Here is a 57671-nt window from a genome sequence, read left to right as displayed (position 1 = left end):
CAGGCTCAATGTACGTCTTTCCAGTATTCGGTCTTCACCAGATAGGCCAAGAAGGTCAGCAGGGCCAGGAACAACACCACCCAGACCCCCAGGCTCTGCCGCTTCAGGGCAGCAGGTTCGCCGGCATATTCCAGAAAATTGGTGATATCACGCACAGTCTGGTCATAGCTGCGCGCATCGACCTTGCCCGGCTGGGCCAGCTTGAGGCCGACTACCGGCGGCTCCAGCCCTTCCTGCTCGGGCTTGCCATGGATTGCATGCTGCATGCCCTGCAGCTCCCACAGCGGGTTGGGCATGGATGCATTCGGGAACACGCTGTTGTTCCAGCCCAGCGGCCGCGACTCATCCACGTAGAACGACTTGAGATAGCTGTAGACCCAGTCGCTGCCACGTACCCGCGAGATCAGGCTCAGGTCCGGCGGCATCTTGCCGAACCATTTGGTCGCCTCATCGTGCGGCATCGCCACCTGGATCTGCTCGCCATAGGCGGCCCCGGTGAAGTTGAGGTTGTCCATCACCTGCTGCTCGGTGAGCCCCAGGTCGTCCCCCATGCGCGAGTAGCGCAGGTACTTGAGCGAGTGGCAGCCTGAGCAGTAGCTCATATAGGCCTGCGCACCGCGCTGCAATGAAGCCCGATCGCCCAGGTCATTGCCGGCCTGCATCAACTTGCCGCCACCGGAGGCAAACGCCGGCACACAGAACAGCATCGCGGCAGCCATCGCCAACCGCACAATCCACTTGTCAGTCATGCGTCGTCACCCGGTCCGGTACCTGCTTGGTGCTGTCGATCTTCGTCCAAAGCGGCATGGTGATGAAGAAGGCGAAGTACAGGAAGGTCAGCACGCGACCCACCCAGGTCTCCCAGATCGCCGTGCCCGGACCGGAACCAATCACGCCCAGCCACACGAAGCACACCACCAGGATACCGAGCATCAGCTTGGAGATCGGGCCGCGGTAACGGACCGACTTGACCGTGGCCTTGTCCAGCCATGGCACCAGGAACAGGATGGCGATGGCCGAGAACATCACCATCACGCCACCGAGCTTGTTCGGGATCACCCGCAACATCGCGTAATACGGGGTGTAGTACCAGACCGGTTTGATGTGCTCAGGCGTCACCAGCCGATTGGCCTCGGTGAAATTGTCATGTTCAAGGAACAGGCCGCCAAATACCGGCGCAAAGAAGATGATGAAAGCTGCCAACGTAAGCAGGAAGCAGACCCCGAACAGATCCTTGACCGTGTAATACGGGTGGAACGGGATGCCATCGGTCGGCGCAGTCGGCGACCAGCGGTTGCCCTTCGGCCCCTTCTTGATTTCCACGCCGTCCGGATTGTTGGAGCCCACCTCGTGCAGCGCACCCAGGTGCAGCACCACCAGCAACAGCAGCACCAGCGGCATGGCAATCACATGCAGCGCGAAGAAGCGGTTGAGCGTGGCATCGCCGGGCAGGTAATCGCCCATGATCCACTCGGTCAACCCGTTGCCGATCACCGGAATGGCGCCGAACAGCGAGATGATCACCTTGGCGCCCCAGAACGACATCTGGCCCCAGGGCAGCACATAGCCCATGAAGGCTTCCGCCATCAGTACCAGGTAGATCAGCATGCCCAGGATCCACACCAGCTCGCGCGGCTTCTTGTAGCTGCCGTACATCAAGCCACGGAACATGTGCAGGTAGACCACGATGAAGAACAGCGAGGCACCGGTGCTGTGCATGTAGCGGATCAGCCAGCCCCACTCCACGTCGCGCATGATGTACTCGACCGAGGCGAACGCCTCGGCCGCGCTGGGCTTGAAGTGCATCGTCAGGAAAATGCCGGTGACGATCTGGTTGACCAGGATCACCATCGCCAGCGAGCCGAAGTAGTACCAGAAGTTGAAGTTCTTCGGCGCGTAATACTCGCTGACATGCTTGCGGTACACCGGCACCAGGCCCGGCGCGCGCTCATTGACCCAGTTGCTCACGCCGCTGACGGTGCGGCTAAGAATATTGTCGGCCATGATCAGGCTGCTCCCTGCGGATCAACGCCAATGACAAGGGTGTTGTCATCCACATAGTGGTGCGGTGGCACCAGCAGATTGATCGGCGCCGGCACATCCTGGAACACGCGCCCGGACATGTCGAAACGCGACTTGTGGCAGGGGCAGAAATAGCCACCCTTCCACTGCGCGTCGTAGGGCTCAGGGCGGATTTCGGCAACCATTTCCGGCGAACAGCCCAGGTGGGTACACAGCCCGACCAGCACCGAGATGTCCGGCTTGATCGAGCGGAACTCGGGATTGCCCTTGAGCACGTAATCCGGCTGCTGGTCCTTGTTGCCGGACTCCGGATCCTTGAGCCGTGCATCCAGGGTAGGCAATGCCTGCAGGATGGCCTTGGACCGTTTGACGATCCAGATAGGCTGGCCGCGCCACTCCAGGATCAGCCGTTGGCCTTCCTGCAGGGCACTGATGTCGGCAGTCACCGGGGCACCGGCCAATTTGGCACGGGCGCTGGGATTCCACGACTTGATGAAAGGAACTGCGGCGAAACCAACACCAACTGCCCCGACCACAGCGGTGGTCGCTGTCAAAAACCGCCGACGTCCGGTGTTGACTGGATCATTTACCCCATCGTTTGCCATCCGGCACTCCGATATTGATTAGGTAGCGAGAGGCTGCCAGCGGTCTGGTGGGGGCCATTCCGCTCTGAATCGAATCGTTCCGGAGTGTAGCGGAACGCTTAACGCTCATACAACGCGATCAAACACCAGTCCGCGAAATTTGTCACGGCCTGTTGCAACAGAAACGGAGGTGGACCTTATTGGCGCGTGGCCTGTTCGCCACGGTAGCGGTCGGCCAACTGCGCAACGCGCTGCACGTAGTACTGGGTCTCCTTGTAGGGAGGTACGCCGCCATGACGGTCCACCGCACCCTCGCCCGCGTTGTAGCCAGCGGCCGCCAGGGTCAGGTTGCCGTTGAAGCGGCGCAGCAGCCACGACAGGTATTGCACACCACCGCGGATGTTCTGGCCCGCATCAAAGGAATCGGACACCCCGAAACGACGCGCCGTGGGCGGCATCAACTGCATCAGACCTTGGGCACCGGCGCGGCTGAGCGCGGTGGGATTGAACGCCGACTCGGCATGGATGATGGCCCGCACCACTGCCTCTTCGACACCGAACTCGCGCGCGGCCGCGGCAATCTCGGTGCTGTAGGCCTGCGTGTTGAGCCGCACCGAACCGAAGTTGACCCGCGACTGCACACCACAGGCGAAGCAGCGCTCGATATAGCTGTACTGGATGGTGCGCACCGCACCGATATTGGCCACCTGGGCCGGCCGGCTGCTGGTGTAGTGGCGCACCCCGTCCTTCATATAGGAGTAGACCTGCCCACTGACCACGCGCTGCGCGCGCCCGGTGGGCGCCGGCGTGGGTGCGGGCGCGGCTGTCAGCACGGTTGGCGCAGTGCGCGCCGCCACCGCCGTGCTGGCGCCGGCTTCGCCCGGCTGGCCGGCAGGCATTGCTGGCGTTGCGACCGGCGCCGCCGGCGCAGCAGCCACCGGGGCCGCCACCGGCGCGGGCGGCACATAGCGCGGCGCCTCACGCGAGGGCCGGTAGTTGCTGACCACGCTGCAGCTGGCGCCACTGACGCGCTTGCTGACGTAATTGGGCACCCCGTCGCTGCCAATACACTTGTACAGCGTGCCGGCACTGGCCGGCAACGCGACCAATGCAGCAGCAAGAACGACGGTGATCCCCAAAATCCCCTTCATGGGCGGGGAGTCTCCCAGCTTCGCCGGGGCTTGCCAAGTATTTGACGCAGCAGCCTTCGTACTGGGGCCGGCAGGCCGATACAATAGCCGGCTACGAATGCAGCCCCAGTGGCTGCGTGCCCGCCCACCCGTCTGGAATAAGCGCCATGCCCGGGACGCCAGCTGCCCCTTTGCCGATCACGGCCGGTTTTGCCGTGACTACTGAAATGACCACTCCTGAATTGATTCCCCTGCCCGGCGTCAAGCCGACGGTTGCCGGCGGCGCGCGCGGCAAGCTCTACATAAAGACCCACGGCTGCCAGATGAACGAGTACGACTCGACCAAGATGGCCGACGTGCTCGCCGCTGCCGAGGGGCTGGAGCTGACCGACAACCCCGAAGAAGCCGACGTGGTGCTGGTCAACACCTGCTCCATCCGTGAGAAGGCGCAGGAGAAAGTGTTCAGCCAGCTCGGCCGCTGGAAGGCGCTCAAGGCCAATGGCCGCGACGTCATCATCGGCGTCGGCGGCTGCGTGGCCTCGCAGGAAGGCGAAGCCATCGTCAAGCGCGCGCCCTACGTGGACCTGGTGTTCGGCCCGCAGACCCTGCACCGCCTGCCGGAGCTGATCCGCGCCCGCCGCGAGCAGAACAAGCCGCAGGTGGACATCAGTTTCCCGGAGATCGAGAAGTTCGACCGCATGCCCGAGCCGCGCGCCGAGGGCCCGTCGGCCTTCGTCTCGATCATGGAGGGCTGCTCCAAGTACTGCTCGTTCTGCGTGGTGCCTTATACCCGCGGTACCGAGGTCAGCCGCCCGTTCGAGGACGTGCTGGTCGAATGCGCGCAGCTTGCCGCCCAAGGCGTACGTGAAATCAACCTGCTGGGCCAGAACGTCAATGCATACCGCGGCCCCTACGGCGATGGTGAGATTGCCGATCTCGGCCTGCTGATCCGCACCCTTGCCGAAATCGACGGCATTGGCCGCATCCGTTTCACCACCTCGCACCCGCTGGAATTCAGCGATTCGCTGGTGGACGCCTACCGCGACGTGCCGAAACTGGCCAACTACCTGCACCTGCCGGTACAGGCCGGCAGCGACCGCGTGCTCAGTGCGATGAAGCGCGGCTACACCGCGCTGGAGTTCAAGTCCAAGATCCGCAAGCTGCGTGCGGTGCGCCCGGACATCTCGATCAGCTCGGACTTCATCGTCGGCTTCCCCGGCGAGACCGACGCCGACTTCGACAAGACCATGAAGCTGATCGAGGACGTGGGCTTCGACCAGAGCTTCTCCTTCATCTACTCGCGCCGCCCCGGCACCCCCGCCGCCGACCTGGAAGACACCACCAGCGAAGCGGAGAAGCACGCCCGCCTGTCGCGGCTGCAGGCGCATATCAATGAGCACGCCGCCGGCATCTCCAAGGCCATGGTCGGCAGCGTGCAGAGCGTGCTGGTTGAAGGCCCCTCGCGCAAGGATCCGAACGAGCTGACCGGCAAGACCGAGAACATGCGCTCGGTGAACTTCGCGGCCAGCCCACGCCTGATCGGCCAGTTCGTCGATGTGCTGATCACCGAGGCATTCAGCAACTCGCTGCGCGGCCGGGTGGTTACGCCGGACTGAGTTGGGGGCGCGCTTCTTACGGAAGCTGGGCGGCGAGGGTTTGGGGCTTGGTTCACCAGTCCGAAGCAGGAGCGCCTTCACCCCTGCCCCGCTCCGCGCCTCGTGCCTTGCGCTGGCGCAAGGTCGTTCGATGCGAAGCGAAGCAGGCGTTCGCAAGCTGCCCCTCTTCCGCATGCGGGAGAGGGGGAAGCCTTCGCTGCCCGTTTTGGCTTTGGAAAGCCATCGCCGCCCGCTCTTGCCTGAGCCTCCCGGCTCGCTTCGCTGTCGCCCGGCGGCCGCGGTCATTTATTCGCCACACCGACTCAGAGCCCGCCGTTGCTGGGCTGCGGACGGTTATCCACATGTTCATCCCGGATCGATCCACACAAATTGTGGACAACTCGTTAGCCGCAAACCGTCAAATGTGGCGGTTTTTTAACCAACCCGCCAAGAGGCTTATGCCGCAAGGGCTGGGCAGGGATATCCACAGCTTGGCCCACGCCACATCCACATCGGCTGTGGAGAACCCTGACGGCGGCACCACGCTGGTGGTCCGCCGGCCACGGGGGTACCCTTCTCCGGTCCAGGGCACGGCTTCGCCGGCCAGCAACTGCCAGTAAAAATGACCACCACCACGCATCGCGATTTCACTCTCGACCCGGCTGACAACGAGCGACTGGCCAATCTGGCTGGCCCGTTCGACGAACACCTGCGCCAGGTAGAACTCAAACTGGGCGTGGAGATCGCCAACCGCGGCCATGTTTTCCGCGTCAGCGGCGCGGGTAAAACCGCGCTGGAAGCAGAGAAACTGCTCAAGGCTCTGTATGTAGAAGCGGCCGAAGCCCTGTTCGACAGCCACGCCATCCACCTGCGCTTGAACCGCGCCAACGTGGATCATGTAACCGAGCAGGCCTATGAAGCGCAGGAAGTGGCGATCAAGGTCAAGCGCGGCACCGTGCGCGGCCGTGGCCTCAACCAGGCCAGCTACCTGCACCAGATCGCCACCCATGACATCAGCTTCGGCATTGGTCCGGCCGGTACCGGCAAGACCTTCCTGGCGGTGGCAATGGCGGTGGATGCGCTCAATGAATCACGCGTGCAGCGGCTGATCCTGGTGCGCCCGGCAGTGGAAGCCGGCGAGAAGCTGGGTTTCCTGCCCGGCGACCTCACCCAGAAGGTCGACCCCTATCTGCGCCCGTTGTACGACGCCCTGTACGAGATGCTGGGCGTGGAGAAGGTCGCCAAGCTGCTGGAGAGAAACGTCATCGAGATCGCGCCATTGGCCTATATGCGCGGGCGCACCCTCAACGACGCCTTCGTGATCCTGGACGAGGCCCAGAACACCACCATCGAACAGATGAAGATGTTCCTGACCCGGCTGGGCTTCGGCTCCACCGCCGTGGTCACCGGCGACCTGACCCAGACCGACCTGCCCAAGCACATCAAATCCGGGCTGCGCGACGGTATTGAGGTGCTGCGTGGTGTGGACGGGGTCAGCTTCACCTTCTTTGAATCGCGCGATGTGGTGCGCCATCCGCTGGTGGCCCGCATCGTCAGCGCCTATGACCGCCGCGATCTGCAGCAGGTCAAACCCGGAGCGAGCGAATGACCAAGGGCCCCGTGCGTCTTGATGTAGCCGTCAGCTACGCCCTGCCCCGTGCCGGCTTGCCTGCGGCGGTGAGCTTCCGCCGCTGGGTGGCCGCTGCCTTGAAAGGCCGCATCCGCGAAGCCGACCTGGCCATCCGTGTGGTCGACGCCAAGGAAGGCCAGTCACTGAACCGCCATTACCGGGGTAAGGACTACGCCACCAACGTGCTCAGCTTCCCGGCAGAACTGCCCGAAGGCCTGCCCAAGGGAGTGAAGTTCCCCTTGCTTGGAGACTTGGTGATCTGCGCCCCGGTAGTCGCACGCGAGGCCGAGGAGCAGGACAAGGCCCTCAACGCCCATTACGCCCATCTCACCGTGCACGGCGTGCTGCACCTGCTGGGCTGGGACCACGAGGACGACAAGGAAGCCGAAGCCATGGAGCAGTTGGAACGCGAGATCCTGGCCGACCTGGGCATCGCAGATCCCTACGCCAACGAGCAGTAGTGCCGAGCCATGCTCGGCAAAGGCTTTCCCGACAATCCCATGTAGTGCCGAGCCATGCTCGGTAGGGGCCCTACCCATGGCCCAACGGTCCCCGCCTGTAGAAGCGGCACAAACCGCGAAGCGGGCATTCGATAAGGACCTGAAATGCCCGCAATCGGAAGGCGCATCTGTTTCGCGGCTCACGCCGCTCCTACAAAACAGCGCCACGCCGCTATCATCGCGATCAGGATTTCACCGAATGAATGCCGTGCGCTCAACCAGCCTGCTTTCTCTCCTGCTCATCGTCGCCGGCTCGGCCAATGCCCAGCCTGCCATCGACCTGCCCGCCCTGATCGAATGCCGGCAGAGCGTCAGTGAATTCGCAGCGCTGGCGCCCATCGCCAACGACCCGCTGAAAGCCGTGGCACTGGGCTGGCGGCCGCTGCCGCAGGGCAACCTGTTCATGGCCGAGTACATGCTCAACACCCCGATCAGCGTGTTCGGACATAGCGCTGACCATATCGCCATGGCCGGCGGCACCGTCATCGCCATCCTCGACATGCCCGATCCGCGCCCGCTGGCCAAACAACTGGACCTGGAAACCGGCTACGACGCCCCGGACAAGTTCATGGCCGGCCGCGAGCTGGTCAGCCGCGACGTCAATGACGCCAAGACCGGCGAAGCCCTGATCGAATCGATAATCCTGGGTGTGTCCACGGTCAAATCCCACCCCGGCAAGACCTTGGCAGGCTGCACCTACAGCCTGGACCTGCCTGCCGAGGAAGAAACCCCAGCCGCGCCCATCGGGCCGACTGACAGCCCCAACCAGCTGCCAGCGGCAGCGCCGAATGTTCAGACCCCCACCCCGCCCGCGGCTTGAACAGGCCGCGGCAAACATCCTGCTAGACTTGTGGGCACCGCCCGGCGTACCGGGTGCAGTCAAACCAAGAGATGTCTGAAGACGACAGTAGTACCTCGCCCGAGAACGGCGAGAAGAAACGCAGCTGGCTGGAGCGCCTGGGTTCGGCGTTCTCCAGCGAACCCCATACCCGCGACGAACTGGTCGCCATCCTGCAGACGGCACAGCAGGACGGCCTGATCGCCGCAGATACCCTGCGGATGATGGAAGGCGCCATTTCGGTGGCTGAGCTGACCGTCGGCGACGTGATGATCCCGCGCTCGCACATGGTGTCGCTGCCGGTGGACCGGCCCTTCATCGAGCTGATGAAGCAGGTGGTCGATTCCGGCCACTCACGCTTCCCGGTACACGGTGAGAACAAGGACGACATCCTCGGCATCCTGCTGGCCAAGGACCTGCTGCGAGGCGTGGTCGCCGACAACAGCCATGCCAGCGTGCGCGAGCTGCTGCGCCCGGCGGTGCTGATCCCCGAGTCGAAGAAGCTCAACGTGCTGCTCAAGGAGTTCAGGCTTTCGCGCAACCACATGGCGATCGTGGTCGACGAATACGGCGGCGTCGCCGGCCTGGTCACCATCGAGGACGTGCTGGAGCAGATCGTCGGCCAGATCGACGACGAGCATGACGAGACCGAAGACCACACCTCGCAGATCGCCATCCTCGCCGATGGCCGCTACGTAGTGGACGCCTTGACCACCATCGGTGATTTCAACGAGCGTTTCGGCGCCGAGTTCTCCGACGATGATTACGACACCATCGGTGGCCTGATCACCGAGGCGGTTGGCCACCTGCCGGAAATCGGCGATGAGTTGACCCTGGAGCGCTTCGTGTTCCGCGTGGCCAAGGCCGATGCGCGCCGCGTGCAGGCTTTCCACGTCACCATCCTGCCGCCTGAAGACCAGGACGAAGATTGATCACCCTGCGCCTGCCGCGGCTGCTGTCCGCGTTTGCGGCTTTGTTCCTGCTGCTGGTCGCCATGACCAGCAGCGCACAAACGCTCGCCAACCAATCCAGCGAATCCAGCAACGCCACTGCACCGCGCATCGGCGTGGTCACCATGTTGCCGGGCGAAGTGTTCTTCGAACGTTTCGGCCATGACGCACTGGTGGTACTTGACCCGGTCAGCGGCCAGGCAACCTCGTACAACTTCGGCTTCTTCGACCCGTCCGAGCCGGATTTCATCGGCAATTTCATTCGCGGCAGGATGATGTATTACCTGGTGGCCCTGCCGCTGGAGCAGGACCTGGCGCAATACGAGAGTGTCGGCCGTGGTGCCAACATCCAATGGCTGGACCTGCCACACGCGCAGGCGCTGGCGCTGGCCGACGCATTGGCCGAACGGGCCAAGCCCGAGAACGCGCGCTACCGCTACGACTACTTCACCGCCAACTGCGCCACCATGGTGCGCGACAGCCTGGATCAAGCCATGGGCGGCGCCCTGCAATCGCAGCTGGCTGGCCGCTCGCGTGGCAACAGCTACCGCAGCGAATCGGTGCGACTGGCCTCGCCCTCGCCATGGATGTGGCTGGGCTTCGACCTGGGCCTGGGGCCGAATGCCGACCAGCCGCTGTCGCGCTGGCAGGAAGCCTTTGTACCCATGCGCCTGGCCGACAGCCTGCGCGAAGCCCGCAACAGTGAAGGTCGGCCGTTGGTACAGGCCGAACAGCAGTTGCTGCCGCAGCGCCTGCCAGCGGAACCGAAAGAAAAACAGCGCTACTGGTGGCCATGGCTGTTGGTCGGGCTGGCGGTCGCTGCCGGGCTGTATTCCGCCCGCCGCAAGCCGCGCCTGATTGGCGCGTTCGCGTTGCCGTTCTGGTTGTTCTGCGGCGTTGCCGGCGGCCTGCTGACGTTCCTGTGGGGCTTCAGTGAACACCAGGCTGCATGGGCCAACCGCAACCTGCTACTGCTCAATCCGCTGGCCCTGCTACTGCTCCCCGGTGCATGGAGCCTGCTGCGCGGGCGCCAGCCGCATGGCGGGTTCCGGTTCGTGCTGTGGACGTTGACCGGCATCGCCGCGCTGGCATTGCCGCTGCATTGGCTGTCGCTGCAAGCGCAGTTCAACATGCAGTGGATCGTGCTGTTGCTGCCCATCCATGTAGCACTGGCCTTCATTCTCACGCAGCGCAGCTTGGCGTCACCGGCCAGCTGAGGCACGATGCCGGCATGACTACCGGCATCACTCCTACTTCCGTACAGGCCAACCCGGCCTGCGTGATCAACTGCACCTGGTACGGCGCCGATGGCAGCCAGCGTGCGCTGGACCTGGACAGCATCAGCGACGTGCTGCAGGACGACGCCGCCGGCTTCGTCTGGGTCGGCCTGTACGAGCCCAGCGACGCGATCCTGGACAAGGTGCAGGAAGAGTTCAACCTGCACCCGCTGGCCATCGAAGACACACGCAAGGCACACCAGCGGCCCAAGATCGAGACCTACGGCAACTCGCTGTTCGTGGTGGTACACACCGCCCAGGTCGTCGACGAGCGTATCCGCTACGGCGAAACCCACGCCTTCCTCGGCCCACGCTTCCTGGTGACCGTGCGCCACGGCGCCTCGCTGTCGTATGCGCCGGTACGTGCGCGGCTGGAGCGCGAGCCCGAACTGCTGGCGATGGGCCCTTCTTTCTGCCTGTACTCGGTACTGGATGCGGTGGTCGATCACTACCTGCCGATCACCGACAGCTTCCGCGACACCTTGGATCTGCTGGAAAAGAACATCTTTGCCGACAGCTATGAACGGCGCACGGTGATCCGCCTGTACGACCTCAAGCGCGAGCTCAACAAGATGCGCCTGGCCGTAGCGCCGTTGCAGGATGCACTGGCGCAGCTGCAGCGCAACCAGGCGCAGCTGATCAACGAAGAAGTGCGGCTTTATCTGCGCGATGTGCAGGACCATGCCGCGCGGGTCAATGACGCCATCGACACCCTGCGCGAAATGCTGGGCACCGCACTGAGCGTGAACCTGTCGCTGGTGACGCTGGCGCAGGGCGAGACGGTCAAACAGCTCGGCGCATGGGCCGCATTGCTGGCTGCACCCACCCTGGTCACCAGCTGGTACGGCATGAACTTCGCGCATATGCCGGAACTGGCAGGACGCTTCGCCTATCCGTTGCTGATGGTCGGCGTCGGCGTGATCTGCGTGGTGTTGTACCGCCTGTTCAAACGCTCCGGCTGGCTTTGAGCCGCAACGCCATCATTGTCTGAGGGGACATATGCAACACGATCATTCCAATCCTGCGCGCCGCAACTTCCTGCGCACCACGCTGATCGCCGGTGCCGCAGCGTTGCCGTTGCAGCTGGCCTCGGCCCAGACCGCAGGCACGAGCGAGGATGCATTGCCAGCATCGATGCGCGGCCTGAAATCGGTCGCCGCGCAGGTGGTGCCCATTGGCAATGACGAGCGTATCGCGCGCGTGGCCAAGGCCCAGCGCCTGATGGCCGAACATGGCATCGACGCGGTATTCATTGGCGCTGGCAGCTCGCTGACCTATTTCACCGGCATGCACTGGTGGGACAGCGAACGCCTGACCGGCGTGATCCTGCCGCGCAAAGGTGAACCGGTCTACGTCACCCCGGAATTCGAGCGCGTGCGCACGCTGGAGCAGATCAAACTCGGCAACGATGTACGTGGCTGGCAGGAGGATGAAGACCCCTACGCCCTGGTCGCCAAGGTGCTGCGTGACATGGGCCACGCCACCGGCACGCTGGGCATGGAAGAAGCCGTGCCCTACTTCCGCGCCAAGGGCATTGCCGATGCACTGCCGCAGGCCAAGGTGGTGCCGGCCTGGCCGGTGGTATCCGGCTGCCGCCGGGTCAAGAGCGCGGCCGAACTGGCACTGATGAAGCTGGCCAACGAAACCACCCTGGCGGTCTACGAAGCGGTGTGGAAGGCATTGCAGCCGGGCATGACCGAACAGGACATCGGCGGCCTGCTGGCCATGGCCTACGCCCGCACCGGCCTGAAGGGCGACGCCAGTGTCAACGTCGGCAAGTACACCGCCTCGCCGCATGGCTCGGACAAACCACAGCATCTGGTCGAAGGCACGCCGATCATCTTCGACGGCGGCTGCCGTGCCGGCGGTTACACCAGCGACATCACCCGCACGGTGGTGCTGGGCCAACCGGATGACGAGATCCGCAAGGTATTCGACATCGTATTGAAGGCGCAGACAGCGGCATTGCATGCCGCGCGCCCGGGTGTGGCGATGGGCGAGGTGGACGCCGCTGCGCGCAAGGTGATCAGCGATGCCGGCTACGGCCCGGACTACCGCTACTTCAGCCATCGCCTGGGTCACGGCATCGGCATCGACATGCACGAATGGGATTACCTGGTGCGAGGCAACAAGCACCTGCTGGAGCCAGGCATGACCTTCAGCGACGAACCGGGCATCTACATCCCGGACCGCTTTGGCGTGCGTCTGGAAGACATCCTCTACGTCACCGAAGACGGCGCGGCGCTGATGACGCCGCAGAGCCGGTCCATCGATCAGCCGTTTGGGTGATGAGAGCGGGCGCGCTTTTTGTAGGAGCGGCGTGAGCCGCGAAGCCACTGCCAAATCCAAAGCAGTAGAGCCTACCCCTCCCCAACCCTCCCCTTCGCTACGCGAAAGGGAGGGAGCGTAGTGCCGAGCCATGCTCGGCAGGGGCATTCCAAGCAATACCTATCCTGTGGGAGCGGCGTGAGCCGCGAAGCCACTGATGGTCGAAATACCAAGCGAGCCTGCAATCAAACTAACTGCAATTGCAGGCCTTTGCGGGCGCATATGGACCACCAGCTTCGCGGCTTACGCCGCTCCCACAAGCTTGCGCCCCACAGCCTCGGGGCATTCCTCAGGCCACGTAAACCGTTTTTATATTCATGAATTCGTGAATACCCGGGCCTGCCAGTTCGCGCCCAAAACCCGAGCGTTTGGTACCGCCAAACGGCAGCCTCGCATCGCTCTTCACCACTGAATTGACGAAGGCCGCACCGCATTCCAGTTGCATGGCGACGTTCTCACCGCGTAGCACGTCACGGGTCCAGACGCTGCCGCCCAGGCCGAAGCTGGTGTCATTGGCAACGCGCACGGCCTCGGCTTCATCCTTGACCCGGATGATCGCGGCCACCGGCCCGAACAACTCCTCGTCATAGGCCGGCATGCCCTGCCCAACGTTGTCGAGAATCGTGGCCTGGTAGCCGGCATTGCTGTCGGCAACCGGCGCGCCGCCCAGCAACACCTTCGCACCCTTGTCGATGCTGCTGCGTACCTGCTTATGCAGCTCATCGCGCAGGTCAGCGCGTGCCATCGGCGCGAGGGTAGTTGCCTCATCCTGCGGATCGCCGTAAACCCGCGCCTGTGCGGCTTCGACATACCGTTCCACAAATGCGTTGGCAATCGAGTCGAGCAGGATGAAGCGCTTGGCCGCAATGCAGGTCTGTCCGGCATTGTCGAATCGCGAGCGCACCGCGGCGGCCGCTGCCAGATCCAGGTCGGCATCGTCCAGCACCACGAAGGCATCACTGCCGCCCAGCTCCATCACGCACTTCTTCAGCTGGTCGCCGGCATTGGCGGCGATGGAGCGGCCGGCACGTTCGCTGCCGGTCAGCGTGACCGCCTTGATCCGGCGGTCACGCAGTACCTCGGCCGCCTGGTCGTTGTCGATATGCAGCACGTCGAACACGCCCTCCGGAACGCCCGCAGCGGCGACAACCTCGCGCAACAGATCGGCACAGCCGGGCACATTGCTGGCGTGCTTGAGCAGGGCGACGTTACCGGCCATCAAGCCCGGCGCAAGAAAACGGATCACCTGCCAGATCGGGAAATTCCACGGCATCACCGCCATCACGCAACCGATCGGCTGGTAGATGACATAGCTGCGTTGGGCTTCGGTGGGGATGGGCTGCGGCTTCAGGTAGTCTGCGGCGTGGTCGGCGTAGTACTCGCAGGCCGCTGCGCTCTTCTCGATCTCGACCAGAGCCTCGCGACCCAGCTTGCCCATTTCGGCCGTCATCGTGCGTTGGATGTCATCACCGCGCGCGCGCAGGCCGCCGGCGATATTGCGCAGATAGTCACCGCGCTGATCCAGCGACAATGCCGCCCATCGCGGGAATGCCGATTCAGCTGCGGCAAGGCGCTGCTCGATGGCCGCTGCTGTCATCAACTCGACCGTGCGCACGACCTGGCCGTTGAAGGGATTGATAGTCTGATACGACGCCATGAACTCACCTGCATTCAACGAATGCAGGAATGGTAGCGCCGCGAATGTTGCGCGCAGGTAAATCCCCAGCGAAGGCCTGTAGTGCCGAGCCATGCTCGGCAGAGGCTGGGGGATTCACCTGTAGTGCCGAGCCATGCTCGGCAGAGGCCTTGCCAGTAACCCATCGTTGTAGGAGCGGCGTCAGCCGCGAAGCCGGTGATTCATCAAATCGCCGCCATGTGGGTGATTTCAACGCTGCCAGCTTCGCGGCTGACGCCGCTCCCACAAAGGTGACAATTTGCTGGGAAAGCCCCTTGCCGAGCATGGCTCGGCACTACATGGCATTGCTGGTAAAGCCCCTGCCGAGCATGGCTCGGCACTACATTCAGACCTCAGCCGTTTTCCTGCAGGGCCAGCTGCATGTCGCGCTGGCGGCGCTTTTCGGCGCGGGCCGAAATCCACCAGCCGAGCACTGCCACGGTCGACACTGCCAGCACCATCAACGTGGCCAAGGCATTTATCTTCGGGCTCACACCCATGCGCACCGAGGCGAAGATCTTCATCGGCAGCGTGGTCGAGCTGGGACCGGCGACGAAGCTGGCAATCACCACGTCATCCAGCGACAGGGTGAAGGCCAACAACCAGCCCGACATCAGCGCCGGCGCGATGATCGGCAAGGTGATCAGGAAGAACACCTTGACCCGGTTCGCGCCCAGGTCCATTGCTGCCTCTTCCAGCGAGCGGTCCAGCTCCTGCAGGCGCGAGGACACCACCACCGTCACGAAGGAGATGGTGAAGGTCACATGCGCGATCCAGATTGCCACCACGCCCTTGGACGGCAGGCCGAACAACCCGCCCATCGATACCAGCATCAGCAGGATCGACAGGCCGATGATCACCTCCGGCATCACCAGTGGCGCCGTCACCAAGGCACCAAACAGGGTCTTGCTGGGGAAGCGCTTGAAGCGGGTCATGGCCATTGCCGCCATGGTGCCGATCACCATCGATGCGCTCGCCGTCCAGAATGCGATCTTGAGGCTGATCCAGGCCGCCTGCAGCAGCTGGCGGTCGCGGAACAACTCGCCGTACCACTGCGTGGAGAAACCCGCCCACACCGTCGCCAGCCGCGAGGAGTTGAACGAATACACCATCAACAACAGGATCGGCAGGTACAGGAAGGCGAAGCCGAGCAACAGGATGCTCCAACCCAACCAGGAACTACGCCGGGTCATGCTCATGCCAGCTTCCCTTCCAGCTCACGCTGCTGGGACCGGTTGAAGATGATGATGGGCACCAGCAGCAACAACAGCATCACGATGGCTACCGCCGAGGCCAGCGGCCAGTCGCGGTTGTTGAAGAACTCGCCCCACAACACGCGGCCGATCATCAAGGTGTCCGGGCCACCCAGCATTTCCGGAATGACGAACTCGCCCACCGCCGGAATCATCACCAGCATGCAGCCGGCGATGATGCCGCTGCGCGACAGCGGCAAGGTGATGCGCGCGAACGCCTGCCAAGGCTTGGCGCCCAGGTCATAGGCAGCCTCCAGCAGGCGGTTGTCCAGCTTGACCAGGTTGGCGTACAGCGGCAGCACCATGAACGGCAGGTAGCAGTAGACGATGCCAACGTAAGCCGCGAACGGGGTGTAGAGCATGCGCAGCGGCTCGTCGATCAGCCCCAGATTCATCAGCGTTCGGTTGATCAGGCCGTTGCTGTCGAGGATGCCGATCCAGGCGTAGACGCGGATCAGGAACGAGGTCCACGACGGCAGCACCACCAGCATCATCGCGATGTTGCGCGCCGACGGCGACATCCGCGAGATCACGTAGGCCATCGGGTAACCGATCAGCAAGGTCAACAACGTCGAGATGACCGCGATCTTGATCGAACTCAGGTAGGCGAACAGGTATTGGCTGTCGGTGAACAGCGCGGTGTAGTTGCCAAGATTTAGGTTCACCGTGAACGCGTTGTCCACGTATTCGACGATGGAGGTATACGGCGGCATCGCCACCGCCATCTTGGCGAAGGAAATCTTCAGCACGATCAGGAACGGAATCGCAAAGAACAGCAGCAGCCACAGGTAGGGCACGCCGATCACACCTGCGCGCGCACCTGGCAGCCACTGCCGCCAACCGCGGGTGAGTGGGCTGGTTGCGCTCATGAGGTCAGCACCACGCCGTCGTTGTCGTCCCAGGACACCCAGACTTCATCGTTCCAGGTGATGCCGTCGCTGTCCCAGCGCTTCATGTTGGCGAAGTTGGACAGGATCTTGGCGCCACTGGGCAGGCGCACGTGGTAAACCGAGTGGCTGCCGAAATAGGCGATGTCCTCGACCACGCCGAACGCCTTGTTGGTCTCTCCTTCCGGCTCTTCCTTGGCGATATGGACCTTCTCCGGGCGCAGCGCGAACGCCACCGGCTGGCCTTCGTAACCGGTGATGCCGTGGCCGACGTAGATCGGCGCCGGGAAATCGGCGGTGCGCACGGTGACGTATTCGGGCAGGTCTTCGTCGATCACGCCTTCGAAGGAATTCACCGAGCCGATGAAGCCTGCCACGAAGCGATTGGCCGGCTGCTCGTAGATGTCATCGGGCTTGCCGATCTGCTGGATCCAGCCCTGGTCCATCACCGCGATGCGGGTGGCCATGGTCATGGCTTCTTCCTGGTCGTGGGTGACCATCACGCAGGTGACGCCCAGCTGCTCGATGATGTTGACCAGCTCCAGCTGCATCTTCGAGCGCAGCTTCTTGTCCAGCGCGCCCATCGGCTCGTCCAGCAACAGCAGCTTGGGGCTCTTGGCCAGCGAGCGCGCCAGCGCCACGCGCTGTTGCTGCCCACCGGACAGCTGGTGCGGCTTGCGCTTGCCCAGCTTCTCCAGTTGCACCAGCTCCAGCATCTCGCCGACACGGCGGGCGATGGCATCCTTGGCCATGCCGTCCTGTTTCAGGCCGAAGGCGATGTTCTGCTCCACCGTCATGTGCGGGAACAGCGCATAGGACTGGAACATCATGTTGATCGGCCGCTCGTAGGGTGGCAGCGCGGTGATTGGCTGGCCATCGAGCAGGATGCTGCCCTTGGTGGGCGTTTCAAAGCCGGCCAAGCAGCGCAGCAAAGTGGACTTGCCGCTGCCCGACCCTCCCAGCAGCGCGAAGATCTCGCCCTTGCGCACATCAAGATTGACGTCATCGACGGCGACGAAGCCATCGAATTCCTTGCGCAGATCGCGAATGGACAGGTAGCCGGGCTCGCTGTTCAAAGCGATGGCCTCTGGCTTGGCGTCAACGGGCATGTAGGGCTCCGGAAGCAGGCAGATGAACAAACCAGCGTAGTTTAGCCCCCCATTTTTGCTGACGACACCGCCGGCTGTGGCGGTTGGGGGCGATTGAACCTGCTGGGGCTGTGGGAGCGGCGTCAGCCGCGAAGCTGGCAATGCTGAAAGGCCACAAGAGCTTACCCCTCCCCTGGCTGCGCCAAGGGAGGGAGACAAGCCCAGCCAAGCTACATCCTGCAGGCGGCACTGTAGTGCCGAGCCATGCTCGGCAGGGGCGTTCCCAGCAGAAATTGCAGGACCAGCATCAGCCGCGAAGCTGGCAATGCCTGAAAGGCCACAACGCCTACCCCTCCCCAACCCTCCCCTTGGCTGCGCCAAAGGGAGGGAGCCAAGCACTGGCTTCGCCATCTTCACTGACAACCGCATCCCCGCGCACGCCACAAACAACAACGCCTCCCCGCAAGGGGAGGCGTTGTAAGGATCAAACGCTAGAGCTGCCTGAAATCAACGACCGGTCTTAACCTCGGTCCACAAGCGGGTGTACAGCTTGTCCGTCTCCGGGCTGTTGATCGCATAGGTGAACATCTTGGCGGCCACGTCTTCGGCCGGGTAGATGGTCTTGTCGTCACGGATGGCAGGGTCAACCAGCGAGGTCGCCGACTTCACCGGGTTGGCGTAGTGGGTCACGTTGGTGTTCTTGGCCGCGACTTCCGGCTCCAGCAGGTAGTTGATGAAGGCATAGGCATTGCCCGGATGCTTGGCATCCTTGGGAATGGCCAGCATGTCGAACCACTGCGGGGCGCCTTCCTTGGGAATGGAATAAGCCACTTCCACGCCATTCTTGGCTTCTTCGGCGCGGTCACGGGCCTGGATGATGTCACCCGACCAGCCCACCACCAGGCAGGTGCTGCCGTTGGCCAGCGAACCCACGTACTGCGAGGAGTGGAAGTTCTGCACGTACGGGCGGATCGACTTGAGCAGGTCGGCAGCCTTCTGCAGCACGGCCGGGTCGGCGCTGTGCGGGTCTTCGCCCAGGTAATGCAGGGCCACCGGGATCATGTCGGCTGGCGTATCCAGCAGGGTCACGCCGCAGTCCTTCATCTTGGCGATGTTTTCCGGCTTGAACACCAGGTCCCAGCTGTTGGCGATGTCGGCGCTGCCGCCGAAACGCTCTTTCAGCTTGGCCACGTTGTAGCCGATGCCGGTGCTGCCCATCATGTACGGCACGCCGAACTGGTTGCCCGGGTCCTGGCCGGCGATGCGCTGCATCACCGCCGGGTCGAGGTTGGCCAGGTTCGGGATCTTGCTCTTGTCCAGCGGCAGGAACACGCCGGCCTGGATCTGGCGGCCGAAGAAGTTCAGCGTCGGCACCACGATGTCGTAGCCGCTGTCACCGGTCAGCAACTTGGTCTCGACCATCTCGTCACTGTCGAACACGTCGTAGGTGACCTTGATGCCGGTCGACTTCTCGAAGTTCGGGATGGTGTCTTCGGCGATGTAATCCGAATAGTTGTAGACGTTGAGGACCTTGGCCTCGCCGCCTTCAGCAGGCTTGGCGCCGGGTTCCTTGCCGCCGCAGGCAGCAAGCAGGGAAATGGCGACACCAACGGTCAGAATGCGCAGATTCATGGGTTCTCCAGTGTGATCCGGGAGCGGTATGGGGGACCGGCCAAGCCGGGAGGTGGCATATTGTCCCATCTGCGGCGCCATTGTGTGTAGAAAGCGGCTGCAGGGGTTGTGGGAGCGGCGTGAGCCGCGAAGCTGGCCATGCTTGAAAGGCAACAACAAAACCAACCCCTCCCCAACCCTCCCCTTTGCTGCGCAAAAGGGAGGGAGACAAGCTGTAGGAGCGGCGTCAGCCGCGAAGCCACTATTGCAACAGCCAGAGCAGAGCTTACCCCTCCCCGGCCCTCCCCTTTGCTGCGCAAAAGGGAGGGAGACAAGCCTTGCACTCAGACATTCAACAGCAGGAACTCTCGCTCCCACGAGCTGATCACGCGGAAGAAGGTCTCGTATTCCTTGCGCTTCACCGAGACATAGGCGCGGCAGAACCGGCGCCCCAGCAGCTCCTGCAGCGCGTCGCAGACTTCCAGCCCGTCCAGCGATTCACCCAGCGAGCGCGGCAGTTCGTAGCCCAGTTCCTTGGCGTTGCCGCTGATCGAGGGGGTCGGCTTGAGCTTCTCGCGGATACCCAGCAGGCCACAGGCCAGCGTCGCCGCCATCGCTAGATAGGGATTGGCGTCGGAGCCGGCAAAGCGGCTTTCGACGCGGTTGTTTTCCAGGCTGTCCATCGGCACACGCAGTCCGCAGGTGCGGTTGTCGAAGCCCCACTCCACATTGCTGGGCGAAACTTCACCAAATACCAGCCGGCGGTAGGAATTCACGTTCGGCGCGAAGAAGCCCATCGCCGCCGGAACGTATTTCTGCAGGCCAGCCAGATAATTGTCGAAGGTCTCGCTGTACTCACCTTCGTTGTTGCCAGCAAACACGTTCTGGCCATCGGACACGCGCACCAGGCTCTGGTGGATATGCATGGCGCTGCCAGGCTCGGTTTCCATCGGCTTGGCCAGGAAGGTGGCATAGATGCCGTGGCGCAGCGCCGCCTCGCGCATGGTGCGCTTGAACAGGAACACCTGGTCGGCCAGCGACATCGCATCATCGTGGGTGAAGTTGACCTCCAGCTGGGCGGCGCCGGATTCGTGGATCAAGGTGTCCACGTCCAACTTCATCGCATCGCAGTAGTCGTACATCAGGTCGAGGATGGGGTCGAACTCGTTGACCGCATCGATGGAGTACGACTGGCGCGCGGTTTCCGGGCGGCCGGAACGGCCAGCCGGCGGCAACAGCGGGAAATCAGGGTCGGTGTTCTTCTGCACCAGGAAGAACTCCAGCTCCGGCGCCACCACCGGCTTCAGTCCGAGTTCCTCGTAGGCTGCCAGCACGCGCCGCAGCACGTTGCGCGGCGCCAACTCATGCGGCAGGCCGCTCTTGGTGTAGCAATCGTGGATGATCTGCGCGGTCGGATCGGTGGCCCAGGGCACCATGCGTACGGTATCCGGGTCCGGGCGCAGGATCATGTCCGCGTCGGCCGGCGAGGTCAGTTCGTAGTAGTCGTCCGGGTAATCGCCGGTCACCGTGGTGGCGAAAATACCTTCCGGCAGCCGCGTACCGTAGTCGTGCGAGAACTTGTCGGCGGGAATGATCTTGCCGCGCGCATTGCCGGTGATATCCGGCACCAGGCATTCCACCTCGGTGATGTGCCGCTCCTTGAGCCAGCGCAGCAACGAGCTTTCTTCCTGTACGTCGGCGGCGGTATTGCGTGAGCGGGGGCGCGAAGTCATGGGGAACCAACTTGTTTGTGTAACCGATAGCGGCGACAGGCCTCGCCGAAGGCTTTGAAAATGCCCAGATAGAACGGATTTTCAACAACCCGCCATTCCGGGTGGAACTGCACGCCCAACAAAAACGACGGGCCGCTGCCACGAAACGCTTCGATCAGGCCATCGGGCGCGCGCGCCTCGACCTGCAAGCCCTCGCCCAGGCGAGCCACGCCCTGCCCGTGCACCGAGTTGACCATCACCTCGTTGCCGCCGGCAATGCCGGCCAGCAGACCATCCGGTTGCAACTGCAGCGCGTGCGCCGGCCCATATTGCACATCCAACGATGACGCCGGGTTTTCACGATGATCGGCCAGACCGGGCACTTCATGCACCTTGGGATGCAGGCTGCCGCCAAAGGCGACATTGAGTTCCTGGAAACCACGGCAGATGGCCAGGATCGGCATGCCCAACGCACGTGCCTGCGGAATCAGCCCGAATACATTGGCATCACGCGCCGGATCATGCGGATTACCCGGCCAGCTGTCGCCACCGCCGTAGTGGTGCGGTTCGATGTTGCTGGTGGCACCGGTCAACAACAGGCCATCCAGCGTGGCCAACCAATCCCCCGCCGGCAGCGGCGGTTGCAGCAGCGGCAGCACCAGTGGGGTGGCCTGCGCACCATCAACAACGGCGCGCACGTACTTTTCACCGACCACAAGGAAAGGATGGGGGCCGATCGGTTTGCTGTCGGTAGGCAAGCCGACCAGCGGCAGGCTGGCCATGGGTGAAGCTCGTGAGACGTGTTAGCACGCTACCCCTGCCCCGCCGATTAGGCAACCAAGCGCCATCTGTCATTCAACTTGTACCGGGCACACTATGCCGGCTGTTCCCCGCCTGCGCGCGCCGCATACGCCGGGGTCGCTACACTGCCCACCCCTGATTCGGCCTGATGTCCGTGGACCCCGCTGCACCTGTTTACCCGCCAAGCTGGTATGCCGCCAGTCAACCCGAGCTTGCCGCGCATGCACCGCTGCGTGGCCAGGCGCGTGCCGACGTGGCTGTGCTAGGCGCCGGTTACACCGGCCTGACGGCCGCGTTGGCCCTGGCCGAAAAAGGCTACAAGGTCACCGTCCTGGAGGCCGAGCGGATCGGCTGGGGCGCCTCCGGCCGCAATGGCGGCCAGGCCATCGTCGGCTACGGCTGCGAACAGGACACGCTGGAAGCGCTGATCGGTGACGACGATGCACGGCTGCTGTTTGATTTCTCGCGCGACGGCATGCACATGCTCAAGCAGCGCATCGCCCGCCACGGTATCGACTGCGACTGGCGTGACGGCCATGCCAGCGTGCCCATCCACCCGCGCCAGGAGCGCGCCCTGCGTGCCGACATCGAGCGCATGGCACAGCGCTACGACTATCCGCTGGAATGGTGGGACCGCCCGCGGCTGCGGCAGGAGCTGGCCAGCGACCGTTACCTGGGCGCGATGTACGACCCCGCCAGCGGCCACCTTCATCCCTTGGCCTATGCGCAGGGCCTGGCCCAGGCGGCGGAGGCCGCCGGCGTCACCCTGCACGAATATTCACCGGTCACCCGCCTGCAGCGTGGTGGGCAGCCGGCGCTGATCACCGAGCACGGTCGCGTCGATGCCGATTTCGTCGTATTGGCCGGCAACGCCTGGCTGCAGGGCATCGCGCCCGAGCTGGAAACCCGGATGATGCCGGTCGGCACCTATATCGGCGCCACCCAGCCGCTCGGCGCCGAGCGCGCACGCGCACTGATCCGCAACGACATGGCCGTGGCCGATGTGAACTGGGCGCTGGACTACTTCCGGCTCAGCCGCGACCACCGCCTGTTGTTCGGTGGCCAGGCCAACTACTCCGCACTGCCCCCGCCAGGCCTGCGCGCCAGCATGACCCGACGCATGCGCCGGGTATTCCCGCAGCTGGCCGACGTCGAAATGGAATACGTGTGGGGCGGCTATATCGACATCACCCGCAACCGTGCCCCGCATTGGGGCCGGATCACCCCGAATGTGTATTTCGCCCAGGGTTTCTCCGGCCACGGCGTTGCCAGCACCGGCCTGGCCGGCGAAGTGATCGCTGCCGCCATTGCTGGCCAGGCGCAGCGCCTGGATGTGTTCGAACGCATCCCGCATGGCGTGTTCCCCGGCGGCAAGGCCCTGCGCATGCCTTTACTGGTGGCTGCCATGTCCTGGTACAAGCTGCGCGACCTGCTCTGGTAAGACCTGGACGCGGCCGAGGGCGACAAGCGGCAATTTCGACCAGCTTGTGAAGACCGGCCTTCACGTCGGTGCGGCAACCGCGACGTGCGCTTCGCCTCAAGTTCTTACGCCAGCTGCCGTTACACGTTCCGATGCTCCCTACTCTCACAACTCTGGCCAACCCGCCGCAGCTCGCGTTCGACAGCCCGTCGATCACGCCGCTGCCGCAACGCATCCTGCTCGTAGAGAATTCACGCACCTTCACCACGATGCTACGCGAGGCCATCGAGCAACGGCTGGAGCTGCCGGTCAGCGTTGCTTCCAGCCTGGCTGAGGCCGGTGAACTGCTGGATCGTGAGGAGGGCTGGTTTCTGGTACTGACCGGGCTGGTGCTGGCCGATGGCGACCGCGACCAGGTGGTGCAGTATTTCGTCAACCGCGGGCTGCCGACCATCGTGGTCAGCGGGGTCTATGACGAGGACCTGCGCAAGCGCGTGCTGCAGCAACAGATCATCGACTACGTCCTGAAGAACACCCCCGGCAGCATCGATTACCTGGTCTGGCTGGTGCAGCGCATGGAGCGCAACCGGCGCATCGCCGCCCTGGTGGTGGACGATTCGCCGTCTGCCCGCGCCTATGCCGCCGCCTTGCTGACGATGTATGGCTACCACGTCATCGAGGCCGATGACGGCGCCTCGGCACTGCGTGCGATCGAAGCCGACCCGGCCATCCGGCTGGTCATCGTCGATGAAGAAATGCCTGGCATGCAGGGCGTGGAACTCACCCGCCGGCTGCGCGCCATGCGTGCGCGCGACAAGGTGGCGGTGATCGGCATCTCCGGCAATTCGGATCCCTCGCTTATCCCGCGCTTCCTCAAGAACGGCGCCAATGACTTCCTGCGCAAGCCCTTCTCGCGCGAGGAATTCTTCTGCCGGGTCTCGCAGAACGTGGACCAGCTGGAGCTGATCGGCACGCTGCAGGATCTGGCTACCCGCGATTTCCTGACCGGCCTGCCCAATCGCCGCAGCTTTCTGGAACAAAGCCAGCGCCAGCTCAGCGCCATCAACAATGGCGGCATGGTGGCGGTGGCCATGATTGATATCGACCATTTCAAGCACATCAACGACAGCCTCGGCCATGAGGCCGGCGACCAGGCCATCCGCGCCGTCGCCTCGGTACTGCAGGCCAATACCCGCGCGCATGACATCAGCTCGCGCTTTGGCGGTGAGGAATTCTGCCTGATGGTAAGCGGCTTGGATGCAGCCGCCAGCGCAGCGCATTTTGAACAGATGCGACAGGCGGTGGCCAGCCTGCGCCTGCCATTCGGCGACAACACCTTGAGCATGACCGTCAGCATCGGCGTTTGCCGCATGCCGCTGCGCAGCGGCAACCTGCATCAGCTCATCACCGAAGCCGACCGCCAGCTCTACCTGGCCAAAGCCGGCGGGCGCAACCGTATCTGCAGCAGCGATACACACTGATCGCGCCCCGCGATCTGAACGAAAAACGCGTTGAAAACCCGGCATTGATCCAGATCAACGCGCCTGCCCGGCCCGCTCCCTACAGTGCTGCTCAAAGCACACATGGGGAGAAGTGGCGGTGGCATTACTGGTTTGGCAGGACGATCTCAATACGGGCGTGGAGGTCATCGACCACCAGCACATGCGCATCGTGGAGATGCTCAATCACCTGCACGTTGCACAGAAAAACCTCGAACGCATCGCGGTGGCGGAAGTCATCGACGAACTGGTGGACTACACCATGTCGCACTTCGCCTTTGAAGAAGAATTGATGGAAGAGGCCGGCTACCCGTTCTGCGCCGCGCACAAGCGCGTGCATGAAGTGTTCGGCAAACGCGTCTCCGAATACCGCATGCGTTTCCAGGCCGGTGAGGACGTCACCGATGAACTGCGCAACATGCTGTCACGCTGGCTGTTCAACCACATCCGTGGCGACGACAAGGCCTATGCCGAGCACGTGAAACGCCACCTCAACCAGTTTGCCCGTGACCATCAGGAAGGCAGCTGGCTGGGACGCACCTTGAAGCGCCTGTTCCACTGAGTCCTTGTTTGCGGGAACAGCGCGTTTGCCGGCATCGTTGCAGATGCCGCAAGCGTTGCTCCCGGGTTTTCTGCCGCAGGCACGCCGCAAGGCGCACACGTTGCCGATCTGTGTGGGATTGGCGGTAGTCGCGACTTACGGCGTTCCTGCGGCAACCCCGCGCTGGTGGCGGTTGATCGCCAGCAGGGCAAGGCCGGTCAGCAGCGCGGTAACGCATAGATAGCCGCCGACAGCAGCAATGCCGAATTTGCCGGCCAACCAGGTTGCCGCATACGGCGCCGGTGCCGCGCCCAGGATGCCGGCCAGATTGAACGACAGCGAGGCGCCGGTATAGCGCACCTGCACCGGATACAGGCCGGCCAGCATGGTGCCGCAGGGGCCGTAAGTGAGGCCCATCAGGAACAGGCCCACCGACAGGAACAACAGCACCTGCCACGGATGCCCCGCCTGGAACAGCGGCTGGAACAACAAGCCAAACACGAAGATGCCCGCCGTCGCCCACAACATCGCCTTGACCGTTCCATGACGATCGCCATACAGCGCAGCCAACGGTATGCCGGCAGCGAAGAACAGGATGCCGACCATCTGCAGCAGCAGGAAATCCTCGCGCGCATAGGCCAATGTCGAAGTGCCATAGCCCAGCGTGAAGACCGTCATCAGGTAGAACAGCACGAAGGTGGCAAACGCCGCCAAGGTACCGGCCAGCACCGCAAAGCCATGGCCTAGCAGCACCTCGCGTATCGGCAGGCGCACCCGCTGGCCCTGTTCAAGAGCCTTCTGGAAATCGGGCGTCTCGCGGATGTTCAAGCGCACCCACAGGCCAACAATCACCAGCAGCGCACTGGCAATGAACGGCACCCGCCAGCCCCAGGCCAGGAAGCTGGCGTCATCCAGTACCCGCCCCAGCAACAGGAAGGTACCGGCCGACAACAGGAAGCCCAGCGGCGCACCCAATTGCGGGAACATTCCGTACCAGGCGCGCTTGCCGGGCGGCGCATTCTCGGTCGCCAGCAGCACCGCACCGCCCCATTCCCCGCCCAGCCCCAGGCCCTGGCCGAACCGGCACAGCGCCAGCAGCAGCGGCGCGGCCACCCCGATGTCGTGATAGGTCGGCAGCAGGCCGATGGCCACCGTCGACAGGCCCATGGTCAGCAGGGCCGCGACCAGCGTGGCCTTGCGCCCGATCCGGTCGCCGTAATGGCCGAATACCGCCGAGCCCACCGGCCGTGCGATGAACGCCACCGCGAAGGTTGCCAGCGACTGCAGCAGCGCCGCATCGCTGCTGCTCTCCGGGAAGAACAGTTTGGGGAACACCAGCACCGCCGCCGTGGCGTAGATGTAGAAATCGAAGAATTCGATGGTGGTGCCGATCAGGCTGGCCGCCAGTACCCGGCGCGGAGAGTTCAAAGGGGCGGAGCTGGCGGCAGCGGACATGGGCGTAGCGGAAGAAAGAGTGCTGGCAGTCTGCCATGCACCGCTGCCGCCGCTGCCAATTGGTTGCAGCCGACACCGTCGTTCCTGGACCGGCCCAGGCCAGGCCGGGCCGGCGGAACCTATTGGTGCAACTTGCGGTCACAACAGCACCCTCCGCATGGATGCACTGGTGATGTCGGCAATTTCCAGATCTTTCCCACACCTGGGCGCAGCGTTGGTGGTCATCGCGGTGCATGCGGCCATCGCGTTATGGCTGCTGCAGCCGCGCCAGCCCCGCCCCACCGACAACGGGCCGCGCACCAGCCTGCGCTGGCTGCCGCCACGGCCTGTGCCGCCGCCGCTGAAAACCACGCATGCAGCCAGCCAGGCCGACGCTCCCGCCAAACAGCACAATCGCGGGCGCAGCAATCACCGTCGCAACTGCCGCCCATCGCCGTCGAGCAGGCGACGGCCAGCCCGTCACCGCCGCCCTTGGACCTTCGCATACCCGACGCTGGCCGAGCCGGCGCTGCGCTGAGCGCGGAGACGTTCGCCCAACAGCCTTTCCGCCGGCTCAACAACGACCCGGCGTTTCGCCACGCGCCGCGCTACTTCCGCCTGCGGCCGCAGATGAGCCCGCGCCAGATGATCCAGGGCGTGGCCAGTTCCCTGGGCTTTTGGCCGCCCGGCTACGAAATTGACCCCTGCAGCCTCAGCCGAAGCGAGGTGAACTATTTCCAGAATGCGGTGAGCGAGGGCGACCGTGCAGCCCTGCGCAGCGCCTTGCTGCAGGAAAGTGCGCGTTGCCGGCGTTGAGGCTTGCGGGGTTCTGCACGGCGGCACAAGGTGACGTGCTGCACACGCCATGAAACGCTCTGCGAACACTTTCTTGCGTTCCCGTGCACATCGATTAACCGCAGCCGATTGCGCCAACGCCACATCGCGGCAATTCACGGAGGTATACAGGTAGTCGACGGTAGGGTTGCTGCTGCGCCAGATGCGCAATGAACCCGAAGGAGCAGACCCATGAACAACCGACCGCTACGCACTGCCATGTTCGCCGCCGCTCTGACCTTGGCCGGCGCCGGTATCGCCCAGGCCCAGGATGCCTTGACCGCCCCGCAGGTGCGTGCACAGCTGGAGGCGCAGGGCTATACCAACGTCAAGGACGTCAAGTTCGATGACGGCATGTGGGAGGCCGATGCGACCAGCGCCGATGGCAAGAAGGTCGACGTGAAGCTCGACCCGCGCACCGGCACGGTGTATCCGGACAAAGCGGTTTCGCAATTGAGCGAGGCTGATATCCGTGCGCAGCTTTCCAGCGCCGGCTATATCGGCGTCAGCGACGTCAAGCTGGACGACGGCATGTGGAAGGCCAAGGGCCGGACTGCCAATGGCGAGAAGGTGGAGGTCCGTCTGGACCCGGCAACCGGTGCGGTGGTGGCGCAGGAAAAAGATTGATGCGCGCTTAGCGCAACCGTGATGCATCACGCCTCCCCTTCGCTACGCGAAAGGGAGGGAGCAGAGCAGCGCTGCATGCACTGCCCCTCCCCTTTGGCGTAGCCAAGGGGGAGGTTGGGAGGGGGTAGCTTTTGCTGTTGCATGTGACGCTTCAAATGCGTGAGCACAAGCTATGAAGCCAACCCCTCCCCAGCCCTCCCCTTCGCTACGCGAAAGGGAGGGAGCAGAGCAGCACTGCATGCAACGCCCCTCCCCTTTGGCGCAGCCAAGGGGGAGGTTGGGAGGGGGTAGCTTTTGCTGTTGCGTGTGACGTTTAAAAAGCGTGAGCACAAGCTATGAAGCCAACCCCTCCCCAGCCCTCCCCTTCGCTGCGCGAAAGGGAGGGAGCAGAGCAGCACTGCATGCAACACCCCTCCCCTTTGGCGTAGCCAAGGGGGAGGTTGGGAAACAGATCAGCCTTCCAGATTGATCCAGGTCGCCTTCATCTCGGTGTACTTGTCGAAGGCATGCAGCGACTTGTCGCGGCCGTTGCCCGATTGCTTGTAGCCACCGAACGGCGCGGTCATGTCACCGCCGTCCCAATAGTTGACCCACACGCTACCCGCGCGCAGCCCGCGTGCAACCCTGTGTGCGCGCGAAATGTCGCGCGTCCACACACCGGCAGCCAGGCCGTACTCGGTGTCGTTGGCCAGCTGCAAGGCCTGCTGCTCACCGTCAAACGCGATCACCGACAGCACCGGCCCAAAAATTTCCTCGCGTGCAATCCGCTGCTGCGGGCTTACCTCATCAAACACGGTCGGCTCGATGTAGCAGCCACCTGCAACCACCTCGGCGCGCTTGCCACCGAGCAGCAGACGCGCGCCTTCAGCCGTGCCCTGTTCGATGTAGCCGAGCACCCGCTGGGCCTGCGCTTCGTCCACCATCGCACCCATCGCCGCCTTGGGCTCGAACGGGTGCGCCGGTTGCATATGCCGCCCGTGCTCAATGACCTTGGCAACAAACGCATCCTTGATCGAACGCTCCACCAGCAAGCGCGAGCCCGCCGTGCATACCTCGCCCTGGTTGTAGAAAATCGCAGCGGCCGCTGCCGCTGCCGCCTTGTCCAGATCGTGCGCATCGGCAAATACGATGTTCGGGCTCTTGCCGCCGCATTCCATGTAGGCACGTTTCATGTTCGACAGGCCGGCACATTGCAGCAGGCGCTTGCCCACCGCAGTCGAGCCGGTGAACACCAGGCCATCCACGTCCATATGCAAGGCCAGCGGCTCGCCTGCATTCTTGCCATTGCCTGGCACCACATTGAACACGCCCTCCGGCACACCGGCTTCGGCTACCAGCTCAGCAAAGCGCAAGGCACTCAGCGGCGACTTCTCGGACGGCTTGAGCACCACGGAATTGCCCGCCGCCAGTGCCGGCGCAATCTTCCATGCGGCCATCAACAGCGGGAAATTCCACGGCACGATGGCGCCGACCACACCCAATGGTTCACGAGTGATCAGGCCCAGTTCGTTGGCGCCGGTGGGCGCCACCTCGCCATAGAGCTTGTCCACCGCTTCGGCCGTCCATTGGATGCAGCGGATCACGCCGCCGATATCGACGCGGCGTGCTTCGGCAACCGGCTTGCCCATGTCCAACGCTTCCAGCACGGCCAGTTCATCGGCGTGTTGTTCAACCAATGCCGCCAGCTTCAGCAAAACCAGCTTGCGCTTGACCGGCTTCAACCCGGCCCAATGGCCGGCGCTGAAACTGCGGCGGGCCGCTGCCACCGCATGGTCGATGTCCAACTGCCCGCAATCGGCAACCTGCCCCAGCACCCGCCCATCGATCGGGCTGATGCAGTCGAAGGTGGCGCCGGAGGCCGCATCAACATATTGGCCGTTGATGAACGCGCGGGTGCGCAGCGACAGGCCGTCGGCCAACGCCTGCCATTGTTCACGGATATGCGGGCTGTTCATGCAGGTTTTCCTTGTGACGAAGACGTTGCAGCAGGCCTTGATGGTACGCCGGCCACCGTAGCGCGCCGACATGGACCTGTTATTTCCGGTAAATGCAAGGGTTGGCCGTGGCCCCTGCGGGCTTCACAATGCCGCTCCACGTTTTTGGCAGCTCTCATGGACATCATCGTCAACGAAGAACTCAAGGCCTATATCGATCCGCTCACGCAGGACGAGCACGACGCGCTGGAGCGCAGTCTGCTGGCCGAGGGCTGCCGCGACGCGCTGGTGCTGTGGGGCGACGTGCTGATCGACGGCCACAACCGTTACGGCATCTGCTCCAAGCACGGCATTGCGTTCAATACCGTGCAGAACACCCGCTTCAAGTCGATGGACGATGTGCATCTGTGGATGATCGAGCAGCACTTGGGCCGCCGCAGCGTGTCGGACTACCAGCGCGGCGTGCTGGCCCTGCGCAAGCGCGACATCCTGGAAACCCGCCGCCGCAGCGAGCAGGAACAGCTGCGCCGCGAGAGCGAGGGTGAGGCAGCGCCCAGCGATGCAGCCGACAACGACAGCCCACCGTGGGATCCGGCACCCAAGCTGTCCAAGGCCGATCTGGCCCGCGAAGCCAAGCTCAGCCCCAGCCAGGTGACGATGATCGAGAAGATCCACGATCACGCCACCGCCGAGGTGATCGAAGCCATGCGGGTGGGCGCGATCTCGCTCAGCGCGGCAGCCACCGTGGCCAGCCTGCCCGAGGATGAACAGCGTGCCGCTGCACGCGGCGGCAAGGACGAGCTGAAGCAGGCCGCCAAGCGCGTGCGTGACGCCAAGCGCAAGCCGAAGGCGGCGCGCGAAGATGCCGACGACGAGTCGCAGCCGCTGAGCATGGCCGAAGCCGATGGCCTGGACGGCGCCGTCGACAGCGCCGAAGTTCAGGCCCTGCGCCAGCGCGTGGCCTCGCTCACCGGCGAGAACCAGGCCTTGCGCATGGAACTGGATGCCCTGCGTGCGCGCATGCTGGCCTCCCAGGTCGAAGAACCGACCGACGCTTGATTGACCTGAGCCGGCACCCTAGGCTGCGGTCATCCCTGCAAGGAGCATGTGATGGCCTCGGCCTCCCCGGAACTTGAAACCTTCGTCCGCGACGCCTTGATGCGCGGCCACAGTCGCCAGCAGGTCAGCAGCGCCTTGCTGGCCGCCGGCTGGAGCGAGCAGCAGATCAGCGGCGTGCTGGATGGCTGGGCCGAGGTGGACTTCCCGCTGCCGGTGCCGCGCCCACGCGCCTCGCTATCGGCGCGCGAAGCCTTTGCCTACCTGGTGCTGTTCAGCACGCTGTACTTCTTCGCCTGGAACCTGGGCAGCCTGTTGTTCCAGCTGATCCAGTACGCGCTGCCCGATCCGACTGACCCCGATTGGCAGCTGCTGCGCCTGAGCGGCGGCATCCGCTGGGCGATCTCGGCGTTGGTGATCGCCTTCCCGGTGTTCGCCTTCGCCGCCCATCGCGTCAGCCGCGACGTGGACAAGCACCCGATCAAGCGTTTGTCACCGGTGCGCCGCTGGCTCACCTATCTGACCCTGTTCGTCGCCGCCACGGTCCTGATCGGCGATCTCACCGCACTGGTCTACAACCTGCTGAGCGGCGAGCTGAGCCTGCGCTTCGTGCTCAAGGTACTGGTGGTCGGCGTGATCGCTGGCACCGTGTTTTCGTACTACCTGTGGGATCTACGCCAAGAGGAGGTGGAGGCATGAGCCGTACCGCTTGGGGCACCCGCGTCCTTTGGGCGACCGGCATCGTCACTGCGGCTGCAATTGCAGCCGGGGTCTGGGTCATCGATTCACCGTCGCAGCAGCGGCTCAAGCGCCTGGATGAGGCGCGCCTGTCGCATCTGCGGACGCTGGAGACCGCTGCCCAAAATTACTGGCGCGAGAACGACGCGCTGCCGCCCAACATCCTCGCCCTGGCAGCGCAGCCGGGCATGGTGCTGACCTACAAGGACCCGGCCGGTGGCCCCGACTACCGCTATCGCACCCTGGACGCCACCCACTACGAGCTGTGCGCGCAGTTCGACACCAGCAGCGCCGATGGCCCACAGGCCGGCCGCGCCAGCGAATGGGCGCACCCGGCCGGCAACCACTGTTTCCGCCGCGCGGTGAGCGACAAGGACAACGAATAAGCCGTGAGCCCCCAGGACGACCCGCGCCGCGCCCAACTGCGTCGCCTCAAGTTGTACGCCGTGGCCATGCTGCTGGCGATGCTGGCCGGCTTCGTTGTCAGCCACATCAACGGCGAGCGCGGCATCTGGGCCTGGGTGGGGGCGTTCTGTGAGGCGGCGACCGTCGGTGCGTTGGCCGACTGGTTTGCGGTGGTGGCGCTGTTCCGGCGGCCGTTGAACCTGCCCATTCCGCACACGGCCATCATCCCGCGCAACAAGGAACGCATCGCCGACAGCTTGGCGGTATTCGTGCGCGATCACTTCCTGGAACCGGAAACACTGCTGGCCAAGCTGAAAGTGTTCGATCCCGCCACCCGTCTTGGCGAATGGCTGGCGCAACCAGCGCAGGCAAAAATGCTGGCCGGCATGGCGCGCGGCTGGACGGTGCAGGCCTTGGATCTGCTCGATGAGGCGGCAGTGCGCCGCTCCATCCAGGGCTTTGTGGTGGCCCAGCTGCGGCAGTGGAACGCAGCGGCCACCGCCGGCGAACTGCTTGGGCTACTGACCGCCGACAACCGCCACCAGCGGGTGCTCGACGAAGGGCTTACCCGCGTCGCCCACTGGCTGGACAACGACAAGGTGCGACAGCAGGCCTCGGCCTTGATCGTGCGTTACATCCGCAAGGAATGGCCGAAGCTGGCCAGCACCGTGGATTGGGTAAAACCGATCGACGAGATCGGTGATTCACTGGCCGACCGCCTGGCACGCGCCGGGCTGGAAGAACTGCAGGCCATCCTCTCGCAACCCGAGCACCCGCTGCGCCAGGACTATGCATTGTGGCTGGGTGACTACATGCGCCGCCTGCGCGAAGACCCGGCCCTGGCGGCCAAAGTTGATGCACTCAAGCAGCAGGTGATCGACCACCCGGCAGTGCAGGAATATGTGCAGGGCCTGTGGCAGCGCGTGCATGAATATCTGCGGGCTGATCTGTCGCGCGAGGATTCGGTATTGGCGGGCCACCTGGAACGCAGCCTGGGCAAGCTGGGCACGACCATCGGCAACGACCCCGCCCTGCGCGACGCGCTCAACCAGCACATGCTGGCCGGCGCGGAAAAGCTGACCAATCGCCTGCGCAGTGGCGTCACCAGCCATATCGCGCAGACCGTAAAGGCCTGGGACGAAAAGAAGCTGGTCGAGCAACTTGAGCTGAGCGTTGGCCGCGACCTGCAGTACATCCGTTTCAACGGCACCCTGGTAGGCGGCCTGATCGGCCTGCTGCTGCATGCGCTGACCGGCTGGCTGAAATTCTAGGTCCGCAGCGTTGTAGGGGCGGCGTAAGCCGCGAAGCCGGGGCTGCAACAGGTTGAAGCACTTTCAGCACTCGACGAATGCCAGCTGCATCTCGTGATTGCAACCGATGCGCGCGACTGCAGATTAGTCAGCTTCGCGGCTGACGCCGCTCCCACAAATCTCCGGCGACATCTGTTGTGGGAGCGGCATAAGCCGCGAAGCCAGTACCGCAACAAGTCGAAGCACTTTCAGCATCCGACGAATGCCAGCCGCATCTGATGATTGCAACCGATACGGGCGATTGCAGCCAAGCCAGCTTCGCGGCTTACGCCGCTCCCACAAACCTTCGGCGACATCTGTAGGAACGGCGTAAGCCGCGAAGCCAGTACCGCAACAGGTCGAAGCACTTTCAGCATCCGACAAAAGCCAGCCGCATCTGATGATTGCAGCGGATGCGCGCGATTGCAGGTTAGCCAGCTTCGCGGCTTACGCCGCTCCTACAAATCTCCGGCGACATATGTGGGAGCGGCGTAAGCCGCGAAGCCGGCATCGCATCACAGCCCGCAATCACATCGCGATTGCCAACAGCACACGGACACATCAGCTTGCTTAATCAAATGCGAACAATTATCGTTAGCACCTAGGCAGTACGCCCAGCCTCGTGCGGCACGGATGCTTCGCATCGTTCCGCCACGCCCCGTGTACCCCCGATATCCAAACTGACGCCGCGCGCCCTGGCAGGCCGCGCCGTGCATGCAGGCCAACTGGCGGGAGCGGTACACCCGGGGCATCCACGCATCGTGCGGGCTGCGTCGTGCGCGACTCCTGTGGTTGGCAAACCCTTCGCCCAACAGGAATCCAACATGCCCTCCCGCCCCACCCTGCCGCAGCCTGCACTGCTGGCCATCGCGCTTTCGATTGCCCTGTCCAGTGCTGCAATGCCGGTATTTGCCGAAGAAGCAGCGCCCGCCTCGGCCACCAACCTGGACACGGTGAAAGTCGTTGCCGATGCCGACATCCCCACCTCGTACACGGTGAAGCAGGCGCGTACCGCCACCAAGCTGGATCTGTCGCTGCGCCACACCCCTCAGTCGGTCACGGTGCTGACCCGCCAGCGCCTGGATGACATGGGCCTGTATGCAATGTCCGATGTGATGGGCCAGGTAACCGGCGTGCACGTCGCGGTGACCGACAGCGAGCGCATCAGCTTCGTCTCGCGTGGCTACACCATCAACAACTTCCAGGTTGATGGCATGCTCAATACCTTCGGCGGCTACATCAAGACCAACAACGACAGCGTCATCTACGACCGCATCGAGGTGGTCCGCGGCGCCACCGGCTTGACCACCGGCGCCGGTGATCCGTCGGGCACCATCAACTACGTGCGCAAGCGCCCAACCGACGAATTCGCGATGAGCGCGAACCTGATGTTCGGGCGCTGGGGCAACCAGCGTCTGGAAGCGGATATCGGTGGCCCGGTTGCATTGGATGGCCGCGTGCGCGCGCGCATGGTCGTTGCCAAGCAGCAGAGCGATTCCTTCCGCGACGTCTACAAGCTGGACAAGGATGTGTTCTACGGCATCGTCCAGGCTGACCTCAGCGACAGCACCTTGCTGGAAGTTGGCTACGAATACCAATCCCCGGAAACCTCGGGCGTTACCTGGGGTGTGGTGCCGTACTGGGGCGTCGATGGCAAGCCGGCCAACTTGCCGCGTTCGACCAATTTCTCGGCGCGCTGGAGCCGCTGGCCGATTGTGGAGAAGACCGCATTCGCGCGGCTTGAACAAAGCCTGGGCCACGACTGGGCAATCAAGGCCAGCTACACCCGCTCCAAGCGCGAGACCGAAGGCAACGTCTGGTACGGCGCTGCGGGCTACCCGCGCCCGGACGGCACCGGCGTGGTCGCCTACATCGGTGCGTTTGGCGAACGCGGCGACATGCAGGTGTTCGACGTCAATGCCGGCGGCCCGTTCAAGTTGTTCGGCCGCGAGCACGAACTGGTGGTCGGCCTCGGCCAGTCGGTGCGCAAGGGCGAAGTGCCGGCTTCGGACTTCGATTACCCCGATGGCTACGACAAGGTGCCGGATTGGCGCCACTGGACCGGTGATGTCGCACCGTTGCAGGTCAATCGTTACAACTGGCTGTCCTCGCGCGATGAGCTCAAGCAGCGCGCCGCCTATGTGGCCGCGCGCCTGCAGCTGGCCGACCCGCTGATGGCGGTACTGGGCGCACGCTACGGCAGCTGGGAGACGCGCAGCTGGAGCTATGATCGCGACGCGGCCGGCAAACTGCTGGGCACCACCCGTGGCGGCTACAAGCCGGATGACTCGCTCACTCCGTATGCCGGCCTGATCTATGACTTCAGCAAGTCGTTCAGCGCCTACGCCAGCTATACCGACATCTTCCAGCCGCAGAATTACCGCGACAAGAACAACAACTACCTGGAGCCGGTGGTCGGCGACATGTGGGAAGCCGGCATCAAGGCCGAGCTGTTCGACGGCCGCATGAACGCATCGGCGGCCGTGTTCAAGGGCGTCAAGGACAACGTCGCCGAGATCGACGATTCGGTGCCGGAGGCCTCGTTGCCTGATGGTTCCAGCGCCTACCGTTCCACTGGCAAGGGCAACAAGGTCAAGGGCTGGGAAGTGGAAGCCCAAGGCAGCATCAGCGAACACTGGAACCTGTCGGCCGGCTACGCGCACACCATCATCCGCAACCAGCAGGGCGTGCGCCAGAGCACCACCACGCCGGTCAACACGTTCCGCCTCAACACCGGCTGGCGTCCCGGCGGCGCTTGGAGCCGGCTGTCACTGGGTGGCGGTGTCACCTGGCAGAGCGAAATCTGGCGCATGACCAACCGCCCCACCAACGATTACCTGACCAGCGGCAAGACCTACAAGTCGCGCCTCACCCAGGACGCGGTGGTACTGGTCAATGCCTTTGCCGGTTACCAGTTCAACGACAACTTCTCCGCGCAGTTGAACATCAACAATCTGCTCGACAAGAAGTACTACAGCAACGTCGGCTTCTATGACGGCGTCAACTGGGGCGAGCCGCGCAACGTGCGTCTGAGCCTGCGCTGGAAGCTGTAATCCCTCCAGGGAACCACTGCCATGCAGTGGCGGCCAGGGACGGCCGACTTGTTCCGCGCCACCGCGTCGCCGGTGGCGCCCGTATTGATTCGACTTTGCAGGTTTCTGTGGACAGCACGCCTCTTGCCAGCCCCTGGCACAACCGTCTTCTCGGCTTCTTCGCGCGCCCCTGGCTGGGCGTGTTGTCGCGCTCACTGGCCGCCATCGTTGGCGGCTACGCGCTGGCCGCCACATGCTCGATGTTCTTCGCCGTGGCATTGCCGATCGCCCGCAGCCAGGCCGTGCTGACCGGCATGCTGGTCGCCATCGTGCTCTGCGCCTGCGCGGCGCTATGGGCATTTGCCACCCGCAGCGCGCTGCGCGCATGGCTCGGCATCCTTCTGCCGACCGCACTGTTCTGGTTGGGCACGCAATGGTTTGGAGGTGCGGCATGAAGAACGGATTCCGCCAGTCGATGGCATGGCTGCATACCTGGACCGGACTGCTGGTGGGCTGGTTGCTGTTGCTGATTTTCATGGCGGGCACCGCCAGCTACTACCGCGAAGAGATCAGTCGCTGGATGCGGCCGGAGCTGCCGCGCAGCACGGTCAGCACCGACGATGCGGCGGCGCGCGCGCTCAGCTTCCTGCAGCACAAGGCACCTCAGGCTGAAAGTTGGAGCGTCACCCTGCCCGATGCCCGCAACCCGGCGCTGCGCATGTTCTGGCGCAACCCCGAATCGATGGTCAAACCGCCGGTCGAGGGCGAGAAACGTCGTCGCCGTGGTGGCGGCCGCTTCGGTGATGCCACCGTCGACCCCAACACCGGCAACGAGGTGACGGCACGCGAAACCCGCGGCGGCGACTTCTTCTATCGCCTGCACTTCGACCTGCACTACATTCCAGTCGTATGGGCGCGCTACATCGTCGGTTTCTGCGCGATGTTCATGCTGGTGGCGATCATCAGCGGCGTCATCACCCACAAGAAGATCTTCAAGGATTTCTTCACTTTCCGCCCGCAGAAAGGCCTGCGCTCGTGGCTGGATTTCCACAACGTCAGCGCAGTGATGGCGCTGCCTTACCACGCCATGATCACCTACACCGGCATCGTCACCTTGATGTTCATGTACCTGCCTTGGGGTGTGAGCAGCGCCTATCCAAAGGACGAAGACGCCTTCTTCAGTGAAGCATTCGCGCGCATGGCCGAGGTTGAATCACCGGCACAGGGCCAGGCCTTGCCGATGCCCATCCAGCAACTGATGGACAGCGCGCGCAGGCACTGGAATGGCGCCGAGATTGGCGGCTTCACCGTGTACCGGCCGGGTGCGGCAAACGCCGTGATCGATATCCAGCAGCGCGACGGCAAGCGTCTGTCGGTAGACACGCCATCGCTGCGCTTTGACGCAGTCAGCGGCGCGCTGCTGGAAGCCAGCCCCAGCGCCGGTGGTGCCACTGCAACACGCGGCGTCATGTACGGCCTGCATCTGGCGCGTTTCGCCGATTGGGGTTTGCGTGGCCTGTTCTTCCTGTCGGGCCTGATCGGGTGTTTGATGGTGGCCAGCGGCGTGGTGTTGTGGGCAGTGAAAGAACGGCCCAAGCACGCCAAGTCTGGCAGGACGGGTTTTGGCCTGCGCCTGGTGGATGCGCTGAACATCGGCGCTGTCGCCGGCCTGCCGATTGCCTTTGCCGCCTATTTCTGGGGCAACCGTCTGCTGCCGCTGCAGCTGGCCGAGCGCAGCGACGCCGAGATCAGCGTGTTCTTCTACGCATGGGCGGCATCATTGCTGGCGGCCTTCATCTGGCCCAAGCGGATGATGTGGGCGTGGCAGTTGTATGCAGGCGCGGCGATGTTCGCCTTGATTCCGTTGCTCAATGCCTTGACCACCCGCAGCAACCTGGGCGTGACCATCGCCAGCGGTGACTGGGTGTTGGCCGGCTTCGACCTGTGCATGCTGGCCTTCGGTGTGATGCTGGGTTATTGCGGTTGGCGCATGCAGCACTGGCAACCGCCGTTGAGTGCGGCCGAAAAGAAACGCAGGCAACAGGCCGTCGCGGTCGCCGAGGCCAGCGCATGATGCTGCTTGCGCTTGGTTTGTCGTTCGCCGCCTTTGTTGCACTGTCGTTGGCGATGGAGAAACACCAACTGGAACTGCACGGGAAAGCAGGCGCAAGCAGCGCGCGCATGCGGCTGTGGGGTTGGCTGGGTTGGGGACTGTTGTCGGCCGCGTTCGCGCTGTGCGTATGGCGGGATGGCTGGGGATTGGGCCCCGTGTGGTGGCTGGGGGCGATGACCGCTGCCGGCCTGCTGCTGGCCTTCGGGCTATACCCGTATCGCCCGCGTTGGATCGTGCCGTTGGCGTGGGCGTTGCCAGTAGCGGGAATGGCCGCAGCAACCCTGCTGTAGAGCCGAGCCATGCTCGGCTGGGGCACATTACCGGGAACGCTTTTGGTAGAGCCGAGCCATGCTCGGCTGGGGCATTACTGGGAAAGCCTCTGCCGAGCATGGCTCGGCACTACAGGGAGGCATTCCTAAGAAAGCCCTTGCCGAGCATGGCTCGGCATTACAGGTGAAGCATTGCTGGGAAAGCCTCTGCCGAGCATGGCTCGGCACTACAGGTGTCGCGTCGGCTTATACCCGGCGCAGTTCCCAGGCGCGGTGGATGCGGGCGTTGCGCTCGAAATCCGGGCCAATGGTCTGCGCGGAAATTTCGCGGCAGTTGGCGAACTCGGCGATGGCATTCTCTTCCAGCTTGAAGCGGCGGAAGTTGTTGGAGAAGTACAACACGCCGTCCGAGGTCAGCCGCTCCATCGCGGCACGCAGCAGGCGCACATGCTCGCGCTGGATGTCGAAGTCTTCAGCGCGCGCCGAATTGGAGAAGGTCGGCGGATCGCAGAAGATCACGTCGTAACGGTTCTTCTCCGCTTCCAGCCAGGTCACCGCATCGGCCTGTACCAGCGTGTGCTGGCTGCCACCCTTGCCGTTGAGCGCAAGGTTGTCGGCGCACCACTGCAGATAGGTACCCGACAGATCGACGCTGGTCGTAGACGAGGCGCCAGCAACCGCCGCTTCCACACTGGCCACGCCGGTGTAGCAGAACAGGTTGAGGAAACGCTTGCCGCGCGATTCCTGCGCCATATGCGTACGCAACGGGCGGTGGTCGAGGAACAGGCCGGTGTCCAGGTAATCGAACAGATTGACGCGCAGCAGCGCATCGTTCTCGCGCACCAGGATGAACTCGCCACGCTGCTCGAAGCGGCCGTACTTGCTGCCGCCCTTGCCGCGTTCGCGCGACTTCAGCGCAACCTGCTCGGCTGGCACCTGGAACACTTCGCGCGCAGCGGCCAACAACTCGTTGCGACGGCGACGTACGTCCACATCCGGAATGGTGGCCGGCGCCGCGTATTCCTGCACATGCAGGAAGGTGCGGTTCTTGCCACCGTCTTCGCGATAGACATCGATGGCGGCCGCGTATTCCGGCAGATCGGCGTCATAGGCGCGGAAGCAGGTGATGCCTTCGCGGTTCAGCCAGTTCTTGAATTTCTTCAGGTTCTTGCGCAGGCGGTTGGCCACCATCTGCGCGCCTTCGCTGAGCTCGCGCGGCTGGCCGGCGTTCTCGCGCTCAGGCACCGCAATCGGGTCGCAGACGATCAGCGCGCACTCGATGGCACCGTTGAACATCTGGTACTTCTTGCCCGCACGCAGGCCGGTGGCGAAGGCCAGATCGGCACTGCCGCACAGCAGGCTTGCACGCCAGGTCGGCACGGCACGCTTGAGCGCATCACCGATACGGCGATACAGCACGGTATCGGCCGCCAGGCGTTCGTCGTAAGGCGGGTTGCAGACCACGCAACCGGTTTCCTGCGGCGGCACCTGCACATCGGCAACGTCACGCACGCCGAACCAGATGGCCTCGCTGACGCCGGCGACTTCGGCGTTTTCCTTGGCCGCACGGATTGCCTGCGGGTCGATGTCGCTGCCGTGGATGACCTGCTTGAGCGCAGCACGGCCAACCTGCTCGCGCTCACGCGCTTCGGCCGTCAATTCCTTCCACTGCGCCTGGTCAAACCCGCGCCAGCGGCTCGGTGGAATGCTGCCATGGCGCTGCAGGCCCGGTGCCACGTCGGCGGCCATCAGGGCGCCTTCGATCAGCAAGGTGCCGCTGCCGCACATCGGGTCGAGCAGACCGCCACCTTCGGCATGGATCTTCGGCCAGTTGGCGCGCAGCAGTACCGCTGCGGCCAGGTTTTCCTTCAGCGGCGCGTCGTTCTGCGCCATGCGCCAGCCACGGCGATGCATCGGGCCACCGCCCAGGTCGATCGAGATCGTGGCGCGGCCCTTGCGCAGCGACAGGTTGATGCGCACGTCCGGGAATTCAACATTCACCGAAGGCCGCTCCATGCCCTGCCCGCGCAGGCTGTCGACCACGCCGTCCTTGACCCGCTGCGCGGCAAAACGCGCATGGGTGATGGCGGTGCCGGACACATGCGCGTCCACCGACAAGGTCAGCTCGGGGGTGATGTGCTGGTCCCACGGCATTGCCGCCACGCCCTGGTACAGCGAGTTCTCGTCCGGGCATTCAAATTCCTGCAGCGGCCACAGCACGCGGCTGGCCAGGCGCGACCACAGCACCACGCGCTGCGCATCGCGCAGCTCGCCTTCGGCATTGACGCCGGAAATGGTGGCGGTCGCCCGCGGCAGGCCCATCGCCAGCAGTTCGTCGGCAAGCAGGTATTCGAGGCCCTTGGCGCAGGAAACAAAGAAATTCACGGGAGATATCAACTTTCGAAAAGGGAGTCAGGCCAGCCAGGCGGGCAGGCACGGTGGCCGGCCCCGGGGCATCCAAGGCCGCTATTGTAGGCAGTTGCCCGCCGCGCCGTCGGATTCAGGCTGCGGCCGCGTTCACAAACCGCGCAGCAGGGCCTCGAAGGCCTGGCAGGAGGCGTCCACATGGCGCATCAGGCGGTGGCCGTCATTGACCAGCAGCAGCCGCGCCTTGCGCTCGGCGGCCCAGGCGATGACGTCAGCGGCCGGGATCAACTCGTCATTCCAGGCGTGGACCACGCTGATCGGCACCGCAGCGGCGTCCAGCGCCGGCATCGGCCCCATCGTGGTCGGCGGCACCATCAGGAACAGCCCCGCCACCGGCACCTGCAGCGAGGTGATCGCCGAGATATAGGCGCCCAGGCTGGAACCGGCCAGCACCAACGGGCCGCGCGCCGCCATCTCGGCCGCGCGCTCGACCAGCCGCTGCAGCCGCGCCGGCACGTCGCCCACCCGGCTGATCTCATGCCTGGCGTCCAGGTCGGTGTAATCCGGGCGCTCGTGGCTCCAGCCCAGGCGTTGCGCGACATCGGCCAGCGCGGTGACCTTGGTAGCGTCCGGGCCGCTCTCGAAGCCGTGCGACAGAATGCAATGGCCGCGGCTCATGGCTGGCGGCAAGTCATGGGGGAACTCATGGGTGAATGCTAGCATCCACCCATGCACCTGCCGCCCCCCATCATTGCCAAACCGCTGCCCTACGAAAGCCTGTTGGCGCAGCGCAAGCCCACCGATATCGATCTGGTGGTGATCCACTGCACCGAACTGCCGGACCTGGCCACCGCCCGCGAGTACGGCGAGCGCGCCCTGTACGACAACGGCAGCGGCAACAGCGGCCACTACTACATCGACCGCGATGGCAGCATCCAGCAGTACATCGCATTGGACCGCGTTGCCCATCACGTACGTGGCATCAACCCGCGTTCGATCGGTATCGAACTGGTCAACCGTGGACGCTGGCCCAACTGGTTCGATACCAACAACCAGGTGATGAGCGAGCCCTACCCCGAGGCGCAGATCGCGGCCTTGGTGCGCCTGCTGGAGTGGCTGCCGCAGGCACTGCCCTCGCTGCGCTACATCGCCGGCCATGAGCAGCTGGATACAGCGCTGGAACCCGCCAGCGATGACCCCGGCCGCAACGTGCAACGCAAGCTGGACCCGGGCCCGATGTTCCCCTGGGAGCTGGTCCTGCGCGCGATCGACCTGCAACGCCTGCCGGACTGAATGCAGCGGCGGCACCCGCCCGCCAAACCGGCCGGGTAAGCCTTGTTACTGCGCCAGGTACTGGAACTTCTCGCCGGCTGTCACCGCCAGATCCAGCCGGTTGATCGTCGGTGCTATCGGGCAGACCACATGCGGGGTCAGCGCGCAGGGCGGGTTTTCGGCGCGATTGAAATCCAGTTGCACCACGCCATCCTTGGGCGGCGCCGCGTACAGATAGCGCGCGCCACCATAGGTTTCGCGGCCGCTGGTGCGGTCGGACAGCAGGAAGAACAGTCGCTGCGCCTCTGGCGCGGCTTCATTCAGCACCGGCTGCAGGTGATAGCTGCGCCCGCCAACCTCGAACACCGCCTCCCCCGGCACCAGCGCCGGCAGCGGCGTGCCTATCGACGTCAGCAGCACCGCCTGCTTGGGTTTGGGGAAGGGATTCCAGCGCGCGCGCACATTCCATTTCGGATCCACCGGAAAGTGCTCGATGCCGCTGAAGGCCAGCCGCCGCGGTGACTGCGGGTCGCGGTAGCGCCAGCCGAGAATGCTGCCGGTACGCACCAGGTAGAACTCGGACTGGCCCACCTGCACGCGGCTGGCTTCGTTGACGTGGGCAACGCCGGGCACCAGCACCGCCCGCTGCAGCGGCTGCCCGTTCATCCGCGCATCCGCGCGGGTGTTGGCGTCGATGCTGACCTGGCCGTCGTTGCTCACCTGCAGGAAGCCCAGTTCGGCGGGGCCGCTGGGCAATACGATGTCATTGCTGGCCGCACTGCCCACCCGGTAGGCACCGGTCTTGAGCCGGCCCGAGCCGGTGTAGCTGAGCCAGCCTTCGGGCGCGCGCAGGCTTGCCAGCCGTTGCGTCCGCCACTGCTCGACGTCACGCAGATACTGCCGCTGGTCAACCGCGGACACACCGCTGCCTGGCGCATCACATGCCCCAAGAACCGCCGCCAACAGCGCTACGCCGAGCAATTTGTATAAGCCCACGCTTCCCCCGAAGCACCCACGCATCTGCATCGCGCCCAATGCGCGATGCCGTTACAACTCAACCCTTGGCAACCGGCCTGCCTGCATCGCTGGACCAGCCACTCCACGAGTCACTGAACACCCGCAGCCCGGGCAAACCGGCATGCGCAAACCCCAGCAGCAGATGACAGGCCGTCACCCCCGAGCCGCACATCACCGCCATCTGTTCCGGTGCCTGCCCGCCCAACAACGGCAGCAACTCCGCACGCAGCTCCTGCGCCGGACGAAAACGGCCAGCCTGCAGGCTGGTGCCGAACGGGCGGTTGATCGCGCCGGGTACATGCCCTGCCACCCGGTCCAGCGGTTCGACTTCGCCACGGTAACGCTCGCCGGCCCGTGCATCCAGCAACCAGGCCGGGGTCTGCGCCAGACGTGATTGCACCTCATCGGCACTGACCACCTGGCGCATGTCGAACTGGCCCGGATAGGGCGGCAAGGGGGTGACCGCGACCGGGCCCGCCTCCAGCGCATGGCCGGCCGCCTGCCACGCCGCCAGGCCACCATCAAGCACCGCCACCTTGCGATGGCCGATCAGGCCCAGCAGCCACCATAGCCGCGCAGCGGCCATGCTGCCGTCGGCCGCGTCGTACACCACCACCTGGGTGTCGGCACCGATACCCCAACGCCCCAACGTGGCGGCAAAAGCCTCGCTGTCCGGCAAGGGATGCCGGCCATGGCCCTGCTTGCCCATGTCCGACAGGTCTTTTTCCAGATCGGCGTGGATCGCGCCGGGAATATGCCCGGCTGCGTACTGGGCGGCGCCGGCCTGTGTATCGGTCAGTGAAAACCGGGCATCAACCACCCGCAACGCGGTGCTGGCGACAGCGCGGGCATCGACCAGGCGCATCGGCTGCTGCGCCAGGGCCTCAGCCAGTTCGGCCACATCGACCAGCGTGCTCCAGGAAGTTCCGTTCCGGCTCATGTCACCTGCTCCAATCGACGGCGAAGGTTGTAAAGGATGGCCGCTGTGGCGCCCCAGATGCGCTGACCGGGCCAGCTGTATTCCATGACATGACGGATACGCCCGCCGTGTTCGATTTCCACCTGGCGCAGGTTGGCCGGGTCCATCAGGTAGTCCAACGGCACTTCGAACACTTCGGCGACCTCGCCGGGTTCGGGCCGGGCGATGAAGGCCGGGTCGACCACCGCTACCACCGGCGTCACCCGGAACCCGGTAATGGTGATGAACGGGTCCAGATAGCCCAGCGCCAACACCTGGCTGCGCTGCAATGCAATTTCCTCGTCACTTTCGCGCAGTGCCGCAGCCAGCGGATTGCGGTCCAGCTTTTCGATGCGCCCGCCCGGAAACCCCACCTGGCCGCCGTGATTGCGCAGCGCCTCGGTACGCCGGGTCAGGATCACCTGGGTGCCCTGCGGGCGCGGCACCAGCCCCGCCAACACCGCCGCTTCCACCGGCGGCCCCGGTGGCAGCAGATCTTCCAGTTCAGAGCGGTTCCAGCCCTGCCCGGCCGGTGTTTGGGTCAGCGGCATCAACGCCCGTTGCAGGCGCTCGCGCCCGGCCAGCTGTTCGGCGAAGGCCACCGCCTGGCGCGAACGCCTTGGCAACTCCTGCGCCATCAAGCGGCGGCGTTCGTCCTCGCTCATGCGCAACCACCCGCCAATCTCGGCGCCACTGCGCCAGCAGCCACGGCAGTGGCCCTGTTCATCAAGCGCGCAGATGCCGATACAGGGGCTGGAGATGACACGAGCAGGTGCATCCATCAATTCAGACATCACGCTAGCGTAGCGCGAGCCGAACCCTGCGGACCAGTTCCCGGGCATTGATTCGCTTGGAATTGCATTAACACGATGGCAATGCCGCAACCTTTCGGCCCTGCCGATTCAGCTCAGCCGCCCGTCGGCCGGATGCATGGTTTTTGTGACAACCATCAATTTATGGTTGAGCGTGGGTTCATCTAAGGGCACACTCCAAGACGACAGGGGGAACACGAATCATCCAATGCGCTGGACGCGCGTTCGATCAGCGTGACTGTTCGATACGAGTCTGGCCTGCATGCGGATGGAGCCTTATCGCTTTTCACTCTGTAGCGGAGCCCGGAAATGAGAATGGCAAAACCCTCCTTGTTGTTATCGGCGCTGGCACTTTCGGCCAGCCTTTCAGTACAGGCCCATGAGCCGCCAACGGACGGCAACCCGAGTACCCCTACCGAAAGCGGCATGGTCGCCGGCATCGATGCCAAGACCGGCAAGTTGCGCAAGCTGACCGATACCGAAATCCGCGCACTTTCCGACAAGGCCAATGCCATGCCCTCGGCAGGCCGCAGCGCCGCAGGCACCAATGCTGCCTGGGCACGCATTCCGCAGACCGGCACCGACGCTGCCAAGACCATCCGCGCGCACAGCAACGGCATGAGCACCGCCGACTTGCCGCTGTCGGCGTTGAACTCGCTGAGCGTTGAGCGCGACGCCAACGGTGAGGTGCAGATGCTGGAGAACGGCGCCCCGCTCTCGCATGGGCGCCAGGAGGTGTCCGAATGAAGACGCTGCTGCTTTCCGCCGTCATCGGCAGCACCCTGTTCGGCGCCACGGCCAACGCCGCCATCATCACCCCGATCAACCAGGATCCGGCCGGCATCGGCCTCAACGATCCCACCGTACGTGCCCCCGAAGGCGGCAACCCCGGCAAGAGCGTCGGCGAGCAACGCCGCATCGTCTACCAGTTCGCCGCCGATCTGTGGGGCGCGGTACTGCAGAGCGACGTGGAAACCTTCGTCGGCGCCAGCTTCCAGGACCTGACCTGCACCGCTACCGGCGGCACCCTCGGCTCAGCCGGCGCCTCCTGGATCGCAACCACGCCGCCCGCAGGCGCTGAGCTGGGCATGATCTATCACGCCCCATTGGCCAACGCACTCAACGGCAGCCGCATCACCATCAGTGCCGCCGGCACCGACATCACCAGCCGCTTCAACGCCAACCTGGGCGGCAGCAACCCGGACGGTACGCCGTGCATGACCGGCTCTGGCTGGTATTACGGCCTGGATGGCAACGCCCCGGAAAACCTCATCAGCTTCCTGGATGTGGTGATGCATGAGATCGGCCACGGCCTGGGCTTCTCCGGCTTTGTCGGCTACACCACCGGCCGCCTGGGCGAACGCGTTGGCATTCCGCAGTACTACGGCTACTCGGACGTCTATACCGAGAACGCGTTCGACAACCTGTCCGGCAAACGCTTCACCGAAGCCAGCATGACCAACGCGTTGCGCGCCACCGCAATCAAGACCCGCGGCGCACCTGCGTGGAATGGCGCAACCACCCGCGCACAGACCCCCCAGTGGCTCGACCCGGCGGTCGTGCTGTCGGTCAACGGCAGCAGCGTGAGGACGCAGTTCTTCGGCACCGCTTCGTTCGGCCCACCGGCTACCCCGGCCAACTTCGCCGGCCCGGTTGTGGTTGCCAACGACGGCACCGGCGCCGACACCGCCGACGCCTGTGAAACCCTGCCTGCGGGCAGCCTCAGCGGCAAGGTCGCTTACGTCAATCGTGGCAGCTGCGCGTTCGAGATCAAGGCAGCCAACGCACAGGCGGCAGGCGCGGTTGCAGCCATCATCGGCAACGTGGCCAGCTCCGGCGACCCGGGTACCGCACCGGGCATGGCCGAAGATGCCAGCGTCAATGCCACCATCCCGACCCTGAGCGTCAACCTGGGCGATGCCAACCTGATCAAGGCAGCAGCGCAGGCAGGCACACCACTGACCGCCGCACTGGGCCAGGTGGCCGGTCAGTTCGCCGGTGCCGACTCCAGCGGACGACCGTTGCTGTACGCACCGGCCATCGTGGCGGGCGGCTCAACCTTCTCGCACTTTGAAAGTGTGCTGGTACCCGATGCGTTGATGGAGCCGGCCAACAGCCCCAACACCGATGCAGGACGCATGGTTGACCTGACCCTGGCAGCGTTTGTCGATGAAGGCTGGAGCTTGAACGCAGGCACGGCGCGCATCGGCAGTTGCGATACGGGCGTGAAGTTGTTCAAGAACCCGGGCTTGATCGCAGGCGCCAACGTGCAGGCGCAGGACCGCCTGTGCCGTACCACCGCCAACGGCAACCGGGCGCTCTACCTGCGCTGCATGAATGACACCGCTGCCTCGCTGAAAGCGGCCAGCATGATCAGCACGGTGGAACAAGCCGGCATCCGCACCTGCGCGGCCAAGGTAGCTTCGCCGTAACGCTTCAGAAAAGAGCCGGCGCCTCGCGGCGCCGGCTCTGGTTTTATCTACTTCACTGACTACATGATGGGCAGACCTACCCGTTTTGGTGCAGGCAGAGCATCAGCCCTCGTCGCTCCACTTCCGCATCCAACAGCCATTGCATCAGCGACCGCGCCGCAGCTTGCCAACGCGGCTACAGTTTGGCGGCGCACTGGCGGGCTTTTGCCACCTCCAGCGAGGTGATCAAGGACTGTGCATGCAATGAACTGATGTGGTCATTCATGCAGCGCAACTGCTGGCTACGGTTTCCCGCAGCCGAAGACCTGCAGAGATTGCTCTGCGCTATCAGGTTGGCGCCGGGAATGAACGAATCACGGTAAACCGGTATCGAGGTGTCGCAGTTGCCCAGCTTGGCGGTGCCGTTGCGATTGGTCGGCCAGCCCATTTCCTCGAACATTTCCAGCGCCACATCTATCATCACGTCCGCACGCAAGGTCTTGGTTTCCGCCGGCTCCATCAGGAAGTTCGGGGTCATGTCGGAGTCAACGTGCGAGAACGAGGACCCAGACTGATAGGGATTGGGCGTAAACAGGCGCATGCTGCCACCGGAATCCAGGCCATAGAATCGTTTCGGGTCTTCAACAAGCCCAGCCGTGACCACCGGCGCATCACCACGCAGCATGCTGCCGACTTCCTGGGTGACCGTTACAACAGGAATCGTCACCTTGTGGCCCATCGTACCGCCGCCCGCGTTGAGCGTAGCTCCTGGCACATTGTTCGCCAGAATCACCGCCAACGCACCGAGATTCTGCGCGTTCAATGCCTTCGCTGAGAACTCGCACACCCCTCGGTCGATAAGCACAACCTTGCCCTGTAGTGCTGCTGCGTTGGCGATGAGCGGCTGCCCCTCCAGGCCATTGCAGCCGGTGTGCATGTCTACCGCACCGTCAGCCACGGCATCTTTCAACAACACGATTTCGCCCTTCAGCGGCGACAGATCCTCGCCGCCAAACGCCGCTGGGATGTAGTCGTGGTCCGCTGCAGCGGGAGAGGTTATGCGCAGCAACTGCCGGTGATCCGCAAACAGTGCGGCCATGCGATTGGTCGCACCGCCCCTCCATACCGTTTCGCCAGGGGTGATCAGTGCAACACCCATGCGCGCATCAACAACATCGAAATCGTTGTAATTCATCGCATGCAGATTCGACCACGCCATGCCATCCCACGGCCCCTTGCTCCAGCGGATCGGCGTATTGAAAAAGAAGCCAGAATTGCCCGACGCACCCAGACCATGGCCTATCTCATGCATGATCACGTTGAGGAAGTTGGCACGATCTTCGATGTTGTGCGGTTTGTTGCCGGCCAGTCCGTAGTACCAGCCGCTTGCACCCAGCTCCTGGCAGGACGGCGTATCGATCGCAGAACTGAAGTTGGTCAGAATGTCGTTTCTTTGCGGATCCAGATCGCGACTGGCCAATGCATTTGCCAATGCAACCGGGTATTCGAAGTCAGCAGCGCCGCCCTGAGCAACCTCGCTGGCCTTGATCCTGGCAATGGCACCGGCTTGGCCGAGTACGATCCTACCCTCCGTGCATGTCAGCGGAGCAAACGACGCCTCCACCTTGATCTCAGCCGAGCTGCGCAACAACGCGCCCCACAGGTCCATCGCGAATTGATAGGAAATCATCCGCTGCTGTCCCAGGGTTTTTCCGGGGTTCCCCCCAACTGGCGTTACCGGCGTCGGGTCGTTCAAACCAATGCCGGGTTTGTCGAGATTGACCAAGGTTATCCTGGCCTGCCCATGCGCCGACGAAATGGCCGCGCACAGCACCGCTGCGGTGCATACCGCAAGTGACTTGATCTTCATTTTTTTCTCCGGTCAGCGCGTGCTGTGGTCGTTGGTGCCGTGCGAGGCATTCATGCCGCCGCCCTTGAGTGGCACCGCATACATCGGTTCGATTTCCTGACGCGACGTCAACACGACCCCTGTCCCGCTGCTGCCAGCTGCCGCTTGACGCAATGCCTGCTCAGCCGTGTCGGGCATCCGTGCCAGAGCACGATTCAAGCCCTCCGACGCGGCACGATCCGCCGCGCTGCGATGCAGGCCCGCGGCAGCTATCCTGCGCCGCACGTCCTGCGCATCGCTCGCTTTCGCACGCGAACGCACAACCTCGGTTGCAGACATCGGCACGCCTATCAGCGCGGCATAGTCCGGCACGGGCTCTGTCGCAGACTGCGCAGACGCACCGTTGCTGGCCGCCGTGCCTAACGCGATAGCCACGGCACCCAACCAACGAACAAGCTCATTACGATCTCGTTGCATTTCGTCACCCCTTCAATGGAACGCGGTAAGCATGGCCGCGACCGGGAAACCGAAACCCCAACGTCTGACGGTATGAAGACCACCGTTCCTGTTCGCGCAGCCCCGACTGCTGACCGCCAATCACCTTGGTTGGGTGTTACGGGATTACCTGTTGAGCGACCTCGTTGATACACATGCAGTTGATTGCATAGCGACCGACAACCTGCGACGTGCCGCACAGATCATAGGCATGGGCCTCGTCGGAAAATTGACATTTATTGGTAGATCGCCGGGTTGTTTTTGGCATGCGGGCGCAGCCAAATCATGCTGATCTCGCTCGCACCGATAAATGCGGAGTGCAAGGGTACGAGACGCGTAGGCGGAGAGAATGGCCGATGCCCGCATGCAGCACGAATGGATCGTGAGCGTAAGCGGCAGCGACGTATCCATCGCAGCGGGCAGGTCTGCCTGGGAGTGCCATACACAGGCGGGAATCAAACGTGTTGCAAAGGCGATGAGGCGCCGCGCTGGGCGTGCCTGCAAGCAACGCCTGTAGAGCCGAGCCAGCTCGGCGGGGCGTTACCGATAATGCCTCTGCCGAGCTGGCTCGGCACTACAGGTGATTTCGGTGCCGCGCTGGGCGTGCCCGCAAGCAACCGAGCCATGCTCGGCTGGGCGTTACCGGTAAAGCTTCTGCCGAGCATGGCTCGGCACTACATGCGGTTGCGGGCAAAAAGAAAGCGCCGGTGTTGCCACCGGCGCTTTTGATTGCATCACTGACGCGCTGTTACTTGACGCTGACCAGCTTGATTTCGAACTGCACAGCCACGTTCGGCGGGAACGGGGTGCGCGGGTCGGCACCGTAGGCCTTTTCCGGCGGCAGGGTGACTTCCCACTTGGCGCCGGCCGGCATCTGCAGCAGGGTTTCGCGCATGGCCGCCATCTCGACTTCGCTCAGCTTGATCGACGGGATCGACTGGGCCGGGCGAGCTTCGGTCGGGCGCTGGCCGTACGGGAACGGACCGGCAACTTCCAGCGCAACCGTGCTGGCCTGGGTCGGCTTGGCACCGGCACCGGCTTCGATCACACGGTACTGCACGCCGCTGGCCAGGGTCTGCACGCCGGCCTTGGCCTTGTTGGCGGCAATGAACTGGTCACTGCGGGTCTTGTTTTCAGCGGCGGCCTTGTCGTACTCGGCCTTGGCAGCCTGGGCACGACCCTGCTCACGACGCTGGAACGCTTCCACGGCCGGCTTCAGCTGATCGGCGGTGATGGCCGGCTGCTTCTTGGCATAGGCGTCCTGCAGGCCCTTTACCACCGAAGCGATATCCAGCTGTTCGCCACGGCCAGTGAGCTCGGCCAGGTTGTTGCCGTAGTCATAGCCGAAGTAATAGCTCAGCTTGCCCTTCTCGGACGCGATGTCCTGGGCGAAAGCAGTGCCGGTGACGGCCAGGGCGGCCACGGCGACCGCGATAGAACGCAACTTCATCAAACAGTTCTCCAGGAAAGGTGTCTCAGGGCAAACATGCCGCTAGAGGCGACGGGTTAGGATAGCCGTCACAAAGGCTGTCCGCCACTGACGACGCGTTCTATGACCAGCGTCGGTTAAAAGAGTTCAATTCCTCACTTTTTTTTAACGTTTGAGGTTCCGCCCGTATGTCCGATGCACCGGTTTCAATCAGCACCCACGCAGGCATCCGCACCATCACGGTGCAGCGCCCGGAAAAGCTCAATGCGCTCAACCGCCAGACCTTGGAAACGCTGGATGCAGCCTTTGCCGAGGCAGCCCAGGCCGCAGACGTAAGAGTCGTGATTCTGACAGGCGCCGGCAGTAAAGCCTTCGTGGCAGGCGCGGATATCTCCGAAATGAATACCTTGACCCCGGTTCAGGGCCGCGACTTCTCGTTGGTCGGTCAGCGCCTGATGCGCCGTATCGAGCGCCTGAACAAGCCGGTGATCGCCATGATCAATGGTTTTGCGCTGGGCGGCGGCATGGAGCTGGCCATGGCCTGCCACCTGCGCATCGCCGTCGACAGCGCCAAGCTGGGCCAGCCGGAGATCAACCTGGGCCTGGTGCCGGGCTTTGGCGGCACCCAGCGCCTGCTGCGCCTGGGCGGCCGCGCCGCTGCGCTGGAATTGTGCCTGCTGGGCGCGCCGATCAGCGCCGAGCGTGCGTTGCAGCTGGGCCTGGTCAACCGCGTGGTTGCCGCTGCCGAGCTGGAAGCCCAGACCACCCAGCTGGCCGAGCAACTGGCCAACGCCGCACCGTTGGCCCTGCGCGGCATTCTGGATGCGATCAATGTCGGCGGCGAATGCGGCATCGAGGAAGGGCTGGAATACGAAAGCGCGCAGTTCGGCCTGGTGTTCTCCACCCAGGACATGCGTGAAGGCACCAGCGCCTTCCTGGAACGCCGCAAGCCGGAATTCAAGAATCACTGAGTAGTCCATGGTTACCGCAAGCACCCCGCCCCGCCAGCTGCTGCAATTCGTGCTGGACGATGACCTGGATGCGGCGCTGCGCGCCGGGCTGATGGACTACCTGCCACAGCCTGGCGATGCACTGCTGGATCCGGCCTATCCGCAGCTGCCACAGCAGCTGCAGCTGGCCCAGCAGCAACTGCGCACGGCGTGGGCCGCACGCGAGCGTTACCGCGCACGTGCCGCCCGCCTGGAACGGCGCGCGGCCGAGCGCCAGGCCCGCCGCGCACCACCACCAGCTGCCGACAGCAAACCCGCCCTGCCCTCGGCTGCGGCAGCCATTCTGGCCCGGGCAAAGGCACGCGCGGCAGGAAACCCGAGCGCATGAACTCATTACACGTGAAAAAGGCGACGGCCAAGAAGGCTGTCGGCAAAAAAGTGATCGCAAAAAGGACCGGCGCCAAGCCCATCGCCAGCAAGCAGGTTGCCACCACTCAAGCTGCGCCACGCAAGGCAACGGCAAGCCGTGGCAGCAAGCGCATGAACGCTGCACAGGTGCTGGAGATGTTCACCCGCCTGCGCGAGCTCAACCCACACCCGACCACCGAGCTGGAATACAGCTCGCCGTTCGAGCTGCTGGTCGCGGTGACCTTGTCGGCACAGGCCACCGATGTGGGCGTCAACAAGGCCACCCGCAAGCTGTTCCCGGTGGCCAATACCGCCCAGGCCATCCTTGCCTTGGGCGAGGAAGGGCTGAAGCCGTACATCGCCACCATCGGCCTGTTCAACGCCAAGGCCAAGAACGTGATTGCCGCCTGCGCGATCCTGGTCGACAAATACGGCGGCGAGGTGCCGGCCGAACGCGCCGCACTGGAAGCCTTGCCCGGGGTCGGCCGCAAGACCGCCAACGTGGTGCTCAACACCGCCTTCGGCCAGCCGACCATGGCGGTGGACACGCATATCTTCCGCGTCGCCAACCGCACTGGGCTGGCCCCCGGCAAGGACGTACGCGCGGTCGAGGATGGCTTGATGAAGGTGATCCCGGCCGAGTTCCTGCAGGACGCACACCACTGGCTGATCCTGCACGGACGTTACGTCTGCAAGGCACGCAAGCCGGATTGCCCGCAGTGCGTGATCCGCGACCTGTGCCAGTTCAAGGACAAGACCGCCGACGCTGAATAAGCGCCGGCGGATGACATCTGCACGACACTTTCCCGTAACAGCCCATAGGCCAAATACGCAGGCTCTTGTGCTTCGGGGCCAAAGCTGGTCGCCGGACTGTCACATTTACGCAATCTTTACGCCCTAGCCTTCGCAGCAACCTCCAACCGCCTGCAAGGCTACCCACCCAATGAAACTGCATCGCCAACTCCTCACTGCGGCCGTGGCTGCTGCACTGTTCGCGCCGGCTGCAAACGCTGAAGTCGCCATCGACGTTATTGGCGGTTCCGAAATCACCTTCGAAGGCCTGGTGCAGGCTGACGGCAACTGGTTCAGCAATGACAAGGCGGATCTGAACGGCGTCGCCAAGAACGGCAAGGACAGCGAGTTCGAACTGCGTCGCGCCGAGCTGGTGTTGAAGGGCAAGGGCCCGGGCAACATCGAGTGGGTGGTTGGCTACGACGCCAAGGCCGACAAGTTCCTGGACACCAACGTCAAGTACAAGCTGGGCGGCAACAGCAACCACTTCCTGCAGGCCGGCCAGTACAAGCAGCCCAACAGCCTGGAAGAACTGTCCAGCACCAAGAACAACGACTTCATTTCCAAGGCCACCGTCACCAACACCTACGCAGTTGCCCGCCGCCTCGGCGTGGGCTACGGCGTCGGCGATGCCAACTGGTCAGTCACCGCTTCGGCCTTCGGCCGCGAGCTGACCCGCGACCTGGCCCATGGCAGCGGCTACGGCGTGCGCGGCACCTTCGCCCCGATCAACGAGAAGGGCAACATCCTGCACCTGGGCCTGAGCTACGTCGATTACGACACCGACGCCGACCTGCTGCGCCTGCGCGCGCGCCCGAACGCCGACCTCGCCACCGTGCGCCTGGTCGACAGCGGCGACCTGAAGGACACCGACCGCCTGAGCACCATCGGCGCCGAAGCCATGTACGTGCGCGGCCCGTTCAAGGCCCAGGGCGAGTACTACAGCTCCAAGGCCAAGCGCTACGCCCACGACAACTACAGCACCGACGGCTACTACATCAGCGGCGTGTGGAACGTCACCGGCGAGACCTGGGGCTACAAGGGCGGCACCCCGAGCCTGGGCCTGCCGGACGAGCCGGGCCGCGGCATGTGGCAGCTGGGCGCACGCTTCGATCACATCGACCTCAACGACGGCGGCCTGAAGGCACCGGCGGTGGTCGGTGGCACCCCGCTGGTGGATGGCGTGCTCGGCGGCAAGATGGACATCTGGACCGTGGGTGCCAACTGGTACTGGCGCTCCAACTTCAAGGCATCACTGAACTACGTGATGGTCGACAGCAACAAGTACGCCTCGGCCAGCAAGAAGTTCGTCAGCGACAAGCCGGACATCCTGGAAGCCCGCCTGCAGTTCTTCTGGTAAATCTCGGCTGCCTGCAACACCATGAACGCCCCGCAAGGGGCGTTCGTCGTTGCAGCGATTGTGATTTTGCAGGAGCGGCGTAAGCCGCGATGCTGGTGGTCCAGCCGTGAGACTGATTTCCGCCAACTGAAAATGCACGAACTTCGCGGCTTACGCCGCTCCCACAACCACTGAGTACCTGCTGGTGCGTGCTTTTGTGGGAGCGGCGTGAGCCGCGAAGCAAGCAACGTCTGCGCGCAAACAGCTGCCGCAATCTGAAGATCTATCAGCTTCGCGGCTCACGCCGCTCCTACAACAACGGGCGCACCTGCCCCTCCGATACGCCCCCGTTGCCTGAAGCTATGTAAGCTTCGCAGCTTATGCAGCTCCCACAACCTGCTCCGGGGGCGCTCCAACCGGATGGATCCATGCGCACCTGCCTGCTTGCACTGCTGCTCTCCCTGCCCTTCACCAGCTTCGCCCAGGACTGTGGCGATGGCGCTGCTGCACGCATCACCCAGGCGTACCAACAGCGGGATGCGGCAGCCCTGCCCGACCGCCCTGGCTGGCACATCGACGCAGAGCGCAGCGCTTGCAGGGTATGGCCAGCGGATACTTCGTTGACCTTGATAGCGGTGCCGTTTCTGGGTCCGGAGGGCCCCAATGGCGACTCCCAGGCGGGCGACCTGGACGTGTTGGTTGTCGACAGCACCACGCTGCGCCCACGTGCAGGCCGCCGCCTGCCTGACGTGATGAGCAGCGATGCCATCCACGTCGACAGCGTCGGTCTGGATACCGCGCGCTACAACCTCTCGCCAAACGTGCGCGCATTCGGCATACGCAGCTCACGCAGCAACTCTTCACAGCCCAATCCTTTCAGCGATACCCGCCTGCAGCTGCTGGTATTCAACGGCACCAGCCTGGAAGCCATTACCGGGCAGATCGTCGTCTCCCGCAGTGGCGGCGAATGGGATACCCGCTGTGCCGGTGAATTCAATGAAACAAAGCGGACGCTGGAAGTTGGCCCGGCCCCGGCGCAAGGCTGGGCAACGCTGACAATCCGTGAACGCAGCAGTTCAACCGTCAGCTACGAAGGTGCCGATGGCAACTGCATTGAAGCGCGCCGGGACATGCCCGTGCGCAGCTTCAAGCTGCTGCCAAAGGGCCGTACTTACCCACTGCCCAGCGATGTAGAGGCCACGTTCTGAGGACAGGATTCACTGTCATTTGTGCGTCATATGACAGACGCTGAGCTGTCATCAAATGGTTATGAAATAGGCACCGGGGCGGAAACCACCGCACATCAACTCCCAGGAGCCATTCGTGATCCACGCCATCAAATCGCGCGCCGCTGTTGCCATCCTTGCAGCGTCGTCCGTGTTCGCCGCCAATGCTGCCGATGTCACTGGCGCCGGCGCGTCCTTCATCTACCCGGTCATGTCCAAGTGGTCGGCCGATTACAACGCCGCCACCAACAAGCGCGTGAACTACCAGTCGATAGGCTCCGGCGGCGGTATCGCGCAGATCAAGGCCAATACGGTGGACTTCGGCTCGTCCGATGCCCCGCTCAAGCCCGAAGAGCTGGCCTCGGCTGGCCTGGTGCAGTTCCCGTCGGTGATCGGCGGTGTGGTGCCGGTGCTCAACGTCGCCGGCGTCGAGCCGGGCGCGATGAAGCTGGACGGCCCGACCCTGGCCAACATCTTCCTGGGCAAGATCACCAAGTGGAATGATCCGGCCATCGTCGCATTGAATGCCGGCCTGACCCTGCCTGACACCAAGATCACCGTCGTGCACCGCTCCGATGGTTCAGGCACCACCTTCAACTTCGTCAACTACCTGTCCAAGGTCAATGCGGACTGGAAGAACAGCGTCGGTGAAGGCACCAGCGTGCAGTGGCCGGCTGGCATCGGCGGCAAGGGCAACGAAGGCGTGGCCGCTTACGTCAAGCAGATCAAGGGCGCCATCGGCTACGTCGAGTTCTCCTACGCACTGCAGAACCGCCTGACCTTCTCGCGCATGAAGAATGCCGCCGGCAACTTCGTGCAGCCGCGTGACGAGAGCTTCTCGGCTGCCGCTGCCAGCGCTGACTGGGCCAACGCCCGTGACTTCTACCTGGTGATGACCAACGCCCCGGGCGAGCAGGCATGGCCGATCACCGCCACCAATTTCATCCTGATGCGCAAGCAGCCCAAGAGCGCCGAAGGTGCCAAGGCAACGGTCGAGTATTTCCGTTGGATCTATGCCAATGGCGATGCCCAGGCCCGTCAGCTGGACTACGTGCCGCTGCCCGATCCGTTGGTGCGCCAGATTGAAACTTACTGGCAGCAGAACCTGAATTATTGAGTAAAGAGTCGGCGGGTCCCTCTCTCCCTCGTCGTCTCAAGCGCGGATCAAGTGATCCGCGCTTTTTTTTATGGGAGGGGCAACTCCAGCTCCACCGGTAGAGCCGAGCCATGCTCGGCTGGGGCTTTACCGGTAACGCCCTTGCCGAGCATGGCTC

51 protein-coding genes are annotated in these 57671 nt (G+C 64.0%); 30 read left to right on the top strand and 21 right to left on the bottom strand.

Annotation, left to right across the window (positions count from 1 at the left end; all coding sequences use genetic code 11):
• Positions 1-5: 5 nt before the first annotated feature.
• From ABE493_RS04860 to ABE493_RS04845, 4 genes are all read right to left on the bottom strand, one after another.
• Positions 6-749: a cytochrome c1 gene (locus ABE493_RS04860; protein ID WP_346497837.1), complete on the bottom strand. Its 744-nt coding sequence runs from the start codon at positions 747-749 to the stop codon at positions 6-8.
• A complete protein-coding gene (locus tag ABE493_RS04855) occupies positions 742-2004 on the bottom strand; it encodes a cytochrome b (RefSeq protein WP_346497835.1) in 1263 nt (420 codons plus the stop codon). The genes ABE493_RS04860 and ABE493_RS04855 overlap by 8 nt, the downstream gene beginning before the upstream one ends.
• A 2-nt stretch (positions 2005-2006) precedes the next feature.
• Complete coding sequence (petA, locus tag ABE493_RS04850; protein WP_057629370.1) at positions 2007-2627, bottom strand: ubiquinol-cytochrome c reductase iron-sulfur subunit; 621 nt, start codon at positions 2625-2627, stop codon at positions 2007-2009.
• Between the two features lie 176 nt (positions 2628-2803).
• On the bottom strand, positions 2804-3757 hold the full coding sequence (locus ABE493_RS04845) for a lytic transglycosylase domain-containing protein (RefSeq protein ID WP_346497832.1): 954 nt from the start codon (positions 3755-3757) through the stop codon (positions 2804-2806).
• A 146-nt stretch (positions 3758-3903) separates the two neighbouring features.
• On the opposite strand from ABE493_RS04845, the gene miaB reads away from it, so the two are divergent.
• From miaB to ABE493_RS04805, 8 genes are all read left to right on the top strand, one after another.
• The gene (miaB, locus tag ABE493_RS04840; protein ID WP_430980716.1) at positions 3904-5352 is read left to right on the top strand and encodes a tRNA (N6-isopentenyl adenosine(37)-C2)-methylthiotransferase MiaB; all 1449 of its coding nucleotides are present in this window, start codon (positions 3904-3906) and stop codon (positions 5350-5352) included.
• Positions 5353-5953: 601 nt separating this feature from the next.
• Positions 5954-6940 carry a PhoH family protein gene (locus tag ABE493_RS04835; RefSeq protein WP_346497828.1) on the top strand — a complete coding sequence of 329 codons (987 nt, stop codon included), beginning with the start codon at positions 5954-5956 and terminating at the stop codon, positions 6938-6940.
• A complete protein-coding gene (gene ybeY / locus ABE493_RS04830; RefSeq protein ID WP_313493664.1) occupies positions 6937-7422 on the top strand; it encodes an rRNA maturation RNase YbeY in 486 nt (161 codons plus the stop codon). The genes ABE493_RS04835 and ybeY overlap by 4 nt, the downstream gene beginning before the upstream one ends.
• A gap of 238 nt (positions 7423-7660) precedes the next feature.
• Complete coding sequence (locus ABE493_RS04825) at positions 7661-8281, top strand: hypothetical protein (RefSeq protein ID WP_346497826.1); 621 nt, start codon at positions 7661-7663, stop codon at positions 8279-8281.
• Between the two features lie 71 nt (positions 8282-8352).
• Positions 8353-9231, top strand: coding sequence for an HlyC/CorC family transporter (locus tag ABE493_RS04820; protein WP_346497825.1), 879 nt, complete (start codon positions 8353-8355; stop codon positions 9229-9231).
• Positions 9232-9293: 62 nt separating this feature from the next.
• Complete coding sequence (locus ABE493_RS04815) at positions 9294-10466, top strand: DUF4105 domain-containing protein (RefSeq protein ID WP_430980718.1); 1173 nt, start codon at positions 9294-9296, stop codon at positions 10464-10466.
• 14 nt (positions 10467-10480) lie between these two features.
• Positions 10481-11494: a magnesium and cobalt transport protein CorA gene (locus ABE493_RS04810; RefSeq protein WP_346497823.1), complete on the top strand. Its 1014-nt coding sequence runs from the start codon at positions 10481-10483 to the stop codon at positions 11492-11494.
• Positions 11495-11525: 31 nt separating this feature from the next.
• The gene (locus ABE493_RS04805; RefSeq protein WP_346497821.1) at positions 11526-12815 is read left to right on the top strand and encodes a M24 family metallopeptidase; all 1290 of its coding nucleotides are present in this window, start codon (positions 11526-11528) and stop codon (positions 12813-12815) included.
• A 328-nt stretch (positions 12816-13143) separates the two neighbouring features.
• On the opposite strand, the gene ABE493_RS04800 is transcribed toward ABE493_RS04805, so the two are convergent.
• From ABE493_RS04800 to ABE493_RS04770, 7 genes are all read right to left on the bottom strand, one after another.
• Complete coding sequence (locus ABE493_RS04800) at positions 13144-14511, bottom strand: NAD-dependent succinate-semialdehyde dehydrogenase (protein ID WP_346497819.1); 1368 nt, start codon at positions 14509-14511, stop codon at positions 13144-13146.
• A gap of 371 nt (positions 14512-14882) precedes the next feature.
• A complete protein-coding gene (locus ABE493_RS04795; RefSeq protein WP_346497817.1) occupies positions 14883-15728 on the bottom strand; it encodes an ABC transporter permease subunit in 846 nt (281 codons plus the stop codon).
• A complete protein-coding gene (locus ABE493_RS04790; protein ID WP_346497815.1) occupies positions 15725-16651 on the bottom strand; it encodes an ABC transporter permease subunit in 927 nt (308 codons plus the stop codon). Before ABE493_RS04790 ends, ABE493_RS04795 begins: the two co-directional genes overlap by 4 nt.
• A complete protein-coding gene (locus ABE493_RS04785) occupies positions 16648-17778 on the bottom strand; it encodes an ABC transporter ATP-binding protein (RefSeq protein WP_346497813.1) in 1131 nt (376 codons plus the stop codon). The genes ABE493_RS04790 and ABE493_RS04785 overlap by 4 nt, the downstream gene beginning before the upstream one ends.
• Before the next feature lie 486 nt (positions 17779-18264).
• On the bottom strand, positions 18265-19389 hold the full coding sequence (locus ABE493_RS04780) for a polyamine ABC transporter substrate-binding protein (RefSeq protein WP_346497811.1): 1125 nt from the start codon (positions 19387-19389) through the stop codon (positions 18265-18267).
• Between the two features lie 323 nt (positions 19390-19712).
• Entirely contained in the window at positions 19713-21101 is a 1389-nt protein-coding gene (locus ABE493_RS04775; protein ID WP_346497809.1) for a glutamine synthetase family protein, read from the bottom strand.
• The gene (locus ABE493_RS04770) at positions 21098-21862 is read right to left on the bottom strand and encodes a gamma-glutamyl-gamma-aminobutyrate hydrolase family protein (protein ID WP_346497807.1); all 765 of its coding nucleotides are present in this window, start codon (positions 21860-21862) and stop codon (positions 21098-21100) included. Before ABE493_RS04770 ends, ABE493_RS04775 begins: the two co-directional genes overlap by 4 nt.
• Positions 21863-22029: 167 nt before the next feature.
• Between ABE493_RS04770 and ABE493_RS04765 the strand changes: the two genes are divergently transcribed.
• The 3 genes from ABE493_RS04765 to ABE493_RS04755 all read left to right on the top strand — a co-directional run bounded on the left by ABE493_RS04765 (position 22030) and on the right by ABE493_RS04755 (position 25362).
• On the top strand, positions 22030-23322 hold the full coding sequence (locus ABE493_RS04765; protein WP_346497805.1) for an NAD(P)/FAD-dependent oxidoreductase: 1293 nt from the start codon (positions 22030-22032) through the stop codon (positions 23320-23322).
• Between the two features lie 248 nt (positions 23323-23570).
• Positions 23571-24782, top strand: a complete 1212-nt coding sequence (locus ABE493_RS04760) for a GGDEF domain-containing response regulator (RefSeq protein ID WP_346497906.1) — start codon at positions 23571-23573, stop codon at positions 24780-24782.
• Between the two features lie 118 nt (positions 24783-24900).
• Entirely contained in the window at positions 24901-25362 is a 462-nt protein-coding gene (locus tag ABE493_RS04755) for a bacteriohemerythrin (RefSeq protein ID WP_346497803.1), read from the top strand.
• Between the two features lie 135 nt (positions 25363-25497).
• On the opposite strand, the gene ABE493_RS04750 is transcribed toward ABE493_RS04755, so the two are convergent.
• Positions 25498-26796: an MFS transporter gene (locus tag ABE493_RS04750; protein WP_346497801.1), complete on the bottom strand. Its 1299-nt coding sequence runs from the start codon at positions 26794-26796 to the stop codon at positions 25498-25500.
• Between the two features lie 157 nt (positions 26797-26953).
• Between ABE493_RS04750 and ABE493_RS04745 the strand changes: the two genes are divergently transcribed.
• The gene (locus tag ABE493_RS04745) at positions 26954-27313 is read left to right on the top strand and encodes a hypothetical protein (RefSeq protein ID WP_346497799.1); all 360 of its coding nucleotides are present in this window, start codon (positions 26954-26956) and stop codon (positions 27311-27313) included.
• A gap of 488 nt (positions 27314-27801) precedes the next feature.
• Positions 27802-28236, top strand: a complete 435-nt coding sequence (locus ABE493_RS04740; protein ID WP_346497797.1) for a PepSY domain-containing protein — start codon at positions 27802-27804, stop codon at positions 28234-28236.
• A gap of 452 nt (positions 28237-28688) precedes the next feature.
• On the opposite strand, the gene ABE493_RS04735 is transcribed toward ABE493_RS04740, so the two are convergent.
• Positions 28689-30191: an aldehyde dehydrogenase gene (locus ABE493_RS04735; protein WP_346497795.1), complete on the bottom strand. Its 1503-nt coding sequence runs from the start codon at positions 30189-30191 to the stop codon at positions 28689-28691.
• A gap of 156 nt (positions 30192-30347) precedes the next feature.
• On the opposite strand from ABE493_RS04735, the gene ABE493_RS04730 reads away from it, so the two are divergent.
• The 8 genes from ABE493_RS04730 (at position 30348) to ABE493_RS04695 (ending at position 39093) form a co-directional block, all read left to right on the top strand.
• On the top strand, positions 30348-31229 hold the full coding sequence (locus ABE493_RS04730; protein WP_346497793.1) for a plasmid replication/partition related protein: 882 nt from the start codon (positions 30348-30350) through the stop codon (positions 31227-31229).
• Positions 31230-31280: 51 nt separating this feature from the next.
• On the top strand, positions 31281-31925 hold the full coding sequence (locus tag ABE493_RS04725; RefSeq protein WP_346497791.1) for a DUF5671 domain-containing protein: 645 nt from the start codon (positions 31281-31283) through the stop codon (positions 31923-31925).
• Positions 31922-32350: a hypothetical protein gene (locus ABE493_RS04720; RefSeq protein WP_346497789.1), complete on the top strand. Its 429-nt coding sequence runs from the start codon at positions 31922-31924 to the stop codon at positions 32348-32350. Before ABE493_RS04725 ends, ABE493_RS04720 begins: the two co-directional genes overlap by 4 nt.
• Positions 32351-32353: 3 nt before the next feature.
• Positions 32354-33640 (top strand): DUF445 domain-containing protein, encoded by a 1287-nt coding sequence (locus ABE493_RS04715; RefSeq protein WP_346497787.1) that lies wholly within the window; start codon positions 32354-32356, stop codon positions 33638-33640.
• Positions 33641-34482: 842 nt separating this feature from the next.
• The gene (locus ABE493_RS04710; protein ID WP_346497785.1) at positions 34483-36711 is read left to right on the top strand and encodes a TonB-dependent siderophore receptor; all 2229 of its coding nucleotides are present in this window, start codon (positions 34483-34485) and stop codon (positions 36709-36711) included.
• A gap of 107 nt (positions 36712-36818) precedes the next feature.
• A complete protein-coding gene (locus tag ABE493_RS04705; protein ID WP_346497783.1) occupies positions 36819-37145 on the top strand; it encodes a DUF3649 domain-containing protein in 327 nt (108 codons plus the stop codon).
• Entirely contained in the window at positions 37142-38764 is a 1623-nt protein-coding gene (locus ABE493_RS04700; RefSeq protein ID WP_346497782.1) for a PepSY-associated TM helix domain-containing protein, read from the top strand. The genes ABE493_RS04705 and ABE493_RS04700 overlap by 4 nt, the downstream gene beginning before the upstream one ends.
• Positions 38761-39093, top strand: coding sequence for a DUF3325 domain-containing protein (locus tag ABE493_RS04695; RefSeq protein ID WP_346497780.1), 333 nt, complete (start codon positions 38761-38763; stop codon positions 39091-39093). Before ABE493_RS04700 ends, ABE493_RS04695 begins: the two co-directional genes overlap by 4 nt.
• Positions 39094-39318: 225 nt before the next feature.
• On the opposite strand, the gene rlmKL is transcribed toward ABE493_RS04695, so the two are convergent.
• Together rlmKL and ABE493_RS04685 are read right to left on the bottom strand one after the other, a co-directional pair.
• Positions 39319-41457, bottom strand: a complete 2139-nt coding sequence (gene rlmKL / locus ABE493_RS04690) for a bifunctional 23S rRNA (guanine(2069)-N(7))-methyltransferase RlmK/23S rRNA (guanine(2445)-N(2))-methyltransferase RlmL (RefSeq protein ID WP_346497778.1) — start codon at positions 41455-41457, stop codon at positions 39319-39321.
• A gap of 132 nt (positions 41458-41589) precedes the next feature.
• A complete protein-coding gene (locus ABE493_RS04685; RefSeq protein WP_346497776.1) occupies positions 41590-42117 on the bottom strand; it encodes a hypothetical protein in 528 nt (175 codons plus the stop codon).
• Between the two features lie 51 nt (positions 42118-42168).
• Between ABE493_RS04685 and ABE493_RS04680 the strand changes: the two genes are divergently transcribed.
• Entirely contained in the window at positions 42169-42732 is a 564-nt protein-coding gene (locus tag ABE493_RS04680; RefSeq protein WP_346497773.1) for an N-acetylmuramoyl-L-alanine amidase, read from the top strand.
• 45 nt (positions 42733-42777) lie between these two features.
• Here ABE493_RS04680 and ABE493_RS04675 read toward each other — a convergent pair whose 3' ends face one another.
• The 3 genes from ABE493_RS04675 to ABE493_RS04665 all read right to left on the bottom strand — a co-directional run bounded on the left by ABE493_RS04675 (position 42778) and on the right by ABE493_RS04665 (position 45468).
• The gene (locus tag ABE493_RS04675) at positions 42778-43632 is read right to left on the bottom strand and encodes a DUF1684 domain-containing protein (protein ID WP_346497771.1); all 855 of its coding nucleotides are present in this window, start codon (positions 43630-43632) and stop codon (positions 42778-42780) included.
• Positions 43633-43765: 133 nt separating this feature from the next.
• The gene (locus tag ABE493_RS04670; RefSeq protein ID WP_346497769.1) at positions 43766-44668 is read right to left on the bottom strand and encodes a sulfurtransferase; all 903 of its coding nucleotides are present in this window, start codon (positions 44666-44668) and stop codon (positions 43766-43768) included.
• The gene (locus ABE493_RS04665; protein ID WP_430980717.1) at positions 44665-45468 is read right to left on the bottom strand and encodes a CoA pyrophosphatase; all 804 of its coding nucleotides are present in this window, start codon (positions 45466-45468) and stop codon (positions 44665-44667) included. The genes ABE493_RS04670 and ABE493_RS04665 overlap by 4 nt, the downstream gene beginning before the upstream one ends.
• Positions 45469-45813: 345 nt before the next feature.
• Between ABE493_RS04665 and ABE493_RS04660 the strand changes: the two genes are divergently transcribed.
• Both ABE493_RS04660 and ABE493_RS04655 read left to right on the top strand, forming a co-directional pair.
• A complete protein-coding gene (locus tag ABE493_RS04660; RefSeq protein ID WP_346497765.1) occupies positions 45814-46245 on the top strand; it encodes a post-PEP-CTERM-1 domain-containing protein in 432 nt (143 codons plus the stop codon).
• Positions 46242-47930 (top strand): PA domain-containing protein, encoded by a 1689-nt coding sequence (locus ABE493_RS04655; RefSeq protein WP_346497763.1) that lies wholly within the window; start codon positions 46242-46244, stop codon positions 47928-47930. Before ABE493_RS04660 ends, ABE493_RS04655 begins: the two co-directional genes overlap by 4 nt.
• A 175-nt stretch (positions 47931-48105) precedes the next feature.
• Here the strand turns inward: ABE493_RS04655 and ABE493_RS04650 are convergent, their stop codons facing one another.
• The 3 genes from ABE493_RS04650 to ABE493_RS04640 all read right to left on the bottom strand — a co-directional run bounded on the left by ABE493_RS04650 (position 48106) and on the right by ABE493_RS04640 (position 51703).
• Positions 48106-49779, bottom strand: coding sequence for a PA domain-containing protein (locus ABE493_RS04650; protein WP_346497761.1), 1674 nt, complete (start codon positions 49777-49779; stop codon positions 48106-48108).
• Between the two features lie 12 nt (positions 49780-49791).
• Complete coding sequence (locus ABE493_RS04645) at positions 49792-50235, bottom strand: hypothetical protein (RefSeq protein WP_346497759.1); 444 nt, start codon at positions 50233-50235, stop codon at positions 49792-49794.
• 766 nt (positions 50236-51001) lie between these two features.
• Positions 51002-51703, bottom strand: a complete 702-nt coding sequence (locus ABE493_RS04640; RefSeq protein ID WP_282270953.1) for an FKBP-type peptidyl-prolyl cis-trans isomerase N-terminal domain-containing protein — start codon at positions 51701-51703, stop codon at positions 51002-51004.
• Between the two features lie 167 nt (positions 51704-51870).
• On the opposite strand from ABE493_RS04640, the gene ABE493_RS04635 reads away from it, so the two are divergent.
• From ABE493_RS04635 to pstS, 6 genes are all read left to right on the top strand, one after another.
• Positions 51871-52653: an enoyl-CoA hydratase-related protein gene (locus ABE493_RS04635; protein WP_346497756.1), complete on the top strand. Its 783-nt coding sequence runs from the start codon at positions 51871-51873 to the stop codon at positions 52651-52653.
• A 7-nt stretch (positions 52654-52660) separates the two neighbouring features.
• The gene (locus tag ABE493_RS04630; RefSeq protein ID WP_346497754.1) at positions 52661-53020 is read left to right on the top strand and encodes a hypothetical protein; all 360 of its coding nucleotides are present in this window, start codon (positions 52661-52663) and stop codon (positions 53018-53020) included.
• A 152-nt stretch (positions 53021-53172) separates the two neighbouring features.
• A complete protein-coding gene (gene nth / locus ABE493_RS04625) occupies positions 53173-53814 on the top strand; it encodes an endonuclease III (RefSeq protein WP_346497905.1) in 642 nt (213 codons plus the stop codon).
• A 169-nt stretch (positions 53815-53983) separates the two neighbouring features.
• A complete protein-coding gene (locus tag ABE493_RS04620; RefSeq protein ID WP_346497752.1) occupies positions 53984-55192 on the top strand; it encodes an OprO/OprP family phosphate-selective porin in 1209 nt (402 codons plus the stop codon).
• Between the two features lie 407 nt (positions 55193-55599).
• Positions 55600-56379 carry a hypothetical protein gene (locus ABE493_RS04615; RefSeq protein WP_346497750.1) on the top strand — a complete coding sequence of 260 codons (780 nt, stop codon included), beginning with the start codon at positions 55600-55602 and terminating at the stop codon, positions 56377-56379.
• Positions 56380-56494: 115 nt separating this feature from the next.
• Positions 56495-57514, top strand: a complete 1020-nt coding sequence (gene pstS / locus ABE493_RS04610; protein WP_346497748.1) for a phosphate ABC transporter substrate-binding protein PstS — start codon at positions 56495-56497, stop codon at positions 57512-57514.
• The last annotated feature ends 157 nt before the right edge of the window (positions 57515-57671 follow it).

It is taken from the genome of Stenotrophomonas terrae (assembly GCF_039674165.1).
GTDB lineage: Bacteria > Pseudomonadota > Gammaproteobacteria > Xanthomonadales > Xanthomonadaceae > Stenotrophomonas > Stenotrophomonas terrae_A.
This window is presented reverse-complemented; position numbering and strand designations above follow the sequence as displayed.

Bases quoted from the DNA above. Each gene is read 5' to 3' on its own strand.
- ABE493_RS04860 (WP_346497837.1), bottom strand. From the start codon at position 749: ATGACTGACAAGTGGATTGTGCGGTTGGCGATGGCTGCCGCGATGCTG.
- ABE493_RS04855 (WP_346497835.1), bottom strand. From the start codon at position 2,004: ATGGCCGACAATATTCTTAGCCGCACCGTCAGCGGCGTGAGCAACTGG.
- petA (WP_057629370.1), bottom strand. From the start codon at position 2,627: ATGGCAAACGATGGGGTAAATGATCCAGTCAACACCGGACGTCGGCGG.
- ABE493_RS04845 (WP_346497832.1), bottom strand. From the start codon at position 3,757: ATGAAGGGGATTTTGGGGATCACCGTCGTTCTTGCTGCTGCATTGGTC.
- miaB (WP_430980716.1), top strand. From the start codon at position 3,904: ATGCCCGGGACGCCAGCTGCCCCTTTGCCGATCACGGCCGGTTTTGCC.
- ABE493_RS04835 (WP_346497828.1), top strand. From the start codon at position 5,954: ATGACCACCACCACGCATCGCGATTTCACTCTCGACCCGGCTGACAAC.
- ybeY (WP_313493664.1), top strand. From the start codon at position 6,937: ATGACCAAGGGCCCCGTGCGTCTTGATGTAGCCGTCAGCTACGCCCTG.
- ABE493_RS04825 (WP_346497826.1), top strand. From the start codon at position 7,661: ATGAATGCCGTGCGCTCAACCAGCCTGCTTTCTCTCCTGCTCATCGTC.
- ABE493_RS04820 (WP_346497825.1), top strand. From the start codon at position 8,353: ATGTCTGAAGACGACAGTAGTACCTCGCCCGAGAACGGCGAGAAGAAA.
- ABE493_RS04815 (WP_430980718.1), top strand. From the start codon at position 9,294: ATGACCAGCAGCGCACAAACGCTCGCCAACCAATCCAGCGAATCCAGC.
- ABE493_RS04810 (WP_346497823.1), top strand. From the start codon at position 10,481: ATGACTACCGGCATCACTCCTACTTCCGTACAGGCCAACCCGGCCTGC.
- ABE493_RS04805 (WP_346497821.1), top strand. From the start codon at position 11,526: ATGCAACACGATCATTCCAATCCTGCGCGCCGCAACTTCCTGCGCACC.
- ABE493_RS04800 (WP_346497819.1), bottom strand. From the start codon at position 14,511: ATGGCGTCGTATCAGACTATCAATCCCTTCAACGGCCAGGTCGTGCGC.
- ABE493_RS04795 (WP_346497817.1), bottom strand. From the start codon at position 15,728: ATGAGCATGACCCGGCGTAGTTCCTGGTTGGGTTGGAGCATCCTGTTG.
- ABE493_RS04790 (WP_346497815.1), bottom strand. From the start codon at position 16,651: ATGAGCGCAACCAGCCCACTCACCCGCGGTTGGCGGCAGTGGCTGCCA.
- ABE493_RS04785 (WP_346497813.1), bottom strand. From the start codon at position 17,778: ATGCCCGTTGACGCCAAGCCAGAGGCCATCGCTTTGAACAGCGAGCCC.
- ABE493_RS04780 (WP_346497811.1), bottom strand. From the start codon at position 19,389: ATGAATCTGCGCATTCTGACCGTTGGTGTCGCCATTTCCCTGCTTGCT.
- ABE493_RS04775 (WP_346497809.1), bottom strand. From the start codon at position 21,101: ATGACTTCGCGCCCCCGCTCACGCAATACCGCCGCCGACGTACAGGAA.
- ABE493_RS04770 (WP_346497807.1), bottom strand. From the start codon at position 21,862: ATGGCCAGCCTGCCGCTGGTCGGCTTGCCTACCGACAGCAAACCGATC.
- ABE493_RS04765 (WP_346497805.1), top strand. From the start codon at position 22,030: ATGTCCGTGGACCCCGCTGCACCTGTTTACCCGCCAAGCTGGTATGCC.
- ABE493_RS04760 (WP_346497906.1), top strand. From the start codon at position 23,571: ATGCTACGCGAGGCCATCGAGCAACGGCTGGAGCTGCCGGTCAGCGTT.
- ABE493_RS04750 (WP_346497801.1), bottom strand. From the start codon at position 26,796: ATGTCCGCTGCCGCCAGCTCCGCCCCTTTGAACTCTCCGCGCCGGGTA.
- ABE493_RS04745 (WP_346497799.1), top strand. From the start codon at position 26,954: ATGGATGCACTGGTGATGTCGGCAATTTCCAGATCTTTCCCACACCTG.
- ABE493_RS04740 (WP_346497797.1), top strand. From the start codon at position 27,802: ATGAACAACCGACCGCTACGCACTGCCATGTTCGCCGCCGCTCTGACC.
- ABE493_RS04735 (WP_346497795.1), bottom strand. From the start codon at position 30,191: ATGAACAGCCCGCATATCCGTGAACAATGGCAGGCGTTGGCCGACGGC.
- ABE493_RS04730 (WP_346497793.1), top strand. From the start codon at position 30,348: ATGGACATCATCGTCAACGAAGAACTCAAGGCCTATATCGATCCGCTC.
- ABE493_RS04725 (WP_346497791.1), top strand. From the start codon at position 31,281: ATGGCCTCGGCCTCCCCGGAACTTGAAACCTTCGTCCGCGACGCCTTG.
- ABE493_RS04720 (WP_346497789.1), top strand. From the start codon at position 31,922: ATGAGCCGTACCGCTTGGGGCACCCGCGTCCTTTGGGCGACCGGCATC.
- ABE493_RS04710 (WP_346497785.1), top strand. From the start codon at position 34,483: ATGCCCTCCCGCCCCACCCTGCCGCAGCCTGCACTGCTGGCCATCGCG.
- ABE493_RS04700 (WP_346497782.1), top strand. From the start codon at position 37,142: ATGAAGAACGGATTCCGCCAGTCGATGGCATGGCTGCATACCTGGACC.
- ABE493_RS04695 (WP_346497780.1), top strand. From the start codon at position 38,761: ATGATGCTGCTTGCGCTTGGTTTGTCGTTCGCCGCCTTTGTTGCACTG.
- ABE493_RS04685 (WP_346497776.1), bottom strand. From the start codon at position 42,117: ATGAGCCGCGGCCATTGCATTCTGTCGCACGGCTTCGAGAGCGGCCCG.
- ABE493_RS04680 (WP_346497773.1), top strand. From the start codon at position 42,169: ATGCACCTGCCGCCCCCCATCATTGCCAAACCGCTGCCCTACGAAAGC.
- ABE493_RS04670 (WP_346497769.1), bottom strand. From the start codon at position 44,668: ATGAGCCGGAACGGAACTTCCTGGAGCACGCTGGTCGATGTGGCCGAA.
- ABE493_RS04665 (WP_430980717.1), bottom strand. From the start codon at position 45,468: ATGGATGCACCTGCTCGTGTCATCTCCAGCCCCTGTATCGGCATCTGC.
- ABE493_RS04660 (WP_346497765.1), top strand. From the start codon at position 45,814: ATGGCAAAACCCTCCTTGTTGTTATCGGCGCTGGCACTTTCGGCCAGC.
- ABE493_RS04655 (WP_346497763.1), top strand. From the start codon at position 46,242: ATGAAGACGCTGCTGCTTTCCGCCGTCATCGGCAGCACCCTGTTCGGC.
- ABE493_RS04650 (WP_346497761.1), bottom strand. From the start codon at position 49,779: ATGAAGATCAAGTCACTTGCGGTATGCACCGCAGCGGTGCTGTGCGCG.
- ABE493_RS04645 (WP_346497759.1), bottom strand. From the start codon at position 50,235: ATGCAACGAGATCGTAATGAGCTTGTTCGTTGGTTGGGTGCCGTGGCT.
- ABE493_RS04640 (WP_282270953.1), bottom strand. From the start codon at position 51,703: ATGAAGTTGCGTTCTATCGCGGTCGCCGTGGCCGCCCTGGCCGTCACC.
- ABE493_RS04635 (WP_346497756.1), top strand. From the start codon at position 51,871: ATGTCCGATGCACCGGTTTCAATCAGCACCCACGCAGGCATCCGCACC.
- ABE493_RS04630 (WP_346497754.1), top strand. From the start codon at position 52,661: ATGGTTACCGCAAGCACCCCGCCCCGCCAGCTGCTGCAATTCGTGCTG.
- nth (WP_346497905.1), top strand. From the start codon at position 53,173: ATGAACGCTGCACAGGTGCTGGAGATGTTCACCCGCCTGCGCGAGCTC.
- ABE493_RS04620 (WP_346497752.1), top strand. From the start codon at position 53,984: ATGAAACTGCATCGCCAACTCCTCACTGCGGCCGTGGCTGCTGCACTG.
- ABE493_RS04615 (WP_346497750.1), top strand. From the start codon at position 55,600: ATGCGCACCTGCCTGCTTGCACTGCTGCTCTCCCTGCCCTTCACCAGC.